Source organism: Shinella agrisoli, assembly GCF_046557955.1.
GTDB lineage: Bacteria > Pseudomonadota > Alphaproteobacteria > Rhizobiales > Rhizobiaceae > Shinella.
On sequence record NZ_JBJIEP010000018.1, the window covers coordinates 1 to 56,127 of the forward strand.

The window sequence follows — 56,127 nt, forward strand, 5'->3', positions numbered from 1 at the left end:
CAAACTCTCATGTTGAGAATTCAATCATTGGCCAAATCACGTTCGAAATCGACGAGAACTTCACACCTGTTCTCCAAGAACCCCCCTCGCGGAAGGCCCCGAAAACCAGTGTAACTTCTCTTGATAAACGTGACCGCCAAAGTCTCTTTCCTGGACAGGAATAAACCCGTCCGCGACCCCGCCGACCACGTTTCTCTTTCTTCTCTCTTCAATTGTCAAAAAACCGACGGCCAAACCCGTCAAAGCCCCCAAAGCAGCAAAACAAACCCGAACCAAATCAGGCCCAATTCTCACCCGCTTCTCTAGGAAACCTCAGAGCAAAAGCAACCGCCGCCAGAAGCGAAGCCGCTCTCGTTCGATGGCCGCGTTATAAGCCCACCCAATCCAACTCGTCAACTCCTCAAAACAAGAAAAATCAAGAATCTTCCAACGCGCTGATTATTAATGGATTTTCTAAAAAATCCACGTCCGGACCATCCGAACGCCCCAGAGAAATGGTCGAGGATCTCGTCCAAGCGGTAAATTTCTCGCGAAAACCGCTTTACGTGCCCCTGCGACCCCATAGCGGCGTTCCACCCCTTCTCTCGGATATCGCACCGGGCTATTCAGGCTGGAGGAAACAAGTCCGGAGAGATGCATGTCCAGCCGTGCAGAAGGCACCTTCCCGACCCGGCGGCGCGCGCGATGATGGTATCCTTGGAAGGCCACCTGCCGCGCCTGCCCGTTTCGGAGGTTCTTCCTTGCCTTGGCGAGGCGTTGCGCACGGGAACGCGCGCGGTGCTTTGCGCACCGCCCGGCGCGGGCAAGACGACGCTGGTGCCGCTCTTCCTGCTCGATGCCGAATGGCGGGGCGACGGAAAGATCATCCTTCTGGAGCCGCGGCGCCTCGCCGCGCGCGCGGCGGCGGGCCGCATGGCGTCGCTGCTCGGCGAGAAGGTGGGCGAGACGGTCGGCTACCGCATGCGGCTCGACAACCGCGTATCGGCCAAAACCCGCATCGAAGTGGTGACGGAGGGCGTCTTCGCCCGCATGATCCTCGACGACCCGGAGCTCACCGGCATCTGCGCCGTGCTCTTCGACGAGTTCCACGAGCGCTCGCTCGACGCGGATTTCGGCCTGGCGCTGGCGCTCGACGTGCAGGCGGCACTGCGCGAGGACCTGCGCCTCCTCGTCATGTCGGCGACGCTGGATGTCGAGCGCGTGTCCGCGCTGCTCGGCAATCCGCCCGCCATCGTCAGCGAGGGGCGCAGCTTCCCGGTCGATGTGCGCTACCAGGACCGGCCGGCCGGCGAGCGCATCGAGGACGGCATGGCGCGCGCCATCGTCGAGGCGCACCGCACCGAAAGCGGATCGATCCTCGCCTTCCTGCCGGGCCAGGCCGAGATCACCCGCACCGCCGAGCGTCTGGAGGGCCGCTTCGGCGCCGAGACGGCAATCGTGCCGCTCTACGGCAATCTCGGCCAGAAGGAGCAGGACGCCGCGATCCGCCCCGCCCCCGCGGGCACACGCAAGATCGTGCTGGCGACGTCGATCGCCGAAACCTCCATCACCATCGACGGCGTGCGCATCGTCATCGACAGCGGCTTGCAGCGCCTGCCGGTCTTCGAGGCATCGACCGGCATCACCCGGCTGGAAACCGTCCGGGTGTCGCGCGCCTCCGCCGACCAGCGCGCCGGGCGGGCCGGGCGGACGGAACCGGGCATCGCGATCCGGCTGTGGCATGCCGGCCAGACGGCGGCGCTGCCCGCCTTTACGCCGCCGCAGATCCTTTCGAGCGACCTCTCCTCCTTCATGCTCGACCTTGCCCATTGGGGCGTCACCGATCCGGCCGCCCTCCGGCTCGTCGACCAGCCGCCGGCACCGGCGGTGGAGGAGGCACGCAGCCTGCTTCACCTGCTCGGCGCGCTCGACGCGGCCGGCGCGCTGACACCGGCGGGAAAGCGCATCCGCGACCTCGCCTTGCCGCCGCGGCTGGCGGCGATGGTCCTCCATGCGGCAAAGGACGGCGAGCAGGCGGCCGCGGCGCGGCTTGCCGTGCTGCTCACCGAACAGGGGCTCGGCGGTCCGGCCGTCGACATCGAGGAGCGCCTTCGCCGTTTTACCGGCGAGCGCGGCGAGCGGGCCGAGGCGGCGCGGCGGCTGGCGCAGCGCATGGCGGACGGTTTCGGCAGGACCGCATCAGCCTCCGCCAGCACGCCGGGCGCGCTGCTGCTGCATGCCTTCCCGGACCGCGTCGCGCTGCAGCGGGGCGGGCGGGGGCGGTTCGTCATGGCGAACGGGCGCGGCGCCGAGCTGCCCGAGACCGAGCGGCTGGCGGGTGCGCAGATGATCGTCGTCGCCGACCTCACCGGGCAGGCCGGGCGTCAGCGCATTCTCGCCGCCGCGGAAATCGACCGGGCGACCGTGGAGGCGAAGCTTACCGAAAAGATCGTGCGCGAGGAGCAATGCGTCTTCGACCGGGCGAGCCGGCAGGTGCGGGCGCGGCGGGTGGTCCGGCTCGGCGCGATGATCCTCGAGGAGACCCCGCTGGCGCGGCCGGGCGGGCCGAAGGCGGCCGAAGCGCTTGCCGAGGGTGTGCGCCAGCTCGGCCTCAAGGTCCTGCCCTTCTCCCGCGAGGCGGCGCAGCTGCGCGACCGGATCGGCTTCCTCCACCGCTCCATCGGCGAGCCCTGGCCCGATACGGGCGAGGACGCCCTTCTGGCGCGGCTCGACGACTGGTTCGTGCCCTTCCAGCAAAATGCGCGCGGCATCGACGACATTTCCCCGGGCAGCCTGCAGGAAGGCCTGATGGCGCTGGTGCCCCATGAGGTGCAACGCGACCTTGCGCGGCTTGCGCCCACCCATTTCGAGGCGCCCACCGGCCAGCGCCATCCGATCCGCTATGACGGGGCGGAGCCGGTGCTGGCGATCCGCGTGCAGGAACTGTTCGGCCTGAAGCAGCATCCCGCCGTCGCCGGCGGGCGGCTGCCGCTGCTGCTCGAACTTCTCTCGCCCGCCCACCGCCTGATCCAGACGACGCGCGACCTTCCCGGCTTCTGGGCCGGTTCCTGGCGCGACGTCCGGGCGGACATGCGCGGGCGCTATCCGAAACATCCCTGGCCGGAGGAACCGGCCGGGGCCATGCCGACGACGCGCGCCAAGCCGCGCGGCGCATGATTCCACGGGAAGGGAACGAAGGATGACGGGCTACCAGGACATCGACTTCGAGGGCTCCGGCCGGCGCCTGCGTCTCGAAACGCTCATTCGCCTGCGCTGGCTGGCGGTCGCCGGCCAGTCGATCAGCGTCATCGTCGTGGCGCTGTGGCTGGAATTCCCGCTGCCGCTGCTGCCGGCCCTGGTGCTGATCGCGCTTCTGGCGGCGGTGAACTTCTTCCTCGCCGTGCGCTTTCCGCCGGCGCACCGCCTGACGCCGGCCTCGGCCTTCCTGCTGCTCGCCTTCGACCTCTGCCAGCTGACGGCGCTGCTCTTCATCACCGGGGGCCTTGCGAACCCCTTCTCTCCGCTCGTCTGCGTGCCGGTGATCATCTCGTCCTCGCTGCAGCCGGTCCGCTTCAGCCTGACGCTCGGGCTGCTCGCGGTCGCCGGCATCACGGCGCTCGCCTTCACGCCCTTCCCGCTGCCGTGGTTTCCGGGAACCCTGCTCGTCGTGCCGCCGATCCTGACGGCCGGCTTCTGGTTCGCCATCGTCTCGACCACCGCCTTTGCCGCCTTTTATTCCTACCGCGTGTCGCGGGAGGCGGCGGAGCTTTCCGACGCGCTGGCGGCGACCGAACTGATCCTCCAGCGGGAAAAGCACCTTTCGCAGCTCGACGGGCTGGCGGCGGCGGCGGCGCACGAGCTCGGCACGCCGCTCGCCACCATCAGCGTCGTCGCCCGCGAGATGGAGCGCGAGCTCGGCGGCGACGAGCGCTTCAGGGAGGACGTGCAGCTCCTGCGCAGCCAGAGCGAGCGTTGCCGCGACATCCTGCGCCGGCTCACCACGCTGTCGACCGAGGAGGAGGCGCATATGCGCGTGCTGCCGCTCTCCTCGCTGATGGAGGAGGTGCTGGCGCCGCACCGCGAGTTCGGCATCCGGATCAACCTCGTGGAGGAGGGCGAGCGCGACACCGAGCCGGTCGGCAACCGCAATCCCGGCATCCTCTACGGCCTCGGCAATCTTCTGGAGAACGCCGTCGATCACGCCCGCGAGGAGGTGACCGTCACCGTCGGCCACACGCCGGAACGCGTGACGATCGTCATCGAGGACGACGGCGACGGCTATGCGGCGGACATTCTCCAGCGCATCGGCGACCCCTACGTCACCAGGCGGCAGAAGGACGAGAGGGCCGGCGGCCTCGGCCTCGGCCTGTTCATCGCAAAGACGCTGCTGGAGCGCTCGGGCGCCAAATTGACCTTCGGCAACCGAACCGGCGACCGGCCGGGCGCGCGCGTGTCCGTCGATTGGCCGCGGGCGCGAATGGAGGCGAAGGGCGCGAAATGACTTTACCTGCCGCATCTTACGGGCGATAAGCTGATCCCGGTCAAGAATGGACGAAAACCGGCCTCGGAAGACGGAAAATGGCAGAAAACAGCGAACCTCACACGACAGCGGACGATATCGGGCCCGACCCTTCTCTTCTCCTCGTCGATGACGACGGCCCGTTCCTGCGCCGCCTTGCCCGCGCCATGGAGACGCGCGGCTTCACCGTCGACACGGCCGAATCGGTGGCCGAGGGCATCGCGAAGGCCAAGACGAACCCGCCGAAATATGCGGTGGTGGACCTGCGCCTCGGCGACGGCAGCGGCCTCGACGTGATCGCCGCCATCCGCCAGCGGCGCGACGACACGCGCATCATCATGCTGACCGGCTACGGCAACATCGCGACGGCGGTCAATGCGGTCAAGCTCGGCGCCGTCGACTATCTCGCCAAGCCGGCCGACGCCGACGACATCTTCGCCGCGCTGACGCAGCGCCCGGGCGAGAAGGTGGAACTGCCGGAAAACCCGATGTCGGCCGACCGCGTGCGCTGGGAGCATATCCAGCGGGTCTACGAGATGTGCGACCGCAACGTTTCGGAGACGGCGCGCCGCCTCAACATGCACCGCCGCACGCTCCAGCGCATCCTCGCCAAGCGCGCGCCGAAGTAACGACCTATCGCAAACGCCTGCGGATGAGGGGGAGTCCGCCCAAGTCCCGTTTCAGGCCTCACGCCGGCTCGTCCCGGCGTCCGGAGACGATGGCGGAGATGTCCGGCCCGTCGCGCCGGGTGTCCATGGAAAACTCCGCCAGCAGCAGCCGGCCCGCGGCCACGCGGGCGAAGGCGAAGGTCACGGCCTTTCGCGTCGGCGCCGGCAGCCGGTGTTCCGGCGCCTCGCGCAGCATGTGCGCGCCATAGCCGTCGGAGAGGATCAGGCCGCATTCCTGCGGGAAGATGTCGAGCGGCACGTCCCTGTGGGTGGCGAAGAGCAGCCGGTCGCAATGGCGGCGGTAGTCCGGCCATTTGCGGTCCACGCGGAAATCCTCGATCGACGTCTTGATCTCGACGATCCAGATCTCGCCCTTGTCGGAAAGGCTGATGAGGTCGGCGCGCCGGCCGCTCGCCAGCGTCAGCTCCGGCAGCACCGCGTGGCGCATCTCCATGAGCATGCGCTGGACGCCCCGGCGCACCATCATGGCGCGGTCGGACTGGCGGCCGTCGAGCAGCGGATTGTCGTTGTGGAGCGAAACGATCGTCATTCGGTCAACCTCGGCGAATCGGATTCTAGCGCGAAACGGTTCTGCGAAGGGGAAAAGTTAAGGGCGCCGCGTCCCGCGGCGGGCGCGGCAGGATTTCGTTAACCGCGCTGCGCGGTTCCTGTGCGGCTCCGGGTCAGCCGGCGGGAAGGCCATTGAACGGGCCGCGAAGGCGTGCTTGGCATGAAGCGGGCACGGCGAGAGCGGCAGACGGCCAAGCATTATTGTTGCAAAAAAACACTTCTCCGGCTTTTTGCTCAGGCGCAGGCCCGCGCCGCAGCGCACACGCTTGCATTGACCGGTTTAATCGAAAATAAACCATGGTCGATGAAAGTTCTGCGTCACGGAACTTCTTAATTCCTTATCAAGAGAATCTCATGCGCCTCCGCAATGCCCTCCTTCTGTGCGGCCTCGCAGCAGCCGTCACGCTCGCCGGGTGCTCCTCCTCGTCCGTTCCGGGCGAAAAGGTGGCGACCAACGCTATCTTCACATCGGAATATGGCCCTGTTGAGGACAACGGCTATGCGCTGCCGGCGATCCCGATCAACCGCGTGAATCCGAAGTTCCACCGCCAGATCGTCGACTACGCGACCAACGAGAAGCCCGGCACGATCATCGTCAACACGCCGAACCGCTTCCTCTATTACGTGCTGCCCGGCGGCAAGGCCGTGCGCTACGGCATCGGCGTCGGCAAGGCGGGCTTTGCATGGCAGGGCGAGGCCTATATCGCCTGGAAGCAGGAATGGCCGACCTGGCATCCGCCGGAGGAGATGGCCGCCCGCAAGCCCGAGGTCGCCCGCTACGTCAAGGAAGGCATGGGCCCCGGCCTGCGGAACCCGCTCGGCGCCCGCGCGCTCTACCTCTTCAACGAGAAGGGCCAGGACACGCTGTTCCGCCTGCATGGCACGCCGGAATGGGCCTCGATCGGCACCGCCGCGTCCTCCGGCTGCATCCGCCTGATGAACCAGGACATCATCGACCTCTACAAGCGCGTCCGCCCCGGCCGGAGCGCCCGCGTCGTCGTCCAGCAGTAGGCGGACGACGTATAGATATGAGAGAAAGCCGCCGGATCGCTCCGGCGGCTTTTTTCGTTCGTTGACCTGGTAGGCACCTCACCCCGCTCTCGACGTCATCCTCCGGCTTGACCCGAGGATCACCGGGGAGCACGAAGCAGGGACGGCCGGTCAAGCCCGACCGGCCGCCTTCAGCTCCAGCCGGCGACGGTGCAGCACCGGCTCGGTGTAGCCATTCGGCTGCTCGCGGCCCTTCAGCACGAGGTCGAGCGCCGCCTGGAAGGCGATCGAGCCGTCGAAGTCGCCGGCCATCGGGCGGTAGAGCGGGTCGCCCGCGTTCTGCCCGTCGACGACGGCGGCCATGCGCTTCATCGTCTCGACGACCTGGTCCTTCGTCACTACGCCGTGGTGCAGCCAGTTAGCCATGTGCTGGGCGGAGATGCGCAGCGTGGCGCGATCCTCCATCAGGCCGACATCGTTGATGTCCGGCACCTTGGAGCAGCCGACGCCCTGGTCGATCCAGCGCACGACATAGCCGAGGATTCCCTGCGCATTGTTGTCGAGCTCGCGCTGGATCTCCTCCGGCGTCCAGTTCGGGCGCACCGCGACCGGCACCGAGAGGATGTCGGAGAGCTTTGCGCGCGGGCGCGAACGCAGCGCGGCCTGCACCTCGGCGACGTTGACCTTGTGATAGTGCGTCGCGTGCAGCGTCGCGGCGGTCGGGGACGGCACCCAGGCGGTGTTAGCGCCGGCCTTCGGATGAGCGATCTTCTGCTCCAGCATCGCCGCCATGAGGTCGGGCATGGCCCACATGCCCTTGCCGATCTGGGCATGGCCGGAAAGCCCGCATTCGAGGCCGATATCGACGTTCCAGTTCTCGTAGGCGGAAATCCAGGCAGCCTGCTTCATGTCGCCCTTGCGGATCATCGGGCCCGCCTCCATCGACGTATGGATCTCGTCGCCGGTGCGGTCGAGGAAGCCGGTATTGATGAAGACGACGCGGTCCTTCGCGGCGCGGATCGCCTCCTTGAGGTTGACGGTCGTGCGGCGCTCCTCGTCCATGATGCCCATTTTCATCGTGTTGGGCGCCATGCCGAGCGCGGCCTCGACGCGCCCGAAGAGCTTGACCGCGAAGGCGACCTCCTCCGGCCCGTGCATCTTCGGCTTGACGACATACATCGAGCCGGCCCGCGAGTTCTTGCGCCGGCCGTGCGGGCCGATGTCGTGCAGCGCGATCAGGCCCGTGACCATCGCGTCCATGATGCCCTCCGGCACCTCGTTGCCGTCGCGGTCGCGGATCGCCGGGTTGGTCATGAGGTGGCCGACATTGCGCACCAGCATCAGCGAGCGGGTGGCAAGCGTGAAGGCCGAGCCGTCCGGCGCGGTATAGTCGCGGTCGGGATTGAGGCGGCGGGTGAAGGTCCTGCCGCCCTTCTCGACCTCCTCGGAAAGGTCGCCCTTCATCAGGCCGAGCCAGTTGCGGTAGACGACGACCTTGTCCTCGGCATCGACGGCGGCGACGGAATCCTCGCAGTCCATGATCGTGGTCAGCGCCGATTCGATCGCGACGTCGGAAATATGCGCCGGATCGTCCTTGCCGGTCGGCGTTCCGGCATCGATGCGGATCTCGATGTGCAGGCCGTTGTTGCGCAGGAGGACATGGGTCGGCGCGGCGGCCTCGCCGAGATAGCCGGCGAACTTCTTTTCATCGGCAAGGCCCGTCTTGCCGCCGCCCGTCAGCGAGACGGCGAGGTTGCCGCCCTCGACGGCAAGGCCCGTGGCATCCCGCCAGGAAGCGCCGGCAAGCGGCACGCTGTCGTCGAGGAAGGCGCGCACCCAGGCGATGACCTTCTCGCCGCGCACCGGATTGTAGCCCCTGCCCTTCTCGGCGCCGTCCGCCTCCGGGATCGCATCCGTGCCGTAGAGCGCGTCGTAGAGCGAGCCCCAGCGCGCGTTGGCGGCGTTCAGCGCATAGCGGGCATTCATCACCGGCACGACGAGCTGCGGGCCGGCGACGCTGGCGATTTCCGGATCGACGTTCTCCGTCGTCACCTCGAAGTCGCCGCCCTCCGGCAGGAGGTAGCCGATCTCGCGCAGGAACGCCTCGTAGGCGGCCATGTCCGAGGGCGCGCCGTTCTTACGATACCAGGCGTCGAGCTTGTCCTGCAGCGCATCGCGCTTGGCCAGCAGGGCGCGGTTTTCCGGCGCAAGCTCGTGCACGATGGCCGAGAAATCGGCAAAGAAGCGCTCCGCATCCACGCCCGTGCCGGGAAGGGCCTCCTCGACGATGAAATCATAAAGGGCGCTATCGATCGAAAGACCGGCTTTTTCGGTAAAGGTCATCTGAAAAACTCCGAATGACGGGACGAAGGGGGAGTATCCCGAATGCTGTCACTTTCCGGAGCTTTCATTGATAGTCAATTCGGCAATAGCATAAAGAATTTATTCCGCTCGGGATAAAATCATACTTAATTTTGCTTGCTAGCCCCTCCCCACCCACTGCCGTCATCCTCGGCCTTGAGCCGAGGATCTAAATTTCTCAAAGGCTTAAAGCCCGAGCATGACACAGTTAAGGGTTTGCGCACACCTGCCGCCAGCCGGTTCATGCCTCTCCCGCGATGCGCGGGCGGCCGCTGGCCGTTGCCGTGAACCGCGCCTCGACGAGCTTGCGGCTGCCTTCCACCTCAGGCGCGTCGATCTCTTCGGAAAGGGTCACGGCCGGCTCGTCGGCGCCGTTGGCGCGGGCCGAATGCAGGGCGGCGGTCATCGCCCGTTCCTTCGCCAGCGAGAAGGCCTCCGCCTCGTCGAGAAGCCGCACGCTCTCGCCTGCGCCGCTCACGATGAAGACACCCTCTTCCGGCATGGTCACGAAGACCGTGACGGCGGTGCGCACCTGGCCGACGACCGCGCCGACCGCATTGGCGACGCCGGCATCCGCCGGAATGGCGGCCTCCGCGCCCAGCATGGCGGCGATCGCCGGATAGTAGACCGGTGCCGACGCGCCGAGGCCGACCAGCGGCCGGTCGAGCGCGATGCGGAACTGCACGATGCCCTGCGCCCGGTGCAATGCGCGCTCGACGGAGGGCGAGTTCGCCGGGTCGATCGCCCCCACGCCGTCATCGGCAAGGCAGGCCGAAAGGATCACGTCCGAGGACTGGCGGGTGAGCCGGTCGACGATGAGGCGCGCGAGCTCTTCCGGACTGCCCGCGATCGGCCGGCCGGAGCCGTCCCTGGTGCGGGCGGCGAGCGCGAGGCCGAGGCGCGCGGCGGCCGCATCCCACTGCCCCTGCCCGCCGAGCACGTGCATGGCGTCCGAGGGGGTGATGCCGCAGATATGCACGAGGCCGCGCGCCACCAGCCGGTCGAGCGTCGCCTTCTGCGGCGTCGTGGCGAGCAGGCCGTCGAGCGGCAGCGGCGCCGCGCCGATCTTCTCGTAGAGCGCCTGTTCCTGCGGCTGGAGGCCGCTGGCGAGCCGCTCCGGCACGCCGGTGCGCACGGCGAAGCGGCCGTCCTGCCGGCCGGCATGCGGCGCGCGGAGCTGCCGTTCCAGCACCGGGACGACCGCGTCCGGATGGAGCGCCGAGACAAGGCTGAGAGGCATGAAACGGCGTGGGCCGAGGTCGATCTTCGCCTTGAGGCCGCGGTCATTGATGCGCACCTCCGAATCGCCGCCGAGCCCGAAGGTCCGCATGGCGACCGCCTCGACCATGGTGCGGTAGCCGCCGACGACCGCGCCGTCCGCATCGAGCTTCGGCCGGCCCTTGTCGAGCACCGCGACGTCCGTCGTCGTGCCGCCGATATCGGAGACCACGGCGTCGTCGAGCCCCGTCAGGTGCCGCGCGCCGACAAGGCTTGCCGCCGGGCCGGAGAGGATCGTCTCGATCGGCCGCAGCCGCGCCTCGGCCGCCGAGATCAGCGCGCCGTCGCCGCGCACCACCATCATCGGCACATCGATGCCGCGGCGCTCAAGGAAATCCTCGCAGGCGCCGATCAGCCGGTCGATCATCGAGACGAGGCGGGCGTTGAGCAGCGTCGTCAGCGCGCGGCGCGGCCCCCCGAGCTTCGAGGAAAGCTCATGGCTGCAGGTGACGGGCAGGTGCGAGGCCGCGCGGATGCGATCGCGCACCCGCTGCTCGTGCGCCGGGTTGCGCACGGCGAAATAGCCGGCGACGGCGAAGGAGGAGACGCCTTGCGCCAGCGCCGGCAGGGCCTCGTCGAGCGCCGCCATGTCGAGCGGCGTCTCGTGGCCGTGCACATCGTGCCCGCCGGGCAGGAAGAGGACGGGATCGTTGCCGAGCGCATCGGCGAGGCCGTCGCGCTTGAGGTCGTCCGGCGCAAAGCCGATCATCACCAGGCCGGCGCGGCCGCCCTGCCCTTCCACCAGCGCATTGGTGGCGAGCGTCGTCGACAGCGCGACGAGGCCGATGGCGGAGACGGGGGCCTTCGCCTGATCCAGCACGGCCTCGACGGCGCCGGAAATGCCGGCCGATAGGTCGTGGCGCGTGGTGAGCGCCTTGGCGCGGGCGACGACGCCCTCCGTTTCGCTGTAGAGCACGGCGTCCGTATAGGTGCCGCCGGTATCGATGCCGAGTAACAAGTGATCTGCCACGAGAATTCTTCCGGACCGCCCGCCGTCCCTTTTCAAAGCGGGCCTCGAATGGTGTTATTGCATGTGCGGCGCAATTGCCACCATTCCGCCGGCGACATGCGATGAAAGAACGAGGAGCCCGTCCAGTGACACACCGCCCCTTCCGAAAGCCGTTTCTGGCCGCCCTTCTCCTCGGCACGGGGCTGCTTGCCGGCGGCCTGCCCGCAAATGCCCAGGAAGAGGACGAGGAGGAGTACATGGCGCAGATCCCGGACGTCGCGATCTACAAGGCGATGCTGGATGCCAACAAGCAGACGGGCTGGGTGCAGTTCCGCTCGTTCGCCGGCCAGCAGCTCATCTACTTCACGGCCCTCCAGACCATGCATTGCCGGCTGTCGGAAATCCGCTACTCGATCAACAGCGACACACTCGACCAGCGCTTTCCGCTTGCCAAGTGCGATCCGGAACTGCCCTTCAACCTGCCGTCGGACGACACGCAGAACTGGATCTACCTCGAGCTGAAGCCCGGCGAGGCCGAGACGATCGCCGTGCAGGCGGTCTGGGACGACGGCAGCGGCAGCGAGATCGTCGTCTACCAGCCCTGCAAGAACCCGGAGGCGACCTGCGCCTCGATCAAGACGATCAAGAAATCGAAGAAGCGGGCCGACGAGCCGTCACCTTCAACGCCAGTCCGTTAGCCGGCTGCGTCGTCAGGCGCTGCACCGGCCAGGGATGCGTCGCCTCGGTCATGTCGAAGCGGAAGCGATGCATCAGCACGCCGAGCGCGATGATCGCCTCCTGCATGGCGAAGGTCGCGCCGATGCACACGCGCGGGCCCACGCCGAAGGGCAGGTACTGGAAGCGGTGGATGGCCTGGCGGTTCTCCGGCAGGAAGCGTTCCGGCACGAAGGCGCGGGGCTTCTGCCAGAGCAGCGCGTGGCGGTGCAGTGTCCAGGGCATGACGAGGACGGTGACGTCCTTCGGAATCTCGACCCGCTCGCCGGCCGGGCTCGTCCACGAATCGTCCGCGATCGCCGCGCGGTTGATCGAAGGGGCCGGCGGATAGAGCCGCAGCGCCTCCTCGAAGGCCGCCCGCGTCCAGGGCATGAGGTCGAGCCACTCGACCGGGTCGGCGCCGCCTGCCAGCACCCGGTCGATCTCCGCCTCCATCGCCTCGCGTACGTGCGGGCTGTTGGCGACGCAATAGAGGGTCCAGGCGAGCGCCCGCGCCGTGGTCTCGTGGCCGGCGCCGATGAAGGTCAGGATATTGTCCTCCACCTCCTCGATGGTGAGCCCGTCCGGCCCGGCCGCGCGCAGCAGCAGCGTCAGGAAATCGCTCGGCACCGCCTCGCCGTCGCGCTCCATGCGCCTGCGGCGCTCGTCCATCGTGTCGCGCACGATGCGGCGGAACTTTTCGAGCACCCGCACGCCGCCGATGCGCGTCACGCGCGGCACCCAGGCGGGCGCGCGCAGAAGGTCCATCGGGTCGACGCGCCCCATCGTGTGCAGGAGATCGTCCACGTCATCGGCGAAACTGTCCGATTCGGTCGCGATCTCGCCGGAGAACAGCGTCTGCGAGAGGATGGCGAAGGCGAGCTCCGTCATGTCGGCGCCGATGTCGAAGACCGCACCGTCGGCGCCTGCATATTTTTCGGCATAGAGCTGCGACTGGGCCAGCATCTGGCTGGCGAAGCCCTTGGCGTGGCGCGGCGTGAAGATGGGCGCCACCGCCTTGCGCGAGCGGCGCCAGACCGCGCCTTCCGCCGTGAGCAGGCCGTCGCGCAGGATCGGCCGCAGCACGAGCTGGCGCACCACGGCCATCTTGTAGTTCTGGGCATTGTCGACCAGCAGGTATTTGATCAGGCCGGGGTCGTTGACGATCAGCGTCTTCTCGCCGAAGAAGCTCGTCATGATCCAGGGCAGCGTATAGGAGGGCTCGCCCCATAGCTCCAGGGGATTGCGGAACACGGTGCGGATGATCTCGAGCTTCGACGGCGGCACCGTGCGGGGAATCGGCGCCGGCGGTTCGAATGGCTCGGGACGCATGTCCATCATCTGCCTCCTTGTGATCGGCTCTTTATGGAGAGTGGGCCGAGAGGTAGGCGGAAGTTAGAGCAATTCGCGCAAACTGTGCAGCGTCTTGCGTAAAATGAGCGAAGGAGGCTGCAACGCCGTGGACACCAGGATCGAGACAGCCCGTCTTACGCTCCGGCCCTGGAGCGTGGAAGACATCGAACACCTCGCGCTGGGCCTGAACGACCTGGAGCTCGCCAAATGGCTGGCCTTCGTGCCTCACCCCTATACGACGGCACACGCCGAGGACTGGATCAGGAAATGCCGGGAGATTTCCAATACGGGCAACCGGCCGGCCGCCTATGAATTTGCGGTGGAGCTGAAACCCGAACGGCTGGTGATCGGCGGGGTCAGCCTCAACAAGATCGACTGGCAGGCCGGGACGGGCGGCGGCGGAATCTGGATCGCCAGGCGGCATCAGGGGCGCGGCTATGGACGCGAGGCTTTCGAGGCGAAGATCCGCTTCGCCTTTCGCGAACTGGGCCTGACGAAACTGGTCAACGGCTACTTCGACGGCAACGGGAATTCCTGGGCAATGCAGCGCAGGCTCGGCTATCGGCGCGTGGCCGAGGTCGCCGGCCGCTGCATGGCCGACGGACGGCAGACGATCGAGCATGTCACGACGTTGCTGCGCAGCGATTGGGAAGATCGCAAGGACCGGACGTCCAACCGGACATGATCCAGGGCCTGCCGGTTCCCGGCCTAGAGCAGGCCCTCAAGCTCCGCCAGCTTGTCGTTGATCAGCCAGCCGTAGTAGTTCTCCTCCGGCCAGGTCGCCTCGCCCGCCGCGCGGCGCGCGGCGAAGGCGGCAGCGCGCGCATCGGGATTGCCGATATTGTAGAGCGTCGCCGTAAGGCCCGGATTCTTCGAGATGTCGACGCCGGCGATCTTCCTGTAGGCGTCGATCGAGCGGCGGATCGAGGCGGCCATGTAGGCGAGCGAGATGTCGGGATCCATGATCGCCTTGTAGACGCCCGCCGCGTCGTTCTCGTCGAGCCGGTCGTAGCCGGAGATGCGCGCCACGTCGTCGGTCAGGGTGAGCGCCGTCAGCGGATTGATCTGGCCGAGGCCGAAGGTCTGGCCGGCATAGAAGGGCTGGAAGAAGACGGCGCTGAAGCGGTTGTTCGGGAAGGACGTGCCGCCGACCGTCTTGCCCTTGAAGCTCCTGTTCCAGACCGTCTCGCGGCAGGTCCAGAGCGCATAGGAGCCCTTCCTGGCGGCGCATTTGGCAAATTCCGGGCGGGCGACGAAATCGGCGATCGATTCGCCGTCGTAGGCGAAGCGGAAGCTGCCCGTATAGGACGCGGCCTTCACGTAGTAGCTCTGCAGCCGGTCGTAGGCGTCGACGTTGTAGGTGTGCTCGCCGACGATCGCGCCGACCATGTGGATCGGGTCGATGCCGTACTGGCCGGCGACGGACCTGATCTTGCCGGTGAGCCGGCGGTCGTTGGCCAGGAGGTCGCGCACCTTCTCGTATTTCGCGTCGAAGGAGGTCTTGCTGCCCTTCGTGCGGCGCACGGCGGCGCCCGGAATGGCCGGCTGCTCGGCATTGCGGTTGCCGGCCGGCACCACGTCGAGCGCCATCGCCAGGGTCTGGCTCTGCATCACGAGGGCGGCGGCAAGGGCAAGCACGGGGAAGAGCTGTCGCACGATTCCGGTTCCTGTCTGGTCAAATCTGTCGGCGAATGGCGAGACCGATGCAGAACAATCATGTCGGAATGATGCCAAAGCGCGGCAATGGCCTAGGCCGCGCGGTCCTTTCTGTCGAGGGGCTTTTCCATCAAAAATCCGGCACCGGCGGCCGGCGAACGGGCCACCGGTGCCGAAACGTCACAGGATGTAGCGCGACAGGTCCGTGTTGGCCGCGAGCGCGCCGACATGCTTCTTCACATAGTCGGCATCGACGACGAGGCTGTTGCCGGCCTTGTCCGGCGCCTCGAAGGAGATCTCGTCGAGCACCCGCTCCATCACCGTCTGGAGACGCCGCGCGCCGATGTTCTCCACGCTCGCATTGAGCTGAACGGCGACGTCGGCAAGCGCGTCGATGCCGTCCTCGGTGAACTCCAACTCGACGTTCTCCGTCGCCATCAGCGCCTTGTACTGGCGGATGAGGCTGGCCTCCGTCTCCGTCAGGATGCGGCGGAAGTCCTCCCTGGTGAGCGCGCGCAGCTCGACGCGGATCGGCAGGCGGCCCTGGAGCTCCGGCAGGAGGTCCGACGGCTTGGAGACGTGGAAGGCGCCGGACGCGATGAAGAGGATATGGTCCGTCTTCACCGGCCCGTACTTGGTGGCGACCGTCGTGCCCTCGACCAGCGGCAGCAGGTCGCGCTGCACGCCCTCGCGCGAGACGCCGGCGCCCATGCCGCCGTCGCGCGCGGCGATCTTGTCGATCTCGTCGATGAAGACGATGCCGTCGTTCTCGGCCGAGCGGATGGCCTCGCGCTGGATCTGCTCGTTGTCGAGCAGCTTGTCGGATTCGTCGTCGATCAGGATCTTGTAGCTGTCCTTGACCGTCGTCTTGACCTTCTTGGTGCGCCCGCCCATCGCCTTGCCGAACATCTCGGAAAGGTTGAGCACGCCGATATTGGCGCCGGGCATGCCGGGGATCTCGAAGCCGCCGGGAAGCCCGCCACCGGTGTCGGCGACGTCGATCTCGATCTCCTTGTCGTCCAGCTCGTTGGCCCGCAGCTTGCGGCGGAAGGAATCGCGCGTCGCCGGGGAGGCGGTGGCGCCGACGAGGGCGTCGAGCACCCGTTCCTCGGCGTTCATGTGGGCCTTCGCCGTCACCTCGGCGCGCTTCTTCTCGCGCACGAGGCCGATGCCGACCTCGACGAGGTCGCGCACGATCTGCTCGACGTCGCGGCCGACATAGCCGACCTCGGTGAATTTCGTCGCCTCGACCTTGACGAAGGGCGCGCCGGCGAGCTTGGCGAGGCGCCGGGAGATCTCCGTCTTGCCGACGCCCGTCGGGCCGATCATCAGGATGTTCTTCGGCATCACCTCGTCGCGCAGGTCCGGGTCCAGCTGGTGGCGTCGCCAGCGGTTCCTGAGCGCGATGGCGACGGCGCGCTTGGCGTCGTGCTGGCCGATGATGTAGCGGTCGAGTTCGGAGACGATCTCGCGGGGGGAAAAATTGGTCATGATCTCTCGTTCGCTTTCGGGTCGTATTGCATGATCAGCACGTCGTCGCCTGTGCGGCCCAGGAGCTTCTCGACCGGCCGGAAGCCGGCTTTCTCGTAGGCGCGAACCGCACGGGCGTTGGCGGGATCGGGGTCGATGATGATGGTCTCATGGCCGAGGCCGCGAAGATAGGCGACGAAGGCGGCAAGCGCCGCGGAACCGATCCCCGCCGAGAGCTTGTCCTGATGGCCGATCGACAGATCGACGCCGACGGCCTCGCGCGGCAGCTCCAGGAGCCAGGGATTGTCCTTCGTCCATTCCTCGTTCTGGTAGTGGCCGAGAAACCAGACTTGAATGTAGCCGACCGGCTCTCCGTCGAGCGTGACGAGGAAGGGACGGGTCGTGTCCCTGCCCTCCACCATGTCGCGGATGAAGCCGAGTTCCTCTTCCGGATCGCCCCACCACTGCCGCACATGCGGCGCATTCAGCCATGCGGAAAGCAGCGGGTAGTGCTCCTTTCGGACGGGAGAAAAGCCGATCCGGGCGGGATCAATCGGCATCCAGCGTCTCCACCACGACATTGTGGTTGGTGTAGACGCAGATGTCGCCGGCGATCTGCATCGCGCGGCGGGCGATTTCCTCCGCCGACTTGTCCGTGTCCATCAGCGCGCGGGCCGCGGCATAGGCATAGTTGCCGCCCGAGCCGATCGCCATGGTGCCATGCTCGGGCTCCAGCACGTCGCCGGTGCCGGTGAGCGCCAGCGTGACGGACTTGTCGGCGACCAGCATCATGGCCTCGAGCCGGCGCAGGTAGCGGTCGGTCCGCCAGTCCTTGGCAAGCTCGACGGCCGCGCGCATCAGCTGGTCGGGATATTGCTCCAGCTTGGCCTCGAGCCGTTCGAGCAGCGTGAAGGCGTCCGCCGTGGCGCCGGCGAAACCGGCGATCACGTCGCCCTTGGCGAGCCGGCGGACCTTGCGCGCGTTGCCCTTCATCACCGTCTGGCCGAGGCTCACCTGGCCGTCGCCCGCCATCACCACCTTGCCGTCCTTGCGGACGGTAATGATCGTCGTGGCGTGCATGGAAGCATAGGGGTTGTGTTCACTCATGGGTAGACCTTCAAAGGCCCGGAGGACCGGGCGGGGCACCGCCAGCGAGGCGGCTTCGTCGTCCCCTATGTAAGCAGCGCTCCGGCAATTGCAAACGGGTGGCGTGATGGACACCGGCACCGGCAATGCCTCTGTTCTCCTGGACATTCCCCCACCCCCGAAACCTCGCCTTCTCGCCTGAAGGAGGATTGACCGCCTCCGTAGAACGCCTCGGGGGCCGCGCGAAAGCGAAGCCACCCCACACAGTTTCAGATGCGGGGCTTTCGCGCGGCTTTCCGGACTGTCGCATAACCCGGCAGCGCTCCGCGCGGGGCCGTTCCGGCATGCGCCGAAAACCCGCGAGAGACTGGCCTTTTACGAAGAGCCCTGTTAAGGAGCGGCGGAGAAGTACCGGAGAAACCAATGAGCCGCACAGCCAGCGTTTCGCGCAAGACGAACGAGACCTCCGTTTCGGTCGCCGTCGACATCGACGGCACCGGCACGTCGACCATTTCGACGGGCGTGGGCTTCTTCGACCATATGCTCGACCAGCTGTCGCGCCATTCGCTGATCGACATGCAGATCAGGACCGAAGGGGACCTCCACGTGGACGACCACCACACGGTGGAGGACACGGGCATCGCCATCGGCCAGGCCATCGCCAAGGCGCTGGGCGACCGGCGCGGCATCACGCGCTACGCCTCGCTCGACCTTGCCATGGACGAGACGATGACGCGGGCCGCCGTGGACGTCTCCGGCCGTCCCTTCCTCGTCTGGAGCGTGGATTTCTCCGCCCCGAAGATCGGCACCTTCGACACCGAGCTGGTGCGCGAGTTCTTCAACGCGCTCGCCCAGCACGCCGGCATCACGCTGCACGTCCAGAACATCTACGGCGCCAACAACCATCATATCGCCGAGACGTGCTTCAAGGCCGTCGCGCGCGTGCTGCGCACCGCGACCGAGATCGATCCCCGCCAGGCGGGCCGCGTCCCCTCGACGAAAGGCTCGCTGGCCTAGACCCATCAGGAGGCCGCCGATGGCCACGTTCCTCGTTCTGATACCGCCGGGCGCCGAAGCGGGCGACGAAAAGGCCCGGTTCCTGCGCGACCGCTTTTCCTGGATCGCGCTCTTCCTGCCCGTCCTCTGGCTGCTGTGGCATCGCGCCTTCCTCGCCGCCGCGCTCGCCTTCGCCGTCCAGTCGCTCGGCTCGGCCATCGCCGGCCATCCCGCCTTCGGCCTTGCGGGCCTCGGCCTTTCCGTCGCGACCGGCCTCCTGGTCGCGCTCGAAGGCCCGTCCATGCTCGCCGCCTCCCTCGAGCGGAAGGGCTGGACGGTCGACGCGGTGATCAGCGCGGCCGACCGGGAAACGGCGGAAGACATCTACTACATGGAAAACGGGACCGGCGAGGCGCCGGCGGCCGAAAGCGCCCGCCCCCTCCTGCCGGCATCGCAAACCTCCGCGCGGCGGCACGCTCCCATGCTCGGCCTCGTCGGTTTCAAGGAAGGCGGCTGAGATGCGCGTCGCGATCATCGACTACGGCTCGGGCAACCTGCGCTCGGCCACCAAGGCCTTCGAGCGCGCGGCCCGCGAGGCCGGCATCGCGGCTGAGATCGACCTCACCGACAAGGCCGAGCGCGTCGCCACCGCCGACCGCATCGTGCTGCCCGGCGTCGGCGCCTATGCCGATTGCCGCCGCGGCCTCGATGCCGTGCCCGGCATGGTGGAGGCGCTGCGCGATGCCGTCGAGGCGAAGGCCCGTCCCTTCCTCGGCATCTGCGTCGGCATGCAGCTCATGTCCTCGCGCGGCCTCGAAAAGACCGTGACCGAGGGCCTCGGCTGGATCAGGGGCGACGTCGTCCTGATGACGCCGGACGATCCGGAGCTGAAGATCCCGCAGATCGGCTGGAACACGCTCGACCGCAAGCGCGCGCATCCGCTCTTCGAGGGTATCCCTGAAACGCTGCACGCCTATTTCGTGCACTCCTACCACCTTGCCGCGGAAGATCCCGAGGACGTGGTCGCCACCGTCGACTACGGCGGCCAGATGACCGCCTTCGTCGCCAGGCAGAACAAGGCCGGCGCGCAGTTCCACCCGGAAAAGAGCCAGACGCTCGGCCTTTCCCTCATCGCCAATTTCCTGCGCTGGAAGCCGTAAGATGATCCTCTTTCCCGCCATCGACCTGAAGGACGGCCAGTGCGTTCGCCTGAAACTCGGCGACATGGACCAGGCTACCGTCTACAATCCCGACCCGGCCGCGCAGGCGAAGGCCTTCGAGGACCAGGGCTTCGAATGGCTGCACGTCGTCGACCTCAACGGCGCCTTCGCGGGAACGAGCGTCAACGGCGTCGCCGTCGACGCGATCCTGAAGGCGACGAGGAACCCGGTGCAGCTCGGCGGGGGCATCCGCACGCTGGACCATATCGAGAACTGGCTGGCGCGCGGCCTCTCCCGCGTCATCCTCGGCACCGTCGCCGTGCGCGACCCGGCGCTCGTCGTCGAAGCCTGCCGGAAATTCCCCGGCAAGGTCGCCGTCGGCATCGACGCCAAGGGCGGCAAGGTCGCCGTCGAGGGCTGGGCGGAGGCGTCCGAGCTCGGCGTGATCGAGCTTGCCAAAAAATTCGAGGGCGCGGGCGTCGCCGCGATCATCTATACGGACATCGACCGCGACGGCATCCTGACCGGCATCAACTGGGCTTCGACGCTGGAACTGGCCGACGCCGTCTCCATCCCCGTCATCGCCTCCGGCGGCCTTGCCTCGATGGACGACATCCGCCGTCTCGTTTCGCCCGACGCCCGCAAGCTCGAAGGCGCGATCTCCGGCCGCGCGCTCTATGACGGCCGCATCGATCCGGCCGAAGCGCTGGCGGTGATCCGTGAAGCAAAAGGACGGGCAGCATGACCCTCAAGGCCCGTGTCATCCCCTGCCTCGACGTCAAGGACGGCCGCGTCGTCAAGGGCGTCAGCTTCGTCAACCTCATCGATGCCGGCGATCCGGTGGAATCGGCCAAGGCCTATGACGCGGCCGGCGCCGACGAGCTCTGCTTCCTCGACATCACCGCCTCCTCCGACGACCGCGACACGATCTTCGACGTCGTGGCGCGCACGGCCGAGCACTGCTTCATGCCGCTCACCGTCGGCGGCGGCGTTCGCACGGTCGCCGACATCCGCAAGCTGCTGCTCGCCGGGGCCGACAAGGTGTCGATCAACTCGGCGGCCGTCGCAAATCCGGATTTCGTCGCGGAAGCCGCCGACAAGTTCGGCAACCAGTGCATCGTCGTGTCGATCGATTCCAAGAAGGTGTCCGCCGAAGGCGAGGAGGACCGCTGGGAGATCTTTACCCATGGCGGGCGCAAGCCGACCGGCATCGACGCCGTGGCCTTCGCGGAAAGGATGGTGGAGCGCGGCGCGGGCGAACTTCTCCTGACCTCCATGGACCGTGACGGCCAGAAGAGCGGCTACGACATCGCGCTCACCCGCACCATCGCCGACCGCGTCTCCGTGCCGGTCATCGCCTCGGGCGGCGTCGGCAATCTCGACCACCTCGTCGAGGGCGTGCGCGACGGCCATGCGACGGCGGTGCTGGCCGCCTCGATCTTCCACTTCGGCACCTATACGATCGGCGAGGCCAAGCGCTACATGGCCGACCATGGCATCGCCATGCGGCTCGACTGAGGAGAGGCCTATGAGCACCTTCACCCTTGCGGACCTCGAACGCATCGTCGATGCCCGCGCAAAGGCCGATCCGTCGGAAAGCTGGACGGCGAAGCTGGTCGCGGCCGGGCAGCGGAAAGCGGCGAAAAAGCTCGGTGAGGAAGCCGTCGAGATCGTCATCGCGGCAATCGAGGGCGAAAAGGCAGATTTGACGAGCGAAACGGCCGATTTGCTCTATCATCTGATGGTCGTATTGAAAATCGGCGGCGTCCCGCTACAAGATGTCATGGGGGAGCTGGAACGGCGTACGGGCCAGTCGGGTCTTGCGGAAAAGGCCAGCCGGAAGAATTGATGATCCAGGCAGCGCGCGACAAGGACCAGGCGGACATTCCGGACGATTTCGGCAACCGCGATTATTCTCCCTACCGCTTCTTCTCCGCAGAAGAATGGGCGCATTTCCGTGCCGACACGCCCCTGACGCTGACCGCCGACGAGGTGCAGCGCCTGCGTTCGCTGGGCGACCCGGTCGATCTCGACGAGGTGCGGCGCATCTATCTCTCGCTCTCGCGCCTGCTTTCGGCCCATGTCGAATCCTCGCAGATGCTCTTCGAGCAGAGGAAGCGGTTCCTCAGCCTCTCCGACGAAGCGAAGACGCCGTTCGTCATCGGCATTGCCGGCTCGGTCGCGGTGGGCAAGTCGACCACGGCGCGTATCCTGATGGAACTGCTCTCGCGCTGGCCGTCGAGCCCGAAGGTCGATCTCGTGACGACGGACGGCTTCCTCTATCCGAATGCGGTGCTCCAGCGCGAGAACATGATGGACCGCAAGGGGTTTCCGGAAAGCTACGACATCGGCGCGCTGCTGCGCTTCCTCTCGGCGATCAAGGCCGGAAAGCCGGACGTCAAGGCGCCGATGTATTCGCACTTGACCTACGACGTGCTGCCGAACACCTTCCGCACCATCGACCGGCCGGACATCCTGATCTTCGAGGGCATCAACGTGCTGCAATCGCGCGATCTGCCGGCGGACGGCAAGATCGTGCCGATGGTCTCGGATTTCTTCGATTTCTCGATCTATATCGATGCGGAAGAGGCGCTGATCCACACCTGGTACGTCGAGCGTTTCATGCGGCTGCGCGACACGGCCTTCAAGGACCCGGATTCCTACTTCCACCGCTATGCGACGATCAGCGAGACGGCGGCGCTCGCCATTGCCGAAGGCCTCTGGCACAACATCAACCTCAAGAACCTGCACCAGAACATCCTGCCGACGCGCCCGCGCGCCGACCTGATCCTGCAGAAGGGCAAGGACCACTTCATCGAGACGGTGGCGCTGCGCAAATTGTAAGCCGGCTCAGGGGTTCACGCGGCGAAGCGTCAGGTTGATGCGCCCGCCGTTCTTCAGAAGCGTCGAGGTGCCCGGATAGATCCGGTCGACGCCGTGGAAGATCAGCCGGCTTTCCCCGCCGAAGACGAAGACGTCACCGCTCGACAGCCGGAAGGACCGGGTCGGGTCGCTGCGCGAAACGCCGCCGATGCGGAACAGGCATTGATCGCCCAGCGACACCGAGACGACCGGCGCGCCGAACTCGCTCTCGTCGCGGTCCTGATGCAGGCCCATCCTGGCGTCCGGGTCGTAGAAATTGACGAGGCAGGCCTCCGGCGGCCTTGGAAAGCCGGACACCTGCTCCCAGAGGGCCAGAAGCTCCGCGGGAATGGCCGGCCAGGGGCGGCCGGTTTCGGGATGCGTCGGCTGGTAGCGGTAGCCGTTGTCCTTGTCCGTCACCCAGCCGAGCGATCCGCAATTGGTCATGCGGACCGACATCGGCTTGCCGGTCTTCGGCATGCGCGGCACGAAGAGCGGCGCCTCGGCCACGACCTGCCGCACCGCCGCGACGAGCGCGTCCTGCGCCTCGCGGCGAAAGTAGCCGGGAAAGTAGCGCAGTCCCGCGGGCAGGCCGCGCTCAGCCATGCCCGCTTCCTTCGGGACGAGGCCTCACGCGTCCGCGAGATCCGGAATGCGCAGCACCTGGCCGGGATAGATCTTGTCCGGATGGGAGAGCATCGGCCGGTTGGCATCGAAGATCACCGTGTGCTTCGCGCCCTTGCCCTTGCCGTAATGCGCTTCGGCGATCTTCCAGAGGTTGTCGCCCTTCTTGACCGTATAGAAGACCGGTTCCTTGGCAGGGGCGGCCGCGACGGCAAGCGCCTCAGTGTCGACCTTGGAAACCCCAAGCGTGTTGCCGACGGCCACGATGGCCTTCTCGAAGACGGCCTGATCGGCGACGCTGCCCTTCAGGACCACCTTGTCGTCGACGACCTCCACCTGCACCTGGTCGGTGCCGAGGCCGTGCGATTCCAGTTCCTTCTTCACCGCGTCGGCGTCGGGCGCTTCGTCGTCCCCACCGATTCCGAGCTTCTTGCCGGCATTCTTGATAAAGCTGAAGAGACCCATGTTTACCTCCTGTTTTCCCGACTTAAGCAGACCTCGCCCACAAAGGAAAGGTTTCGTTTCCTTCACACGCATAAACGGCCAAGTTGCGGCAATCATTCGCCGGTCGGCTTGGCCCGCATGCGTTTCACGTCGGCCCGGCCCGATTTTTCCTTGAGCCGGCGCTCGACCGAGCCCTTCGTCGGCTTCGTCTTCCTGCGCGGCGGCGGTGGCGGCTCGGCGGCCTTGAGGATCAGCTCCTTCAGCCGCTCGCGCGCGTCCTCGCGGTTGCGCTCCTGGCTGCGGAAGCGGTTCGCCTCGATCATCAGCACGCCGTCCTTGGAAACCCTGCGGCCGGCGAGCCTTTCCGCATTCGCCTTGACCCGGCCGCCGAGCGAGGGCGAGTTGCGCAGGTCGAAGAAGAGCTGGACCGCCGTCGAGACCTTGTTGACGTTCTGCCCGCCCGGCCCGCCGGCCAGCACGAACTGCTCGGTCAGTTCCCAGCCGGCAATCGTGATCGCATCGTTGATGTAAAGCGGGTCGCTGGCCATGGATGTTCCTTTCCCGGCCGTTGTAGCGGGTGGCCGGGAAAACGGGAAGCCGCCTGCCGAAACGAAAAACCCGGCCTTTCGAGCCGGGTTTCACGTGAATCATCGACAGGAGACCTATTCGGCGGCGACCTTCAGGCCGGGAGCGGCGTCGCGCACGCTGCCGTCCACCTGGTCCTCGAACTTCTCGAAGTTGGCGATGAACATGTCGACCAGCTTCTGGGCCTGCTTGTCATAGGCAGCGCCGCTCGCCCAGGTCGAGCGCGGGTCGAGGATCTTGGTGTCGACGCCCGGCACCGAAACCGGCACCTGGAAGCCGAAATTGTCGTCGCGGCGGAAGAGCGCGTCCTTCAGCGATCCGTCGAGGGCGGCGGCAAGCAGGGTGCGCGTCGCCTTGATCGGCATGCGCCGCCCTTCACCATAGGCACCGCCCGTCCAGCCGGTGTTGACCAGCCAGCAATCGACGCCGTGCTTGGCGATCAGTTCCTTGAGCAGATTGCCGTAGACCGTTGGATGACGCGGCATGAAGGGGGCGCCGAAGCAGGTCGAGAAGGTGGCTTCCGGCTCGGTCACGCCCCGCTCCGTGCCGGCGACCTTGGCGGTATAGCCGGAAAGGAAGTGGTACATGGCCTGGTCGGGCGTCAGCTTGGCGATCGGCGGCATCACGCCGAAGGCGTCGGCGGTCAGCATGATGATCGTCTTCGGATGGCCGGCGCGGCCGGTCTCGCTGGCATTGGGGATGAAATGCAGGGGATAGGCGCAGCGGGTGTTCTCCGTCAGCGAGCCGTCGTTGAAGTCCGGCACGCCGTTCGCGTCGAGCACGACGTTTTCGAGCACGGTGCCGAAGCGCTGGGTCGTGGCGTGGATCTCCGGCTCGGCCTCGGCCGAAAGGCGGATCGTCTTGGCGTAGCAGCCGCCCTCGAAGTTGAAGATGCCGTTCTCGCCCCAGCCGTGCTCGTCGTCGCCGATGAGCGTGCGGTTCGGATCGGCCGACAGCGTGGTCTTTCCGGTGCCGGACAGGCCGAAGAAGACGGCCGCGTCGCCCGCCGGGCCGACATTGGCCGAGCAGTGCATCGGCATGACCTTCTGCGACGGCAGCAGCCAGTTGAGCACGGTGAAGACCGACTTCTTCATCTCGCCGGCATAGTAGGTGCCGGCAATCAGCACGATGCCGCGCGTCAGGTCGCAGGCGATCATGGTTTCCGTGCGGGCGCCATGGCGGGCGGGATCGGCCTTGAAGGTCGGCAGGTCGATGATGGTGAGCTTCGGCACGAAGGCCGCAAGGTCCTTCTCTTCCGGCCGGATAAGCAGGTTGCGGATGAACAGCGAATGCCAGGCAAGCTCCGTGACGACACGGGTCGGCAGCGCGTAATCGGCATCGGCCCCGCCGATAAGATCCTGCACGAAGAGATCGCGTTCGCCGGCGTGCGCCAGCATGTCGGCGTGGAGCGCGTCGAAGTGCTCACGCGAGAGGGCCTTGTTGTTGTCCCACCAGATATGGCCCTCGGTGTTCTCGTCGCGCACGACGAACTTGTCCTTCGGCGAGCGGCCGGTGTGCTGGCCGGTCAGCGCGCGCAGGGCGCCGTGGGCGGTCTTCACAGCCTCGCCGCGGCCGAGCGCCTCTTCATAGAGGGCTTCCGCTGCAAAGTTGTACCGGACCGTGCCGTTGGTGTGGATACTCATCGCGGTGAGCCCCTGAGCGGGGTTGCGAACGCCAAGTTCCTGCATGGTCCAGTTTTCCTCCATGGCGACAAGACCGGGGTGAATTTCGCAGGAAACTAATCTGCCGTTGTCACAAAGACAAGAGAGGAATCAAAATTAGGCAATAATATCAAATAATTAATCGATTTAAATAATTATGCTACTTTTTTAATCGTTTGAATAATCGATTTAAAAATGACTCGGTGAATGCGGCTGAAACGTCTCCCTTTATCTTCGCCACAATTTGTTCCACCTTTATCCCCAAGGAGGCGCATCACATCCAGGACAGGAACTCGGATCCGAGGTCGGGAAAGGCGCCTATGAATATGGAGACAAGCAGGATGCAGACGATCGCACTCGTAGACGACGACCGGAATATCCTAACATCCGTGTCGATCGCCCTGGAGGCGGAAGGCTACAAGGTCGAGACCTATACGGACGGTGCGTCCGCCCTCGACGGCCTTCTCGCCCGCCCGCCGCATCTTGCGATCTTCGACATCAAGATGCCGCGCATGGACGGCATGGAGCTGCTGCGCCGGCTGCGCCAGAAATCGGACCTGCCGGTGATCTTCCTCACCTCGAAGGACGAGGAGATCGACGAACTGTTCGGCCTCAAGATGGGCGCGGACGACTTCATCACCAAGCCGTTCTCCCAGCGCCTGCTGGTCGAGCGCGTCAAGGCGATCCTGCGCCGCGCCTCGAGCCGCGAGGCGGCCGCCTCGGGCAGCACCGGCGGGGCGGCGAAGTCCGGCGAGGTGGCGGCCCGTTCGCTCGAACGCGGCCAGCTCGTCATGGACCAGGAGCGCCATACCTGCACCTGGAAGGGCGAGCCGGTGACGCTGACCGTCACCGAATTCCTCATCCTCCATTCGCTGGCCCAGCGTCCCGGCGTCGTGAAAAGCCGCGATTCGCTGATGGATGCCGCCTATGACGAGCAGGTCTATGTCGACGACCGCACCATCGACAGCCACATCAAGCGGCTCCGCAAGAAGTTCAAGATGGTCGATACCGACTTCGACATGATCGAAACGCTCTACGGCGTCGGCTACCGCTTCCGCGAAACCGCCTGAGGCGATTTCGCTTGCATCGACCGCGGCGGCGATGGCATGCCGCGGCCGGCGGCGCATCACCGCCGCACAGAGGATAGACCCGCTTGTTGCAGAACGTGCCGGAAAGGGATGGAGAAGACGTCGAGGGCCGGCCCGCGCCGCGCTCGCTGCGCCGCCGCTGGACCCATCCCTTCACGCTGGCGCGCCGTATCTTCGGCAATGCGGTCTTTTCCAGCCTCACGCGCCGCATCCTCTTCTTCAACCTCGTCGCGCTCGTCGTGCTCGTGGCGGGCATCCTCTATCTCAACCAGTTCCGCGAGGGCCTGATCGACGCACGCGTCGAAAGCCTGCTGACCCAGGGCGAGATCATCGCCGGCGCGATCTCGGCCTCCGCCTCGGTCGACACCAACTCGATCACCATCGACCCGGAAAAGCTGCTGGAGCTGCAGGCCGGCCAGAGCATCACGCCCCTGCCGAACGACGAGGACCTCGAATTCCCGATCAACCCGGAGCGCGTGGCACCGGTCCTGCGGCGGCTGATCTCGCCGACACGCACCCGCGCCCGCATCTACGACACGGATGCCAACCTCCTGCTCGATTCCCGGCACCTCTACACGCAGGGCCAGGTGCTGCGCTTCGACCTGCCGCCGGTCGAGCCCGAGAGCCCAAGCCTCATCGAGCGCATGAACGTCTGGTTCAACCGCATCCTCCAGCCGAGCAACCTGCCGCAATACAAGGAAGCGCCGGGCGGCGACGGCTCGATCTACCCCGAGGTGATGAACGCGCTGACCGGGGTGCGGGGCGCCGTCGTGCGCGTTAACGACAAGGGCGAGCTGATCGTCTCCGTCGCCGTGCCCGTGCAGCGCTTCCGCGCCGTGCTCGGCGTGCTGCTGCTTTCCACGCAGGCGGGCGACATCGACAAGATCGTGCATGCCGAACGCCTCGCCATCATGCGCGTCGCGGGCGTCGCCGGCCTCGTCAACATCGCGCTCTCGCTGCTTCTTTCCAGCACCATCGCCAACCCGCTGCGCCGGCTTTCGGCGGCGGCGATCCGCGTGCGGCGCGGCGCCAAGGAGCGCGAGGAAATCCCGGACTTCTCCGTGCGCCAGGACGAGATCGGCAACCTTTCCATCGCGCTGCGCCAGATGACGACGGCGCTCTACGACCGCATCGACGCGATCGAGAGCTTTGCCGCCGACGTCAGCCACGAGCTGAAGAACCCGCTGACCTCGCTGCGCAGCGCCGTCGAGACCCTGCCGCTCGCCCGCACGGACGATTCCAAGAAGCGCCTCATGGACATCATCCAGCACGACGTGCGCCGCCTCGACCGCCTGATCAGCGACATTTCCGACGCTTCGCGGCTCGACGCGGAGCTTGCCCGAAGCGACGCGCGCACGGTCGACCTCGAAAAGCTGCTCGGCGACCTCATCGACATTTCCCGCCAGGTCAACAACCGCAAGAAGCCGGTGATCCTCGACTTCGTCGTCGACCGGAAGGACAATCCGAAGTCCAAGTTCGAGGTCAGCGGCTACGAGCTGCGCATCGGCCAGATCGTCACCAACCTCATCGAGAATGCGCGCTCCTTCGTGCCCGACGAGGGCGGACGCATCGTCGTGCGCCTGTCGCGCGGGCGGGGCGAGCGCTGCATCATCCAGGTCGAGGACAACGGGCCCGGCATCCAGGCGGAGAACATCGACCGCATCTTCGAACGCTTCTACACGGACCGCCCGGCGAGCGAGGGCTTCGGCCAGAATTCCGGCCTCGGCCTCTCCATCTCGCGGCAGATCGCCGAAGCCCACGGCGGCACGCTGAAGGCGGAGAACATCATCGACAAGGCGACCGGCGACGTCGCCGGCGCGCGCTTCACGCTCGCCCTTCCGGCCGGCACGCAGAAATGACCACGTCCTCCAACGTGCACGGAACGGCCATCGTGATCGGCACGACGGGCCTTCTGTTCGTCGGCCCGTCCGGCGCCGGCAAGAGCGCGGTCGCCCTCGCCTGCATTGAGGACGCACGGGCCCGCGGCCTGTTCGCCGCTCTCGTCAGCGACGACCAGGTTCTGGTGCGCGCGGCGGGCGGCCGCCTCGTCGCCCGCGCGCCGGCCAGCATCGCCGGCCTTGCGGAAATGCGCGGCACCGGCATCATCGAGACGGCGACCATCGAGACGGCCGTGCTGCACAGGGCCGTGCGCCCCGTCGCGCCGCCTTTCGACGAACGCCTTGCGCCGGAAGGCGAAACAATCGCGGTCCTTCCCGCGTTCCCCCTGCCGCTGACCCGGCTGCCGCTCTTTCCCGGGTGCACCGCATTCTCGACCTTGGCCGCAATCCATCCGGAAATGCTGGCGCATTGACGGCGAAAGCCCCGGCAAAAAGCGGAATCGGGCATTTTGGGCTTGCACTTGGCCTTTTCATTGACATGATGGCCACCCCAATGGTGGACGGATTTGTTGCATTGCGGTATTCGGCCGTCCGTTCGAATTGGGGAAATGGGAGCGACTGCTGATGATCGGACTGGTGCTTGTCACCCATGGCAAGCTGGCGGAGGAATTCCGGCACGCACTTGAACATGTCGTTGGTCCGCAAAAGGCGATCGAGACCGTCTGCATCGGCCCAGAGGACGACATGGACCAGCGCCGCCAGGACATCCTGGAAGCGGTCATGAAGGCCGACCAGGGCCATGGCGTCATCATCCTCACCGACATGTTCGGCGGCACGCCGTCGAACCTTGCCATCTCGGTGATGACCGGCGAGGGCATCGAGGTGATCGCCGGCGTCAACCTTCCCATGCTGATCAAGCTCGCCGGCATCCGCGGCGAGAACAACATGGAAAAGGCGCTGATCGACGCTTCCGAGGCAGGCCGCAAATATATCAACGTGGCAAGCCGCGTCCTGAGCGGCAAATAGGGATTGCCCGCCGTCCATGACCGTCTCGAGAGAGCTTCTCATCATCAACAAGCGGGGCCTGCATGCCCGCGCCTCAGCGAAATTCGTCCAGACGGTCGACGGCTACGATGCCGAAGTGACCGTCTCCAAGGACGGCATGACGGTGGGCGGCACCTCGATCATGGGCCTGATGATGCTGGCGGCCAGCCCCGGCTGCAGCGTGCTCGTGACGGCGACCGGCGCGCAGGCGCGCGAAGTGCTCGATGCGCTCGACGCGCTCATCGCCGACCGTTTCGGCGAAGAGATGTAGGCCCTCCTTCGATATAAGGATATAAAGACTTCTTTATATCAGGTTGCTCCAGCCGGCGTTTCCTGATAGGAAGCGCCATCACGGACAAGACCGTTCGTTTTCCGCAATTCCGGCCCAAACCGCGCATACCTGCTGGAATTGCCAAAGAAGGCTGGAGACCTCATGACCACCACGAAGGACTACCACGTTGCCGATATCGGGCTTGCCGATTTCGGCCGCAAGGAAATTCAGATCGCCGAGACGGAAATGCCGGGCCTGATGGCCTGCCGCGAAGAGTTCGGCGCTTCCAAGCCCCTCAAGGGCGCGCGCATCACCGGCTCGCTGCACATGACCATCCAGACCGCCGTCCTCATCGAGACGCTGGTCGCGCTCGGCGCCGAAGTCCGCTGGGCCTCGTGCAACATCTTCTCCACGCAGGACCATGCCGCCGCCGCGATCGCCGCCGCCGGCATCCCGGTCTACGCCGTCAAGGGCGAGACGCTGACGGAATACTGGGAATATACCGACAAGATCTTCCAGTGGGCCGACGGCGGGCTTTCCAACATGATCCTCGACGACGGGGGCGACGCCACCATGTACATCCTGCTCGGCGCGCGCGCCGAAGCAGGCGAGAACGTGCTCACGAACCCCGGCTCGGAGGAAGAGGAAATCCTCTTCGCCCAGATCAGGAAGCGCCTTGCCGCTTCGCCGGGCTGGTTCACGAAGCAGCGCGACGCCATCAGGGGCGTGACGGAAGAGACGACGACCGGCGTCAACCGTCTCTACCAGCTCCAGCAGAAGGGCCTCCTGCCCTTCCCGGCGATCAACGTCAACGACTCGGTCACCAAGTCGAAGTTCGACAACAAGTACGGCTGCAAGGAATCGCTGGTCGACGGCATCCGCCGCGGCACCGACGTGATGATGGCCGGCAAGGTCGCCGTCGTCTGCGGCTACGGCGACGTCGGCAAGGGCTCCGCGGCGTCCCTGCGCGGCGCCGGCGCCCGCGTGAAGGTCACCGAGATCGACCCGATCTGCGCGCTGCAGGCCGCCATGGACGGCTATGAGGTCGTACAGCTCGAGGACGTCGTCTCGACCGCCGACATCTTCATCACCACCACCGGCAACAAGGACGTCATCCGCCTCGAGCACATGCGCGAGATGAAGGACATGGCGATCGTCGGCAATATCGGCCACTTCGACAACGAGATCCAGGTCGCGGCGCTCAGGAATTTCAAGTGGACGAACGTCAAGCCGCAGGTCGACCTCGTCGAGTTCCCGAAGGGCAACCGCATCATCCTCCTGTCGGAAGGCCGCCTGCTGAACCTCGGCAACGCCACCGGCCACCCGTCCTTCGTGATGTCCGCCTCCTTCTCCAACCAGGTGCTCGCCCAGATCGAGCTCTTCACGAAGGGCGAGACCTACAAGAACGAGGTCTACGTGCTGCCGAAGCAGCTCGACGAGAAGGTGGCGCGCCTGCACCTTGCCAAGCTCGGCGCAAAGCTCACCGAGCTTTCCGACGAGCAGGCCAACTATATCGGCGTGACGCCTCAGGGCCCGTACAAGGCCGAGCACTACAGGTACTGATCCTTACCCGGATTATCCACAACATCTAGGGGCTGCGCGCTTGACAAGGCGCGCGGCCTCTTTTTTGCCCCCGTCCCTTCCCGACGATTCGGGAAACAAGTATCGTTTAAACCGTTGATTCGGCGTGCAGATGCGGACCCTTCGCGCCGGGTCGGGATGTCTTGTCGATCAGGCGGCAAACGGACGGAGACATACCGGGGATGATGTCGGAACTGAAACGAGGCCGTTCCGGGCTGCCTTTCGGCGTGCCGGGGCGGGATGCGGCGCATTCGTCTGCGCCTCGAAATGCGGATATGGTTAACGGCCGGTCGACGGACCGCGGCAGGCGCATTCTGGCGGCCGGCTCGGCGCTGACGTCGCTCGCCCTTGCCGGCCCGGCCCATGCCGCCGGCCCCTACCTTGCCACCACGGAAATCGTCACCGTCTCCATGCTGCTCGGCGTGATGTCGGCGGCGATGGTCTCCGCGGTCTGGATGATCCGCCAGCGAGGCCGCATGGAAGCGGAGAACCGCGAGCTGAAGGCGCACCTTTCCGACGCCCGCCACAACGTTTCCCGCCTCCAGGCGCTCATCGGCGACAAGAACCGCCGGATCGTCGTCTGGGACGGCCTTTCCGACAAGCCGGAATTCCTGGGCCAGCTGCCGCCGGAGACCGGGGCCCCGCAGGCCGACCGCGAGTTCCTCGCCTTCGGCCGCTGGCTGAAGCCGACCTGCGCCGCCGGGATCGAACGCGCCGTCGAAAGACTGCGCTCCCAGGCGCAGAGCTTCGACCTCATCGTGGAAACGATCCGCGGCGAGGTGGTGGAAGCGCAGGGACGCGTTTCCGGCGGGCAGGCCTTCGTGCGCTTCGTGGCGCTCAACAACCTGCGGGCGGAAGCGGCCGAACTGAAGCTCGAACGGGACCGGCTCGTCGCCGCGCTCACCACCCTGCAGGGCCTGCTCGACCAGATCGACCTGCCCGTCTGGCAGCGCGCCGCCGACGGTTCGCTCGCCTGGGTCAACGAAGCCTATGCCGAGGCCGTCGAGGCGAAGGATGCGGCCAGCGCCGTGCGCGAGAACCGCGAGTTGCTGCCGACCATCGCGCGTGAGAAAATCCGCGCCACCAGCACCTACGACACGCCCTTCCGCGACAAGGTCTCCACCGTCGTGCACGGCAACCGCAGCTTCTTCGAGGTGGTCGACGCGAAGAGTCCGACGGGCTCGGCGGGCATCGCCGTCAACGTCTCCGACGTGGAAGCAGTGCGCGAGGAACTGGTGCGCACGCTGAAGAGCCATGCCGAGACGCTCGACCACCTCGCGACGCCCGTCGCGATCTTCGACGGCGAGCAGCGCCTGCAGTTCTACAACCAGGCTTTCCAGCGCATGTGGGAGATCGACACCGCCTTCCTCGAGGGCAAGCCGGGCAATGGCGAGCTTCTCGACCGCCTGCGCGCGGGCGGCAAGCTGCCGGAACAGCTCAACTGGCGGCAGTGGAAGGAAAACGCGCTTTCCGTCTACCGCGCGATCGACACGCAGACCGACCTCTGGCACCTGCCGAACGGCCAGACGCTGCGAGTCTTCGCGACAGCCCGCCCGCAGGGCGGCGCCACCTGGGTCTTCGAGAACCTGACCGAGAAGGTCGACCTCGAAACGCGCTACAACACGCTGGTGCAGGTGCAGGACGAGACGATCGACCACCTTGCGGAAGGCGTCGCCGTGTTCAGCCCGGACGGACGCATCCGCCTTTCCAACCCGGCTTTCCGGGCGCTGTGGGGCATCAGCGAGGCGGAGGCGAAATCCGGCACCCATATCCGCGCCATCGAGCAGGCCTGCACCCCGTCCTACGACAAGCCGGACGGCTGGAAGCGCTTTGCCCACATGATCACCAGCTTCGACGACGAGCGCCCGTCCTGCCAGGGCGTCCTGGAGCTGCGCACCGGCCTGGTGCTCGACTTCGCGGTCATTCCGCTTTCCAACGCGCAGACCATGCTGACCTTCGTCAACATCACCGACAGCGTGCGCGTCAGCCGCGCGCTGACGGAAAAGAACGAGGCGCTGCGCAAGGCGGACGCGCTGAAGAACGATTTTGTGCAGCACGTTTCCTACGAGCTGCGCTCGCCGCTCACCAACATCATCGGCTTCGCGGACCTCCTCAAGACGCCGAGCATGGGCGAGCTCAACGAGCGCCAGGCCGAATATGTCGACCATATCGCGACCTCCTCGGCGGTGCTGCTCACCATCGTCAACGACATCCTCGACCTTGCCACCGTCGATGCCGGCATCATGGAGCTGGACTATACGGAGATCAACCTGACGGACCTGCTCGACGACGTGTCCATGCAGTTCGCCGACCGCCTGCACGACGCGCAGGTGACGCTGGAGATCACGGCGCCGGACAATCTCGGCACGATCGTCGCCGACCAGCAGCGCCTCAAGCAGATCCTCATCAAGCTGCTCGGCAATGCCGCGAACTTCGCGCCGGAAGGCAGCTCCATCGGCCTCAAGTGCTGGCGGGAAGGCAGGGACCTCGTCTTCACCGTCTCCGACCGGGGACCGGGCATCCCGCAGGACGTGCTGAAGACGGTCTTCAACCGCTTCGAAAGCCACGGACGCCACGGCGGCGCCGGGCTCGGCCTCTCGATCGTGGAAAGCTTCGTGAGCCTGCACCACGGCACCGTCACGATCGACAGCCACGAGGGCCGCGGCACGGACGTCACCGTGCGCATCCCGTCCGCAACGATGACGTCCTTCGCGGCGGCGGAATAGGCCCGCATGGCGCTCGACATCTTCCTCGCCGACGAAGCCGCCACCATCCGCTTCGGCGAAGACATGGCGCTGGCCCTGAAACGCGGCGACTATGTCGGGCTCTCCGGCGATCTCGGCGCCGGCAAGTCGACCTTCGCCCGCGCGCTGATCCGCGCCGTCGCCGACGACGCCCTGCTCGACGTGCCGAGTCCGACCTTCACGCTCGTGCAGAGCTACGACCTCCGCCTCCCCGTCGCCCATTTCGACCTCTACCGCATCGCCGATGCCGCCGAGATCGACGAGCTCGGTTTCGACGAGGCACTGTCGGACGGCATCTGCCTCGTCGAGTGGCCGGAAAAGGGCGAAGGGACGCTGCCTGCGGACGGCATCACGCTGCGCTTCACCCACGAAGGCGACGGCCGGCGCGTTGCCGTCGACGCTCCGGCGCCGGCGCTTGCCCGCATCCGCCGCTCGCTGGCGATCCGCGCCTTCCTCGACGAAGCCGGCTACCAGGACGCGATACGGCGGCACCTGACCGGCGATGCCTCGGTGCGCGCCTACGAACATGTCCGCTCCGGCGGCGCGCGCTACGTACTGATGGATGCGCCGCGCCACACGCCGGGACCGATCCTCGCGGACGGCAAGTATTACCAGCAGATCGCCCACATCGCCGAGGACGTGAAACCGTTCATCGCGGTCGGCCGGCATCTCGTTTCCCGCGGCCTTCGCGCCCCGGCAATCCACGAAGCGGATATGGAACAGGGCATCCTGCTCATCGAGGATCTCGGCAGCGATGGCGTTCTTGACGCGAACGGCGCGCCGATTGCCGAGCGCTACCGCGAGAGCGCCGCCTGCCTTGCGCATATGCACGGCCAGGCCTTCGAACGCGATCTGCCCGTGGCGGAGGGCATCATCCACCATGTGCCCGACTTCGACCGCGACGCGATGCAGATCGAGGTGAGCCTGCTCACCGACTGGTATCTGCCCTGGAAGCGCGGCACGCCGGCGAGCGAGGAGGAACGCCGCGCTTACATCGCCATCTGGGACGCTCTGATCGAGAGCCTTTCGGGCGCCGAGCACAATCTTCTTTTGCGCGACTTCCATTCGCCCAACATCATCTGGCGGCCCCGGGCGGCCGGCATCGACCGGGTCGGCATCATCGATTTCCAGGACGCAATGATCGGCCCTTCGGCCTACGACGTCGCCTCTCTGGTGCAGGACGCCCGCGTCGACGTGCCGGAGGACATGGCCGGCGACGTGCTCGACCACTACCTTTCGCTGCGCGAAAGGCAGGGAGGCTTCGACCGGGACCGTTTCCTGCGCGACTGGCACGTGATGGCGGCGCAGCGCAACTGCAAGCTCGCCGGCATATGGGTTCGCCTGATGCAGCGGGACGGCAAGCCGGCCTACATGCGCCATATGCCCCGCACGTTCCGCTATCTGGAACGGGCGCTTTCCCATCCCGACCTCGCCCCCTTGCGCGCGTGGTGCGAAAAGGCTGGAATCCTCGCGACCGAATCATAGCGCGAGTGCCCGATGAAGATCGAAGACGCCATGGTGCTGGCCGCCGGCCTTGGAACGCGCCTGCGCCCCATCACCGACACGATGCCGAAGCCGCTGGTGCCGATCGCCGGCAAGCCGATGATCGACTACGGGCTCGACGCGCTGGCGGAGGCGGGCATCACGCGCGCTGTCGTCAACGTGCACCACTTCGCCGACCAGATGAAGGCGCATCTCGCAGGCCGCACCGAGCCGCGGATCATCGTCTCCGACGAGACGGACCGGCTGATGAATTCCGGCGGGGGATTGGCGAAGGGCCTGAAGCTGCTCGGCCGCGGCCCCGTTCTGGTGATGAACGCGGATCTCTTCTGGATCGGCGAGACGCCCGGCGGGAAGACAAACCTCCAGCGGCTTGCTGAAGGCTTCGACCCCGCGGCGATGGACATCCTCATGCTCTGCGTGAAGCTCGAGGACACGACCGGCCACAACGGCAAGAGGGATTTTTCGCTCGATGCGGAGGGCCGCCTCACCCGCTACAGGGACGGCAGCGGCACGCCCGTCGTCTATGCCGGCGCACTCGCCCTGATGCCGGCGCTGCTGGACGATGCGCCGGACGATGCCTTCAACCTCAACATCTATTTCGACCGGGCCATCGAGAAGGGCCGGCTCCGCGGCATCATGCTCGACGGCCACTGGATCACCGTCGGCACGCCGGAGGCGATCGGCGCTGCGGAGGCCGTCATCGGCGCGTTCCGCGAGGCGGCGGCGTGACGGCGGGCGCCCGGGGCGGCCGCATCTATTCGATCCCCGCGAGCCTGCCCTTCCTCAAGACGGTCGCGGCAAGCCTCGTCGACGGCCGGCTCGTTCCCGGCTTCACCTACGATCCAGCCGATCCGCTGGCGCTCGCCGACGTCACGATCTACGTGCCGACGCGGCGTTCGGCCCGCGTCATCCGCTCGGAATTCGTCGACCTGCTCGGCGGGCGCTCGGCCATCCTGCCGACCATCCGCGCGCTCGGCGAGACGGACGACGACAGCGGCTTCTTCGACGAGGTGCCCTCCGCCTTGCTCGACATGGCCGAACCGCTTTCCGGCCCGACGCGGCTTCTCGAACTCGCCCGCCTCGTCCTTGCCTGGCGCAACCGGCTGCCGGCTGCCGTCACCTCGGTCCACGCGGACAGCCCGCTCGTCGCCCCGGCAAGCCCTGCCGATGCCGTCTGGCTTGCCCGCAACCTCGCCGAGATCATCGACGCGATGGAGACGGAGGAGCTGGACTGGTCGGCGCTCGACAATCTCGACGTTTCCGGCCATGCGCTCTGGTGGCAGCTCACCGCCGAATTCCTGAAGATCGCCAGCGACTTCTGGCCGGCGCGGCTTGGCGAGCTGAACCGCTCCTCGCCGTCGCTGCGGCGCAACGCGACGCTGCATGCCGAAACGGAACGCTACCGCCATTCGCCGCCGGACGGCCCTGTTATCATTGCCGGCTCGACAGGCTCCATTCCGGCAACCGCCGGGCTGATCGCCGCTGTCGCCAAGCTGCCGAACGGCGTCGTCATCCTGCCCGGGCTCGACCGCTTCATGTCCGACGCCGAATGGCTGCTCGTCGGCCATCCGGGCGGCGCGGACGGGGCGTGCAAGCCGGATGCCGCGTCCCGCAGCCACCCGCAATACGGTCTCCACCGCCTGCTCTTAAGGATGGGCTGCACCCGTGACGACGTGGAGACGCTCGGCACGCCGCCCGGACACCTGGAATACCGCGCGCAGGTCCTCTCCAGCGCCTTCCTGCCGACCCAGGCGACCGCGGGTTGGGGCGAGATCCGCGGCATGCTCGATGCGGGCCGCATGGCGGAGGCGTTTCGCGACGTCTGCCTCGTGGAGGCGGCGAACGAGCGGGAAGAGGCGCTGGCCATCGCCATCGCGCTGCGTCTCGCCCTCAAAGACAGCGAGGATGCGCAGGCGGCCCTGATCACGCCGGACCGCAAGCTCGGGCGGCGCGTCGCGGCGGAACTTGCCCGCTTCGGCATCGAGGCGGACGATTCGGCCGGCACGCCGCTTCTCTCCACGCCGCAGGGCACGTTGCTGCGATTGCTCGTCGAAGCGGCCTTGCGCCCCGGCGACCCGGTGCCGGTCGCAGCCTTGCTCAAGCATCCGCTCGCCCGCTTCGGCCTTCCCGAAGCCGGCAGGCGCGAGGCCGTGACCGCGCTGGAACTGACGGCGCTGCGCGGCGGTACGGCCGAGATTGACGTTTCGACGCTCGAACCGCTGCTGGAGGCCGCCGTCGCCCGGCAGGCGGAGGACCGCCATCCGCCCGCCTGGCGCACGGCGCTGCCGGCGGAGGCCGTTGCCGCCGCCCGCAATCTCGCGCGCCGGGTCGCCGAGGCCGTCGAGCCGCTTGCCGGCCTCCTTGTGCAGGAGAGCCGGTCGGGACGGCGTTTCACCTCGAAACTGGCGGTTTCCGAATGGGCGGAGCGGACCGGCCGCGCGCTGGAGGCGGTCGCGGCGGACGAGCGCGGCGACCTTGCGGCGCTCTGGTCGGGCGAGGCCGGCGACAGCCTCGCGGGCCTCCTCAAGAGCGTGATCGAGACGGACGGGCTAGTCGAGGCCGACGGGCCGCAATGGTGCGACATCATCGAGGCGCTGGCAGCGGGCGAGAGCGTCAAGCCGCGCTCCATGCGCCATCCGCGCGTCTTCATCTTCGGCGCGCTCGAATCACGCCTGCAGAGCGTCGATACGGTGGTGATCGGCGGCCTCAACGAGGGCACATGGCCGGGACAGGCGGCGAACGACGCCTTCCTCTCGCGCGTGATGAAGGTGGAGATCGGGCTGGAGCCGCCGGAGCGGCGCATCGGCCAGCTCGGCCACGACCTGCAGATGGCCGCCGGCACGCCGAAGCTCGTCCTGACGCGGGCGCTGCGCAGCGGCACCGCCCCGACCGTCGCCTCGCGCTGGCTGCAACGGCTGCTGGCCGTCGGCGGCCCGGGGCTGGCTGACGACCTGCGCGCGCGCGGCAGGAACCTCATCGAATGGGCGAACGGGATCGACAGGAGCGCGCCGGTGCCGAATGCCCCGCGCCCGGCACCCTGCCCGCCGGCGGAGATGCAGCCGAAGAAATATTCCTTCAGCGAGATCGGACGGCTGCGGCGCGACCCCTATGCGCTCTACGCCCGGCATATCCTGCGGCTCGATCCGGTCGCGCCCTTCAATCTCGATCCCGGCCCCGCCGAGCGCGGCTCGCTCTATCACCGTATCGTCGAGCGCTTCGTACGGGAGGAAAAGACCGGCGAACCGCTCAGCCTGATCGGCCGCATCCTGAAGGAGGAATTCGATGCCGTGGCCCTGCCGGCGCATATCGACGCCGTGTGGCGGCCGCGCTTTGCCGCCGTCGCCCGCGCCTTCGTCGACTGGCACCGGGCACGGGCCGGCGGCGTGCGGGAAAGCCTGACGGAAGTGCCGGCCTCGCTCGACCTTTCCCCCGGCGGCATCCGGCTCACCGGCATTGCCGACCGCATCGACATCCTGCCGGACGGCAGCGCCGACATCATCGACTACAAGACGGGCAGCACGCCGTCGCTGAAGGTCGCGCGGGCGCTGCTCGACCCGCAGCTTGCGCTGGAGGCGGCGGCAATTCGGCGCGGCGCCTTCCGCGGCCCCGGCATTCGCGAGCCGGCGAACCTTCTCTACGTGCGCCTCAAACCCGGCGAACGGTTCAAGGCGGAGCAGGTGAACAACGAGCATTCCAAATCCGCCGGCTCGACACCGAAATCCGCATCCGAGCTTGGCGAGGAAGCGCTGGCGGAACTGGAGAAGCTGCTGACGGGACTGATCGAGGGGCGCTACGGCTTCGTCTCCCGGCTCATTCCCGAGCAGGAGCGCGACTACGGCGGGGAATACGACCATCTGGCGCGCGTCGCCGAATGGTCGTCCGCGGAAAACGGCGGGGAGAGCGAGGATGCCTGAGGAAGGGATTTCCCCGGAGGACCGGCCCGCCTCCGCCGATCCTGCCGCCTGGCTGAGCTGGACGTCGCAGAAGCAGGCGCTGGCCTCCGATCCCGCACGCTCGGCCTGGGTCTCGGCCAATGCCGGCTCGGGCAAGACGCATGTCCTGACCCAGCGGGTGATCCGCCTGCTGCTCGCCGGCTGCCGCCCCTCGGCCATCCTCTGCCTCACCTATACGAAGGCCGCCGCCTCCGAAATGTCGAACCGCGTCTTCGAGCGGCTTGCCGAATGGGCGACGCTGTCCGACGAGGCGCTTTCCGATCGCGTCGCGGCAATCGAAGGCACGCGGCCGGATCTCTTCAAGCTCGCCGAGGCGCGCCGCCTCTTCGCCCGTGCGCTCGAAACGCCGGGCGGGCTGAAGATCCAGACCATCCACGCCTTCTGCGAGGCGCTGCTGCACCAGTTCCCGCTGGAGGCCAACGTGGCCGGTCATTTCTCCGTGCTCGACGACCGGGCGGCGGCCGTGCTGCTGGCGGATGCGCGGCGCACGCTCCTGACCGCAACAGCGAGCGAAGACGACCGGACGCTGGCCGCCGCCTTCGCCACCGTGCTCGACATCGCCGACGATACGGGCCTCGAAAGGCTGATCTCCGACATCGTCGCACGCCGCGGGCCGATCCGCGAATTCCTCGAAGCCGCCCGAAAGGCGGGCGGCGCGGATGCGGTCCTGCGCCGGGAGATCGGGCTGGAGCCGCACGAGACGGCCGAGGACATCCTCGCCGCCTTCTGGCCGCTCGACGGCTTGCAGGGTGCGGCGCTGGAAACCTATCTCGCCGCCGCGGAAAGCCTCGGCAGCGACACGGTGAAGACCACCGCCGCGGGCCTGCGCGGCATAACGCGGTTGACGGACGCCGAGGCGCGCCGCGCCGCGCTCCAGGATCTCTTCTTCACCGGCACCGGCGCACCGCGCAGCCTGGAGCGCTCGTTCCTCTCCAAGAAGGTGCGTGACAGCGCGCCCCAACTCGAAGCGGCGCTTCTGGCGGCGCAGGCACATGTGGTCGCCTGCGACGACCGGCTGCGGCGGTTCCGCATGTACGAGGCGACATGGGCGGCGCTCGTCATCGCCGAACGGCTGATCGGCGATTACGAGGATCTGAAGCGCACGCGCAGCCTGCTCGACTTCGACGACCTGATCGACCGAACCGCAGCGCTGCTGACGCGCGAGCGGGTGAGCGCCTGGGTGCACTACAAGCTCGACCAGGGCATCGACCATATCCTCGTCGACGAGGCGCAGGACACCAGCCCGCGGCAGTGGCAGATCGTCAAGGCGCTGACGGACGATTTCTTCGCCGGCGAAACGGCGCGGGTCGCCGGACGCACGATCTTCGCGGTCGGCGACGAGAAGCAGTCGATCTATTCCTTCCAGGGCGCGCGGCCGGAGCGCTTTGCCGAGGAGGGACGCGAGGTATCGAAGCGCACGCAGGCGGCGGAGGCGGCGTTCAGCCCGATCCGCCTGTTGCTCTCCTTCCGCTCGGCGCGGGACGTGCTTTCGGCCGTCGACCGGGTGTTCCTCGATCCGGCAAACGCGCGCGGGCTGACGCCGGACGGCAGCGAGATCGTACACGCCTCCAACCGCGGACGGGAACCCGGCGCCGTCGACATCTGGGAGGTGATCGCCGCGCCGCCGGGGCTGGACGAGGAGGACTGGACGGCGCCCTTCGACGCGGTCGCCGAGGAAGCGCCGATCAACGTGCTGGCCCGTCGCATCGCCGATACGCTCGCTTCCTGGATCGGCCGCGAGACGGTGACGGAGAAGGGCAAGGCCCGGCCGATGGAAGCCGGCGACGTCATCGTGCTGGTGCGCAAGCGCGACGCCTTCGTCAATGCGCTGACCCGAACGCTGAAGCAGCGGCACAACCTGCCCGTCGCCGGCGCCGATCGGCTGGTGCTGACGAAGCACATCGCCGTGCAGGACCTCATGGCGCTCGGCCGCTTCGCCGTGCTGCCGGAGGACGACCTTTCGCTGGCCGCCCTGCTGAAGAGCCCGTTGTTCGGCCTTGGCGAGGAGGCGCTGTTCGAGCTTGCGGCCCGGCGCGCCGATCGTCAGAGCCTTTGGGCACGGATGCGCGAGGCGGCGGAGGCGGATGCGGAGCTTGCGCCGATCGTTCGCCGGCTTGAGAACGCCATCAGCGATGCAAGCAGCCAGTCCGTGCACGACTTCTATGCCCGCATTCTCGGTGCGGGGGGCGGGTGGAAGGCCTTCCTTGCCCGGCTCGGGGCGGAGGCGGGCGAGATCATAGACGAATTTCTCACCTTCGCGCTGGAGCAGGAGGAGAACGGCCTGCCGGGGCTGCAAGCCTTCGTCTCGACGCTGGAGCTGGAGGCGCCGACGGTCAAGCGCGAACAGGACAAGGCACGCGGCGAGATCCGCATCATGACCGTGCACGCCGCCAAGGGCCTGGAGGCGCCGGTGGTCTTCCTCGTCGATGGCGGGGCGAAGGCCTTCAGCCACAGCCACATGCCGCAGCTGCGCTTCCTCGCAACGCCGGGCCTTGCCGGCGGCCTGCCGGCCTGGCTGCCGCTGAAGGAGCTCGGCAACGCGCTGACCGAGGCCGATGCGGAGCGCATCAAGGCGGGCGCGGAAGAGGAATATCGCCGGCTGCTCTATGTGGCGATGACGCGTGCGGCCGACCGGCTCGTCGTCTGCGGCTACCGCGGACGGCAGGAGAACAAGGACACCTGGCATCCGATGATCACGGCCGCCCTCTCCGCAGACGGCGAGCGGTGCGTGGAGAGAACCTTTTCGACGAAGAACGAAAGCTGGCAAGGCTTTGCCTGGCGTGAGGCGGGTGCCGCCACGGCCGGCGACGTTTCCGCAGCGACGGTCGAGAAGAAGCCGGAGGTAGCGTTGCCGGACGCTTTAAGACGTCCGCTGCCGCCGCAGAAATCGCTGCCGCGACCGCTGAGCCCGTCCGGCGCGGCGGCGGTGATCGAGACGGATGCGGCGGACCTTATGGTGCCTTCGGCGCTCTTCGGCAGGAAGGGAAGCGTTCCGGGAGCCGGGCTTGCGCTGGAGCGCGGGCGCATCCTGCACCGCTTCCTGCAGGTCCTGCCCTCCTTCGACCCGGCGGAACGGCCGGCGGCCGCGCGGCGCTATCTCGAACGCGCGGCCGCGGGCTGGCCGCAGGCCGCACGGGATTCGCTCGTCGGGGCAGCGCTGGCGGTGATCGACGACGAACGCCTTGCCACGATCTTTTCGCCGGCCGCGCGGGCCGAGGTGTCGATCATGGGCACGCTGACGCTCGGCAGCCGGGAATTTGCCGTTTCCGGACGCATCGACCGCATGGCGGTGACGGAGAACGCGGTCGAGATCGTCGATTTCAAGACGAACCGCGCACCGCCGGCGGCGGCGGGCGACATTCCGTTCGAGCACCGGGCGCAGCTGGCGATCTATCGCGCCATCCTCGCGCCTCTCTATCCGGGACGGGAAATCCGCTGCGGGCTGATCTACACGGAAGCGGCAAAAACCTATTGGCTGGATGCCGGCCAGATGGATGCGAGCCTTGCCGAACTTGCCACAAAGTGAGATACCGGAAAGGACGATCCGCCGCCTGCCCGACCATGTCCGGCCTTGAAACCGGGGGCAGGCAGCATCACATCTCTTGCAACGATCACCATTCAAGGAGAGCCTCATGGCTACCGTTAAAGTCGACCAGTCCAATTTCCAGGCCGAAGTTCTGAATTCCGCAGAGCCGGTCGTCGTCGATTTCTGGGCCGAATGGTGCGGCCCGTGCAAGATGATCGCGCCCGCGCTCGAGGAAATCTCTTCCGAACTTGCCGGCAAGGTTAAGGTCGCCAAGCTCAACATCGACGAGAACCCGGAACTTGCCGCCCAGTACGGCGTGCGCTCGATCCCCACGCTCGCCATGTTCAAGGGCGGCGAAGTGGCCGACATCAAGGTAGGCGCCGCACCGAAGACGGCGCTCTCCTCCTGGATTTCCGGCGCCGCCTGATCAGCTGGCGAGCGGACCAACATCGAGCCCGGCCTTTGCGCCGGGCTTTTTTCTTACCCGCAACCGCCATCCTCGGCGTTGAGCCCGAGGAGCCACGCGACAAAGAAGGTGTGCTTCCCTGGTCAGGCCGGCGGCGTGCCGTTGTCGGCGAGGACGTCGCCGACAAGATAGAGCGAGCCGCCGATCAGGATACGCGGCGGCACCGCGTCTTCGGCGGTGATGCGAGCGATCTCGGCAAGCGCATCGTCCACCGTCGAGACCGGCTCGGCGTCGAGGCCGGCACGGGCGGCGTCACCGGCGAGCGCCACCGGATCGAGACCGGCATCCGAGCTGCGGACTGGCACCGTGAAGACGCGCTCGGCAAGGCCGCCGAAGGGCTCGAAATAGCCGACCGGATCCTTGGTGTTGATCATGCCGGTAATCAGGAAGAGCGGACGCGCCTCGCGCTCCTCGAAGTTCGCCATGGTCTCGGAAATCACCTGGCCGGCACCGGGATTGTGGCCGCCGTCGACCCAGATCTCGCTGCCGCGCGGGGCAAGCCGTGCCAATGCCCCGTCCGTCAGCCGCTGCAGGCGGCCCGGCCATTCGACGCGGGCAAGGCCGATCTCCAACGCGTGGTCGCCGACCGCAAAGCCGGCGGCCCTGACGGCGCGGATCGCCGCGGCGGCATTGGCATATTGATGGCGGCCCGGCAGGCGCGGCAAGGGCAGGTCGGCAAGGCCGAATTCGTCCTGGTAGACGAGGCGGCCGTATTCCTCGTGCGCCATGAAGTCCTGGCCGTAGACGGCATGGGGGCAGCCGAGCCGCTCGGCGGTCTCGACCAGCACGTCGCGGGCGGCGTCCTCCGGCTGGTAGCCGATGACGACCGGGGCACCGCGCTTCATGATACCGGCCTTTTCCGCCGCGATGAGTTCCACACGGTCGCCGAGATAGGCCTGGTGGTCGAGCGAGATCGGCATGATGACGGAGACGGCGGGACGCGGGATGACGTTCGTCGCGTCGAAGCGGCCGCCGAGGCCGACCTCGATGATCGCCACGTCCGCCGGGTGCTCGGAAAAGAGCAGGAAGGTGACCGCCGTCAAGATCTCGAAGACGGTGATCTTCTGGCCGCCATTGGCCTTGGCCACGCGGCGCACGGCATCGGCGAGGACGCCGTCCCCGACGAGCTGGCTGCGACCATCCTTCACGCCGAGCCGGTAGCGCTCATGCCAGTTGACGAGATGGGGCGAGGTGTGGACGTGGACGGCGAGGCCTTCTGCTTCCAGGATCGAGCGGCAGAAGGCCGTGACCGAACCCTTGCCGTTGGTGCCGGCCACATGGATGACCGGCGGCAGCTTCAGGTGCGGATCGCCGAGGGCGGCAAGCAACCGCGTGATGCGGTCCAGCGAGAGATCGAATCCCTTGGGATGGAGCGCGAGAAGCTTCTCGATCTCCGTTGCCGCTTCGCTGGCCGTCACCATCGTCCTGCCGCCTCCCGGCCGTTAAGGCTTATTGGGCCGCGATGGCGATGGCGCCGTCCGCGACCGTTGCAGACGCCGCCGGCTTCTTCATGAGGATCTTCAGAAGGCGGGCCAGCGTATCGGGAATGTCATGGCGCTTGACGACCATGTCGACCATGCCGTGCTCCAGAAGGTATTCCGCGGTCTGGAAGCCTTCGGGCAGCTTTTCGCGGATCGTCTGCTCGATCACGCGCTTGCCGGCAAAGCAGATTTCCGCACCGGGTTCGGCGAGGTGGATGTCGCCCAGCATGGCATAGGAGGCCGTCACGCCGCCCGTGGTCGGGTTGGTGAGCACGACGATATAGGGCAGGCCGGCCTCCTTCAGCATCTCCACGGCGACCGTGGTGCGCGGCAGCTGCATCAGCGAGAGGATGCCTTCCTGCATGCGCGCGCCGCCGGAGGCCGGGAACATGACGAGCGGGCACTTTTCCGCGATCGCGCGCTCGAAGGCCTTGATGATCGCCTCGCCGGCGGCGATGCCGAGCGAGCCGCCCATGAAGTTGAACTCGTGCACGACGGCGACGAGCTTGACGCCGCGCACCCTGCCCACACCGGCGACGATGGTGTCTTCCAGCTCGGTCTTGGCGCGGCTGTCCTTCAGGCGGTCGGTGTACTTCTTGGAATCGCGGAATTTCAGCGGATCCTGCGCCACCTTCGGCTGCGGCAGGGCCTCGTAGACGCCGTCGTCGAAGAGGTCCTTGAGGCGCGCCTTCGCCGGCATCTTCATGTGGTAGCCCGAGGCCGGGATGACCCACTTGTTCTCCTCGAGATCGCGGTGAAACACCATCTCGCCGGTTTCCGGGCACTTGATCCAGAGGTTCTCCGGAACGTCCCGGTCAGGGCGGCCGAGCATCGAGTTGATCTTCGGCCGAACGTAGTTCGTGATCCAGTTCACTGGTCTAGACTCCCGTTATGACGGTTACCATGTGGGATTTTCACTCCGCCGCCGCAAGGCGCGCATCGCGCACGCCCGATGCGAGGCTCATCACCAGAGTCTCGACGCCAGCAACGGTGGCGGCGCTGGCCTGGCCGTCCGCGGTGAGGCTGGAAGCGATCTGGTTGACGATGGCCGTGCCGACGACGACGCCGTCCGCCGAGGCGCCGATGGCGCGGGCATGCTCGGCCGTCTTGACGCCGAAGCCGACGCAGACCGGCAGCTTCGTATGCGCCTTGATGCGGCCGACCGCGCCGGAAATCAGCGACGGATCCGGCAGGGCCGACCCGGTGATGCCGTTCATCGAGACGTAGTAGACGAAGCCGGAGGTGTTCTTCAGGACCGCCGGCAGACGCTTCTCGTCGGTGGTCGGCGTCGCCAGGCGAATGAAGTTTATGCCCTTGGCGACAGCCGGGATGCACAGCTCGTCGTCCATTTCCGGCGGCAGGTCGACGACGATCAGGCCGTCGATGCCGGCTTCAAGCGCATCGTCGAGGAAGCGGTCGACGCCGTAGACGTAGATCGGGTTGTAGTAGCCCATCAGCACGATCGGCGTCGCGCCGTCCGTCTTGCGGAAGTCGCGGGCCATCTGCAGCGTCTTGGCGAGCGTCTGGCCGCCCTTCAGCGCGCGCTGGCCGGCCAGCTGGATCGCCGGGCCATCGGCCATCGGGTCGGAGAAGGGCATGCCGAGCTCGATGACGTCGGCGCCGGCCTTCGGCAGCGCCTTCATGATCTCCAGCGAACTCGTGTAATCCGGATCGCCGCTCATGAAATAGGTGACGAGGGCCGGGCGGCCTTCGGCGGAAAGATCCGCAAAGCGTTTGTCCATGCGCGCGGTCATCTTAGGCTCCGTACTCGAATAGGATAGGTGTTCTGCAAGCCGTATCTCGTGCCTGAGTAGAAGGAAAGGTGCAGGAAATGTGCTCCATTTTCAAACCTTTCCGACGCCCGCAGGCACGAGATACGGCTTGCCCGAAGGGTTGACCGGAATGGGCCGCCTGATCGCGCGCAATGCTCGACAAGGCCTTCCGGCCTTGCCTTGCGCTTGCACGCTTCCATTCAATCCCATTCCGGTCAACAGAACACCTATCCTATTCGAGTACGGAGCCTAAAGCTCCATGCCGAGGATCTTGCCGACGGTGAAGATGTCCTTGTCGCCGCGGCCGGAGAGGTTCATCAGGATGATCTGGTCCTTGCGCATCTTCGGCGCGCGCTTGATCACCTCGGCGACGGCGTGGCTCGGCTCCAGCGCCGGGATGATGCCTTCGAGCCTCGTCAGCAGCTGGAAGGCTTCCAGCGCCTCGTCGTCCATGATCGGCACGTATTCGGCGCGGCCGATCTCGTGCAGCCAGGCGTGCTCCGGGCCGATGCCGGGATAGTCGAGGCCGGCGGAGATGGAATGGCCTTCCTTGATCTGGCCGTCCGCATCCTGGAGCAGGTAGGTGCGGTTGCCGTGCAGCACGCCCGGCGAGCCCGCGGTCAGCGAGGCACAGTGCTCGTCGCCGTTCAGGCCCTTGCCGCCCGCCTCGACGCCGACGATCTTGACGTCCTTGTCGTCGAGGAAGGGATGGAAGATGCCGATGGCGTTGGAGCCGCCGCCGACGGCGGCCACCACCATGTCCGGCAGGCGGCCTTCGGCGGCGAGGATCTGCTCACGCGCTTCGGTGCCGATGACCGACTGGAAATCACGCACCAGCTCGGGGTAGGGATGCGGGCCGGCGGCGGTGCCGATCAGGTAATAGGTGTTCTCCACATTCGTGACCCAGTCGCGCAGCGCCTCGTTCATCGCGTCCTTCAGCGTGCCGCTGCCGGCGGTGACGGGCTTGACCTCGGCGCCGAGCAGCTTCATGCGGAAGACGTTCGGGGCCTGGCGCTCGACATCGGTCGCGCCCATGTAGACGACGCAGGGCAGGCCGAAGCGGGCGGCGACCGTGGCCGAGGCGACGCCATGCTGGCCCGCGCCGGTTTCTGCGATGATGCGCGTCTTGCCCATGCGTTTGGCGAGCAGGATCTGGCCGATGCAATTGTTGATCTTGTGCGAGCCGGTGTGGTTCAGCTCCTCGCGCTTGAAATAGATCTTCGCGCCGCCGAGGTGCTCCGTCAGGCGCTCGGCGTAGTAGAGCGGGCTCGGCCGGCCGATGTAATGGGCGCCGAGCGCCTTCAGCTCGGCCTGGAAGGCGGGATCGGTCTTCGCCTTGTTCCACTCCTCCTGCAGGTCGAGGATCAGCGGCATCAGGGTCTCGGCGACGAAGCGGCCGCCGAAGATGCCGAAGCGGCCGTCCTCGTCCGGGCCTTCGCGGAACGAATTCAGGTTGGGTGACTGGTTCACGTGCCTCTCCCTGCGGCGGCGGCCTCACGTTCCGCTTCCTGCACCGCTTCAAAAAATGCTTCCATCAGGCCGAGGTCCTTGACGCCCGGCGCGCTCTCGACCCCGGAGCTGACGTCGATGCCCGGCGCGCCGGTCAGCCGGACGGCCTCGGCGATGTTGTCCTTGTTCAGCCCACCGGAAAGCATGTAATCGACGCCCCCGTCAAGCAGATGCATGAGCGTCCAGTCGAAGGCGACGCCGTTGCCGCCCGGAAGTTCGGAGCCTGCCGGCGGCTTGGCGTCGAACAGGAAGCGGTCGGCAATGCCGATATAGGGATCGATCTTCTTCAGATCGTCCGCCTCGCGCACGGAGAAGGCCTTCATCACCGGCAGGCCGTAGACCGCCTTGATATTCAGCACCCGTTCCGGACTCTCGCTGCCGTGCAGCTGGAGGACATCCGGCGCAAGCTGGTCGACGATCTCGTCGAGGTCGTCATTGTCGGCATTCACGGTGACGGCGACGATCCGTGCGCGGCCGCGCACGCGGTCGGCAAGGCGGCCGGCATCGAAAGGCTCGATGTTGCGCGGGCTCTTTGCAAAGAAGATGAAGCCGACATGGCTTGCCCCCAGGGACACGGCCCTGTCGACGGCTTCCCCGGTCTTCAGCCCGCAGATCTTGATGTCGAGTGTCATGGCGCAGGGAGTGGCACGAATCTCCTGAAGAGTCGAGCCGAAAGACGGCACCGGACCGACCGGAAGCGCCGCCCCTTGCGCAGGCGCGCGGCGCGCCCATATGGAGGGTAGACCAAGACCGGAGGCCTCCATGCGGCTCATCATCGCCATCGTCCTGCCCTTTCTCGTCTTCTTCACCATCGGGCGGCCGATCGCCGGCATCATCTGCCTCATCCTGCAGATCACGCTGATCGGCTGGCTGCCGGCTGCCATCTGGGCGGTCTACGCGCTGAGCCAGTACAATACGGACAAGAAGATCCGCGAAGCGCTCACCGACCGTCCCCGCTGAGTTCAGCCGAAATCGACGGCATGCAGCAGGCTGCCGTTGCGCTTGAGCCAGCGCTTGGCATCCTGCGTCGCCGGGCAGAGCTCTTCGCAGAGCGCCCAGAAGGCCGGGCTGTGGTTCATCTCACGCAAATGCGCCACTTCGTGGGCGGCCAGGTAGTCGATCACGCCGGGCGGCGCCATGGCGATGCGCCAGGAGAAGCTGAGCGCGCCGTCCGCCGAGCAGGAGCCCCAGCGGCTGCGGGTGTCGCGCAATGTCAGCGACTTCACACGCCTGCCGATGCGGCCGGCATGGACGGCGACGAGCCGCTCCAGCTCCAGCCGGGCCTCCTTCTTCAGGAAATCGCCGATGCGGCGCGGGATGCTCTCCTCCATGCCGCCGACGCGCAGCACGGCTTCGTCGCCGACGATCGTCGCTTCCGTCAGGCCGCGCAGCCGGCCTGTCGCCTCGATGCGATGGGAGACGCCGCGGATCATCACATACCCGCCGTCCGCCAACGCGTTCGTCGTGCGGAACTTGGCGAGCTTCGTCATCAGCCAGCCCTGATGGCGGTCGAGGAAATCGCGGATGTCGCGCTCGGGAATGCCGTTCGGCACCGTCATGCGCAACGCCCTGCCGCCCGGCTCGATGCGCAGCGTGAGGCGCGTGGCGCGGAGGTCCCTTCTTATGGTGAGCGGAAGGCGCTTGCCGTTGACGTCGACTTCGCGCCTTTCCGGCGGAGGCGGCGCCTTCAGCGCCTTGCGGGGCTTGCGAGCCAAGGAAAACATGCTCTCTTCATAGCCGATTCGGCCCCCACTGAAACATCCCGATGAAAAACCGGCGGGCCGCGCAGGTACATCCTTCTTCCGCCGTCACAGGCCCGATGCCGGAGAGGCGAGGCCCGTTTACCGCCGCAGGCGGCTTTTCGTGCCCGGTCAGGGCGCGCCGAACCGGCCTTCGGAGACGAACTCGGCCACCGGCTTGCGACCGCTCGGCACCTCGCGCTTCATGAGGTCTTCCGGCAGCGTTTCCTTCGGTGCGATCCTGCCGATGGCAAGGCCGGCCTCCACGCGAAAACCTTCCGGAATGCCGAGGACGTCCCTCGCCTTTTCGCGGTCGATGCCGCCCATGCCATGGGCATGGTAGCCGGCGCGGACCGCCTGGAGGGCGAGGTAGCCCCAGGCGGCGCCCGTGTCGAAGGCATGGGTGTAGGCCGGCCGCATCTCGCCGGCCGCGTTCTGGCGGTGGGTCTGGGAGACGATCACCGCCAGGACGGAGGCCTTGTCCGTCCAGCGGCGGTTGCCCTCGTCCAGCGTATTGTAGATCGTCTCGAAGGCCTCGGTGCCGCGGTGGCCGTAGACGAAGCGCCAGGGCTGGCCGTTCCCGGCGGACGGCGCCCACCGCGCGGCCTCGAACAGGGACAACAGCGTTTCCTCAGGCATGGCTTCGCCGGTGAAGGCGCGGGGCGACCAGCGTTCAAGGAAGATGGGATCGATGGGATGATCGGCGGTGCGGCCATTGGTTTGTGTCATTGCAAGCCTCGAATGTCCTGTTTGCGGGCGAAGCTTAGACCCGCCGGCGTCTCCCGCGAAGCGGTAAAATCGCATCCCCGTCGCATTGTCGAACGGGCGGCGGACGCAATATAACCCTTCCGACACGACGTCAGACAGCATCGCGAAATGGGAGATATTCCGATGAGCCTCAAAGACCCGAGCCTGCTCCGCCAGGCGGCCCTGGTGGGCACCCGCTGGATCGAAGCCGATTCGAGCGGCATTGCGGTCAAGAACCCGGCGACGGGCGAGCTCGTCGGCCATGTCCCGAAGCTCGGCGCGAAGGAGACGAAGGAGGCGATCGCCGCCGCCGCCGAGGCGCAGAAGGGCTGGGCGGCAAGGACCGCCAAGGAACGCTCGGCCGTGCTGCGCAAGTGGTTCGACCTGATGATCGAGAACAAGGACGATCTCGGCCGCATCCTCACCATGGAACAGGGCAAGCCGCTGGCCGAGGCCACCGGCGAGATCGTCTACGGCGCGAGCTTCATCGAATGGTTCGCCGAAGAAGCCCGCCGCCTCTACGGCGACATCGTGCCCGGCCACCAGAAGGACAAGCGCATCCTCGTGATGAAGCAGCCGATCGGCGTCGTCGCGGCGATCACGCCGTGGAACTTCCCGAACGCCATGATCACCCGCAAGGCCGGCCCCGCCTTCGCCGCCGGCTGCGCCATGGTGCTGAAGCCCGCCTCGCAGACGCCGTTCTCCGCGATCGCCATCGCCGTTCTTGCCGAACGCGCCGGCCTGCCCGCCGGCTTGTTCTCCGTCGTCACCGGCTCCGCCCGCGAGATCGGTGCGGAGCTGACGGCCAACCCGGTCGTGCACAAGCTCACCTTCACCGGCTCGACGGAAATCGGCGCCGAGCTCTACAAGCAGTGCGCCCCGACCATCAAGAAGCTCGGCCTCGAGCTCGGCGGCAACGCGCCGTTCATCGTCTTCGACGACGCCGACCTCGATGCGGCCGTCGAGGGCGCGCTGATCGCCAAGTTCCGCAACAACGGCCAGACCTGCGTGTGCGCCAACAGGCTCTACGTGCAGGACGCCGTCTACGAGGCCTTCTCCGAAAAGCTGGCCGCCGCCGTCGGCAAGCTGAAGACCGGCAACGGCTTCGACGAGGGCGTGGTGCTCGGGCCGCTGATCGACCAGGCTGCGCTGGAAAAGGTGGAAGAGCATGTCAACGACGCGCTGAAGAAGGGCGGCCGCGTCGTCAAGGGCGGCAAGCGCCATGCGCTCGGCGGCACCTTCTACGAGGCGACCGTCATCGCCGACGTGACGCCGGAGATGGCCGTTGCAAGGGAAGAGACCTTCGGCCCCGTGGCGCCGCTCTTCCGCTTCAAGGACGAGGACGACGTCATCGCCCAGGCGAACGACACGGAGTTCGGCCTCGCCTCCTATTTCTACGCCAAGGACCTGTCGCGCGTCTTCCGTGTCGCCGAGGCGCTGGAATACGGCATGGTGGGGGTCAACACGGGCCTCATCTCGACGGCGGAAGCGCCTTTCGGCGGCGTGAAACTCTCCGGCCTCGGCCGTGAGGGCTCGCGCTACGGCATCGAGGAGTTCACCGAGATCAAATATGTCTGCCTCGGCGGCATCGCCTGAGCGACAGGCAATGCATATCCCGGCCGGCATCGTCCGGCCGCTCCCTGGTTTGAAGAGGAAAGAACCGTGGCAGCACCGAAAAACGCCTTCAAGGCCGCGCTTCGCGAAGGCCGGTTCCAGCTTGGCCTATGGGCGGCGCTGGGCAGCGCCTATGCCGCGGAGATCCTCTCCACCAGCGGCTATGACTGGCTGCTGATCGACGGCGAGCACGGCCCGAACGACATGCCGCTGATCAGCGCGCAGATCGGCGCGCTGCGCCATTCGCCGACCCATGCCATGGTGCGCCCGCCGGTGGGGGAGGCCTGGATATTGAAGCAGCTGCTCGACCAGGGCGCCCAGACCTTCCTCATTCCCATGGTCGAATCGGCGGCGCAGGCGGAAGCGCTGGTACGCGCCGTGCGCTACCCGCCGCACGGCATTCGCGGCGTCGGCGCGGGCCTCGGCCGGGCGAGCGACTTCAACCGGACGCCGGACTACGTGACGACCGCCAACGATGAGATCTGCCTTATCGTGCAGGTGGAAAACCGGGCAGGCCTCGCCGCGGTCGACGAGATCGCCGCGGTGGAGGGCGTCGACGGCATCTTCATCGGTCCGTCGGACCTTGCCGCCGACATGGGCTTTCTCGGAAATCCCGGCGCGCCGGACGTGCAGGCGGCGATCACCCATATCTTCGAGCGCACCAAGGCGAAGGGCAAGGCGCGCGGCATCATGACGGTCTCGCTGCCGCAGGCCGGGGTTTACCGCGATCTCGGCGCCGATTTCATGGCGATCGGCACCGACGTCAACTGCCTCGTTTCGGCCGTGGAGAACCTGCGCCGCCAGTTCCTCGGCGAAGCGGCGGCGAACAGGCACGGCGGCGGTTACTGAACATCGGCATCGGCGCATTCGGCGTCCGGGCGTGGGGCCGCCCTTCAGTTGATGGACTGCAGGAGGGTTTCGCGCGCGGATTTCAGATGCTGCCGGCAGGCATGCTCGATCTTGCCCGGATCGCGCGAACGCAGCGCCGTAATATAGGCGAGATGTTCTTCCATCGCCCGGGCGTTGCGCTGGCGCGCATTCGTCTTGTTCCACTGGTAATGGTAGTGGAAGACGATGGCGATCACGTCGTAGAAATCGATGATGAAGCGGTTCCTCGAGGCGCGGTGCACGAGCAGGTGAAAGCGCTCGTCGAGCTCGGAGAAATCCAGGTAGCGGTTCTCGATGTCGGCGAGGATCGCATGGTGGACGGCCTCGATCGCGTCGAGTTCCTGCCAGGCGGGGTGATCTTCCGGCAGATGCGCGAAGGCGGCGGCCGAGCGCAGCTCGAACATTTCGCGCACCTCCGTCAGCTCCAGGGCGAATTCGCGGGTGAAGCCCTTCAGCACCCAGTGGCTGTTCGGCCGTTTCTCGATAAGGCCGAAGCGGCTGAAGCGGATCAGGAATTCGCGCACGCTGGTCGTGCCGATACCGATTTCGCGGGCGAGCTCGAGTTCGTTGATCTGCATGCCCGGCTCGGCGCCGCCCGCCAGAATCCGGCGCATGAAGCTGCGCTCGATGATCTCGGAAAGCGAGTCCGTCTCCTCCGTCGGAAAATAATCCGAGGCGACGGGCTTGCGCAGCACGATCTTGCGCCGCTTCTCCCATGCCAGCAGGCCAACTTCCTCGAGCCGGGTCAGGATCGACCGCACGGTCGTGCGGCTGACGCCGAGCGCCGCGCCGAGCTCGGGCTCGGAAGGCAGGCTCGCAGTCTGTTCCAGCAGCTTCACGCAGCGATTGAAGGCGTCCTTGAAGACGGTGTTCTGTTTGGCCATGGGTGCCGCCGGTTCTTGGGTTTGTCGCGTCCCTTACTGGCTGAGCGGGCGAAATGCCAGCGGCCGGCTGCCTCCCGCACAGCGCCCGCCCCGCATCCTCCCGTTTCCTCCTGCCTTCGCATATTACCCATTGACGACAATCTGTCTATTGTCGATAAAAGACAAAACGCCGGCGCGGGAACGCCGGCCGGGAGGATGCATGAAGACGCGGACGATCGGGAGGACAGGCCTCGCCGTGACCGAATACAGTTTCGGCACGGCCCCGCTCGGCGGGCTCTATCGGTCCTGCCCGCGGGATCTTGCGATGGCGACCCTGGAGACGGCCTGGGAGGAAGGCCTTCGCTACTACGATACCGCGCCCTGGTATGGTTTCGGCCGCGCGGAACGGTATGTCGGCGATTTTCTCCGCGACAAGCCGAAGGCAAGCTATGTGCTTTCGACCAAGGTCGGGCGCGTGATGGTGCCGGTGCCGGACGACAAGGTTCCGAGCTACGGTTTCGTGGATCCGCTGCCCTTCGATGTCCGTTACGACTACAGCTATGACGGCATCATGCGCTGCATCGAGCTGAGCTATGCCCGGCTCGGGCTGAACCTGATCGACATCCTCTATGTGCACGACATCGGCGTCTATACCCACGGGGCGGAGCGCAATGCCGTCTATCTCCGGCAATTGCTCGATTCCGGCCTGAAGGCGCTCGCCGAGCTCAAGTCGTCGGGCACGATCAAGGCCTTCGGGCTCGGCGTGAACGAGGTGCCCGTCTGCCTGGATGTCATGCGGCAGGCCGATCTCGATTGCATCCTGCTTGCCGGCCGCTACACGCTGCTTGACCGTTCCGCCGTGGAGGACCTGCTTCCGCTATGCGAAGCGAAGGGCACGTCGCTGGTGGTCGGCGGCGTCTTCAATTCCGGCATCCTGGCGACCGGTCCCGTCGAAGGCGCGCATTTCGACTACATGGCGGCAACGCCCGAGATCGCCGACAGGGTGGGCGCTATGGCGGAGATCGCGGGGGAAAGGGGCCTGCCGCTCGCCGCACCCGCGCTGCAGTTTCCCCTCGAGCATCCGGCCGTCGCCTCCGTGCTGCTCGGCACGGCGAAGCCGGAGAGCCTGCGGCGAAACATGGCGCTCGCCCGCATGGCGCTGCCCAAGGATATTTATCCGGCTTTCGAGCCGCATACGCTGGTGGCGCCACCGCTCGGGCGCGAGGCCATCCGCCAATAGGCAGCGATAGGGAGATCGGAAAACCATGTTGAAAGGCATTCATCCGCTGCTCGGCCCCGACCTCCTCCACGCGTTGAGAACCATGGGCCATGGCGACGACATCGTCATCGCGGACGCCAACTTTCCCGCGAGCTTCCTGGGGCCGAGGGTCATAAGGGCGGACGGCGTCGATGCGGTGTCGATCACCGAGGCGGTGCTGGCGCACATGCCGCTCGATACCTTCGTGCCGCAAGCGGCCTGGCGCATGGAGGTGGTCGGCGATCCGGCCGCGGTGCCGGACATCTGCGCGACGTTCCAGGATCTCGTGCATCGCCTGGCCGGCGATTTCACGGTGC

The 56,127-nt window shown here is 66.8% G+C and carries 50 protein-coding genes (1 of these 50 only partly in view); 30 read left to right on the forward strand and 20 right to left on the reverse strand.

The window, feature by feature from the left end; genetic code table 11:
• Window positions 1-687: 687 nt before the first annotated feature.
• The 3 genes from hrpB to ACIIOY_RS18640 all read left to right on the forward strand — a co-directional run bounded on the left by hrpB (window position 688) and on the right by ACIIOY_RS18640 (window position 5,127).
• Entirely contained in the window at window positions 688-3,156 is a 2,469-nt protein-coding gene (gene hrpB / locus ACIIOY_RS18630) for an ATP-dependent helicase HrpB (RefSeq protein WP_411036292.1), read from the forward strand.
• A 22-nt stretch (window positions 3,157-3,178) separates the two neighbouring features.
• Window positions 3,179-4,480 (forward strand): ActS/PrrB/RegB family redox-sensitive histidine kinase, encoded by a 1,302-nt coding sequence (locus ACIIOY_RS18635; RefSeq protein ID WP_411036172.1) that lies wholly within the window; start codon window positions 3,179-3,181, stop codon window positions 4,478-4,480.
• Window positions 4,481-4,557: 77 nt separating this feature from the next.
• Window positions 4,558-5,127, forward strand: a complete 570-nt coding sequence (locus tag ACIIOY_RS18640) for an ActR/PrrA/RegA family redox response regulator transcription factor (RefSeq protein ID WP_411036173.1) — start codon at window positions 4,558-4,560, stop codon at window positions 5,125-5,127.
• Between the two features lie 58 nt (window positions 5,128-5,185).
• On the opposite strand, the gene ACIIOY_RS18645 is transcribed toward ACIIOY_RS18640, so the two are convergent.
• A complete protein-coding gene (locus tag ACIIOY_RS18645; protein WP_411036174.1) occupies window positions 5,186-5,716 on the reverse strand; it encodes an MmcB family DNA repair protein in 531 nt (176 codons plus the stop codon).
• 374 nt (window positions 5,717-6,090) lie between these two features.
• Here ACIIOY_RS18645 and ACIIOY_RS18650 point away from each other — a divergent pair, with 374 nt between their 5' ends.
• A complete protein-coding gene (locus ACIIOY_RS18650; RefSeq protein WP_411036175.1) occupies window positions 6,091-6,747 on the forward strand; it encodes a L,D-transpeptidase in 657 nt (218 codons plus the stop codon).
• Window positions 6,748-6,897: 150 nt separating this feature from the next.
• Here the strand turns inward: ACIIOY_RS18650 and ACIIOY_RS18655 are convergent, their stop codons facing one another.
• Both ACIIOY_RS18655 and ACIIOY_RS18660 read right to left on the reverse strand, forming a co-directional pair.
• Entirely contained in the window at window positions 6,898-9,069 is a 2,172-nt protein-coding gene (locus ACIIOY_RS18655) for a malate synthase G (protein ID WP_411036176.1), read from the reverse strand.
• Between the two features lie 259 nt (window positions 9,070-9,328).
• The gene (locus tag ACIIOY_RS18660; RefSeq protein ID WP_411036177.1) at window positions 9,329-11,335 is read right to left on the reverse strand and encodes a hydantoinase/oxoprolinase N-terminal domain-containing protein; all 2,007 of its coding nucleotides are present in this window, start codon (window positions 11,333-11,335) and stop codon (window positions 9,329-9,331) included.
• A gap of 125 nt (window positions 11,336-11,460) precedes the next feature.
• Between ACIIOY_RS18660 and ACIIOY_RS18665 the strand changes: the two genes are divergently transcribed.
• A complete protein-coding gene (locus ACIIOY_RS18665) occupies window positions 11,461-12,012 on the forward strand; it encodes a hypothetical protein (protein WP_411036178.1) in 552 nt (183 codons plus the stop codon).
• Here ACIIOY_RS18665 and ACIIOY_RS18670 read toward each other — a convergent pair.
• On the reverse strand, window positions 11,957-13,366 hold the full coding sequence (locus ACIIOY_RS18670; RefSeq protein ID WP_411036179.1) for a cytochrome P450: 1,410 nt from the start codon (window positions 13,364-13,366) through the stop codon (window positions 11,957-11,959). The two genes, ACIIOY_RS18665 and ACIIOY_RS18670, sit on opposite strands and share 56 nt — an antisense overlap.
• Window positions 13,367-13,487: 121 nt before the next feature.
• Between ACIIOY_RS18670 and ACIIOY_RS18675 the strand changes: the two genes are divergently transcribed.
• Entirely contained in the window at window positions 13,488-14,066 is a 579-nt protein-coding gene (locus tag ACIIOY_RS18675) for a GNAT family N-acetyltransferase (RefSeq protein WP_411036180.1), read from the forward strand.
• 23 nt (window positions 14,067-14,089) lie between these two features.
• Here ACIIOY_RS18675 and ACIIOY_RS18680 read toward each other — a convergent pair whose 3' ends face one another.
• The 4 genes from ACIIOY_RS18680 to hslV form a co-directional block, all read right to left on the reverse strand.
• Window positions 14,090-14,992, reverse strand: coding sequence for a DUF1402 family protein (locus tag ACIIOY_RS18680; RefSeq protein ID WP_411036293.1), 903 nt, complete (start codon window positions 14,990-14,992; stop codon window positions 14,090-14,092).
• A gap of 225 nt (window positions 14,993-15,217) precedes the next feature.
• Window positions 15,218-16,528, reverse strand: a complete 1,311-nt coding sequence (gene hslU / locus ACIIOY_RS18685; RefSeq protein WP_411036181.1) for an ATP-dependent protease ATPase subunit HslU — start codon at window positions 16,526-16,528, stop codon at window positions 15,218-15,220.
• Window positions 16,525-17,067, reverse strand: coding sequence for a GNAT family N-acetyltransferase (locus ACIIOY_RS18690; RefSeq protein WP_411036182.1), 543 nt, complete (start codon window positions 17,065-17,067; stop codon window positions 16,525-16,527). The genes hslU and ACIIOY_RS18690 overlap by 4 nt, the downstream gene beginning before the upstream one ends.
• On the reverse strand, window positions 17,057-17,614 hold the full coding sequence (hslV, locus tag ACIIOY_RS18695; RefSeq protein WP_411036183.1) for an ATP-dependent protease subunit HslV: 558 nt from the start codon (window positions 17,612-17,614) through the stop codon (window positions 17,057-17,059). Before hslV ends, ACIIOY_RS18690 begins: the two co-directional genes overlap by 11 nt.
• 402 nt (window positions 17,615-18,016) lie before the next feature.
• Between hslV and hisB the strand changes: the two genes are divergently transcribed.
• The 7 genes from hisB to coaA are packed head-to-tail and all read left to right on the forward strand — an operon-like array spanning window position 18,017 to window position 22,593.
• Window positions 18,017-18,610 (forward strand): imidazoleglycerol-phosphate dehydratase HisB, encoded by a 594-nt coding sequence (gene hisB, locus ACIIOY_RS18700; protein WP_411036184.1) that lies wholly within the window; start codon window positions 18,017-18,019, stop codon window positions 18,608-18,610.
• A 19-nt stretch (window positions 18,611-18,629) separates the two neighbouring features.
• Window positions 18,630-19,106, forward strand: a complete 477-nt coding sequence (locus ACIIOY_RS18705) for a DUF2628 domain-containing protein (protein ID WP_411036185.1) — start codon at window positions 18,630-18,632, stop codon at window positions 19,104-19,106.
• 1 nt (window position 19,107) lies between these two features.
• Entirely contained in the window at window positions 19,108-19,749 is a 642-nt protein-coding gene (gene hisH / locus ACIIOY_RS18710) for an imidazole glycerol phosphate synthase subunit HisH (protein WP_411036186.1), read from the forward strand.
• A gap of 1 nt (window position 19,750) precedes the next feature.
• Complete coding sequence (hisA, locus tag ACIIOY_RS18715) at window positions 19,751-20,494, forward strand: 1-(5-phosphoribosyl)-5-[(5-phosphoribosylamino)methylideneamino]imidazole-4-carboxamide isomerase (protein ID WP_411036187.1); 744 nt, start codon at window positions 19,751-19,753, stop codon at window positions 20,492-20,494.
• On the forward strand, window positions 20,491-21,267 hold the full coding sequence (hisF, locus tag ACIIOY_RS18720) for an imidazole glycerol phosphate synthase subunit HisF (protein WP_411036188.1): 777 nt from the start codon (window positions 20,491-20,493) through the stop codon (window positions 21,265-21,267). The genes hisA and hisF overlap by 4 nt, the downstream gene beginning before the upstream one ends.
• Window positions 21,268-21,277: 10 nt before the next feature.
• Window positions 21,278-21,598: a phosphoribosyl-ATP diphosphatase gene (locus tag ACIIOY_RS18725; RefSeq protein ID WP_411036189.1), complete on the forward strand. Its 321-nt coding sequence runs from the start codon at window positions 21,278-21,280 to the stop codon at window positions 21,596-21,598.
• Window positions 21,598-22,593, forward strand: coding sequence for a type I pantothenate kinase (gene coaA / locus ACIIOY_RS18730; RefSeq protein WP_411036190.1), 996 nt, complete (start codon window positions 21,598-21,600; stop codon window positions 22,591-22,593). Before ACIIOY_RS18725 ends, coaA begins: the two co-directional genes overlap by 1 nt.
• Before the next feature lie 6 nt (window positions 22,594-22,599).
• Here coaA and ACIIOY_RS18735 read toward each other — a convergent pair whose 3' ends face one another.
• The 4 genes from ACIIOY_RS18735 to ACIIOY_RS18750 all read right to left on the reverse strand — a co-directional run bounded on the left by ACIIOY_RS18735 (window position 22,600) and on the right by ACIIOY_RS18750 (window position 25,952).
• Complete coding sequence (locus ACIIOY_RS18735) at window positions 22,600-23,217, reverse strand: alpha-ketoglutarate-dependent dioxygenase AlkB family protein (protein ID WP_411036191.1); 618 nt, start codon at window positions 23,215-23,217, stop codon at window positions 22,600-22,602.
• A 24-nt stretch (window positions 23,218-23,241) separates the two neighbouring features.
• On the reverse strand, window positions 23,242-23,700 hold the full coding sequence (lysM, locus tag ACIIOY_RS18740; RefSeq protein WP_411036192.1) for a peptidoglycan-binding protein LysM: 459 nt from the start codon (window positions 23,698-23,700) through the stop codon (window positions 23,242-23,244).
• A 92-nt stretch (window positions 23,701-23,792) separates the two neighbouring features.
• Window positions 23,793-24,227, reverse strand: a complete 435-nt coding sequence (gene arfB / locus ACIIOY_RS18745) for an alternative ribosome rescue aminoacyl-tRNA hydrolase ArfB (RefSeq protein ID WP_411036193.1) — start codon at window positions 24,225-24,227, stop codon at window positions 23,793-23,795.
• A 114-nt stretch (window positions 24,228-24,341) separates the two neighbouring features.
• Entirely contained in the window at window positions 24,342-25,952 is a 1,611-nt protein-coding gene (locus ACIIOY_RS18750) for a phosphoenolpyruvate carboxykinase (RefSeq protein ID WP_411036194.1), read from the reverse strand.
• A 314-nt stretch (window positions 25,953-26,266) separates the two neighbouring features.
• Here ACIIOY_RS18750 and ACIIOY_RS18755 point away from each other — a divergent pair, with 314 nt between their 5' ends.
• The 12 genes from ACIIOY_RS18755 (at window position 26,267) to trxA (ending at window position 43,900) form a co-directional block, all read left to right on the forward strand.
• Window positions 26,267-26,995: a response regulator transcription factor gene (locus ACIIOY_RS18755; RefSeq protein WP_411036195.1), complete on the forward strand. Its 729-nt coding sequence runs from the start codon at window positions 26,267-26,269 to the stop codon at window positions 26,993-26,995.
• A gap of 146 nt (window positions 26,996-27,141) precedes the next feature.
• Complete coding sequence (locus tag ACIIOY_RS18760; RefSeq protein WP_411036294.1) at window positions 27,142-28,872, forward strand: sensor histidine kinase; 1,731 nt, start codon at window positions 27,142-27,144, stop codon at window positions 28,870-28,872.
• Window positions 28,869-29,324 (forward strand): HPr kinase/phosphorylase, encoded by a 456-nt coding sequence (locus tag ACIIOY_RS18765; RefSeq protein WP_411036196.1) that lies wholly within the window; start codon window positions 28,869-28,871, stop codon window positions 29,322-29,324. Before ACIIOY_RS18760 ends, ACIIOY_RS18765 begins: the two co-directional genes overlap by 4 nt.
• Window positions 29,325-29,475: 151 nt before the next feature.
• A complete protein-coding gene (locus ACIIOY_RS18770; protein WP_256120421.1) occupies window positions 29,476-29,877 on the forward strand; it encodes a PTS sugar transporter subunit IIA in 402 nt (133 codons plus the stop codon).
• Between the two features lie 16 nt (window positions 29,878-29,893).
• Entirely contained in the window at window positions 29,894-30,166 is a 273-nt protein-coding gene (locus ACIIOY_RS18775; RefSeq protein WP_411036197.1) for an HPr family phosphocarrier protein, read from the forward strand.
• A gap of 162 nt (window positions 30,167-30,328) precedes the next feature.
• A complete protein-coding gene (gene ahcY, locus ACIIOY_RS18780) occupies window positions 30,329-31,729 on the forward strand; it encodes an adenosylhomocysteinase (protein ID WP_411036198.1) in 1,401 nt (466 codons plus the stop codon).
• 293 nt (window positions 31,730-32,022) lie between these two features.
• Entirely contained in the window at window positions 32,023-34,473 is a 2,451-nt protein-coding gene (locus ACIIOY_RS18785) for a PAS domain-containing sensor histidine kinase (protein ID WP_411036199.1), read from the forward strand.
• A 6-nt stretch (window positions 34,474-34,479) separates the two neighbouring features.
• Window positions 34,480-35,976 (forward strand): tRNA (adenosine(37)-N6)-threonylcarbamoyltransferase complex ATPase subunit type 1 TsaE, encoded by a 1,497-nt coding sequence (tsaE, locus tag ACIIOY_RS18790; protein ID WP_411036200.1) that lies wholly within the window; start codon window positions 34,480-34,482, stop codon window positions 35,974-35,976.
• 12 nt (window positions 35,977-35,988) lie between these two features.
• Window positions 35,989-36,723, forward strand: a complete 735-nt coding sequence (locus ACIIOY_RS18795) for a nucleotidyltransferase family protein (protein WP_411036201.1) — start codon at window positions 35,989-35,991, stop codon at window positions 36,721-36,723.
• Window positions 36,720-39,908, forward strand: a complete 3,189-nt coding sequence (gene addB, locus ACIIOY_RS18800) for a double-strand break repair protein AddB (RefSeq protein WP_411036202.1) — start codon at window positions 36,720-36,722, stop codon at window positions 39,906-39,908. Before ACIIOY_RS18795 ends, addB begins: the two co-directional genes overlap by 4 nt.
• Window positions 39,901-43,473 (forward strand): double-strand break repair helicase AddA, encoded by a 3,573-nt coding sequence (addA, locus tag ACIIOY_RS18805; RefSeq protein ID WP_411036203.1) that lies wholly within the window; start codon window positions 39,901-39,903, stop codon window positions 43,471-43,473. Before addB ends, addA begins: the two co-directional genes overlap by 8 nt.
• A 106-nt stretch (window positions 43,474-43,579) precedes the next feature.
• The gene (gene trxA, locus ACIIOY_RS18810) at window positions 43,580-43,900 is read left to right on the forward strand and encodes a thioredoxin (RefSeq protein ID WP_411036204.1); all 321 of its coding nucleotides are present in this window, start codon (window positions 43,580-43,582) and stop codon (window positions 43,898-43,900) included.
• A gap of 122 nt (window positions 43,901-44,022) precedes the next feature.
• Here the strand turns inward: trxA and ACIIOY_RS18815 are convergent, their stop codons facing one another.
• From ACIIOY_RS18815 to ACIIOY_RS18835, 5 genes are all read right to left on the reverse strand, one after another.
• Complete coding sequence (locus ACIIOY_RS18815; protein WP_411036205.1) at window positions 44,023-45,360, reverse strand: bifunctional folylpolyglutamate synthase/dihydrofolate synthase; 1,338 nt, start codon at window positions 45,358-45,360, stop codon at window positions 44,023-44,025.
• Window positions 45,361-45,388: 28 nt separating this feature from the next.
• Window positions 45,389-46,294, reverse strand: a complete 906-nt coding sequence (gene accD, locus ACIIOY_RS18820) for an acetyl-CoA carboxylase, carboxyltransferase subunit beta (RefSeq protein ID WP_411036206.1) — start codon at window positions 46,292-46,294, stop codon at window positions 45,389-45,391.
• A 40-nt stretch (window positions 46,295-46,334) separates the two neighbouring features.
• Complete coding sequence (gene trpA, locus ACIIOY_RS18825; protein WP_411036207.1) at window positions 46,335-47,174, reverse strand: tryptophan synthase subunit alpha; 840 nt, start codon at window positions 47,172-47,174, stop codon at window positions 46,335-46,337.
• A gap of 267 nt (window positions 47,175-47,441) precedes the next feature.
• Window positions 47,442-48,662: a tryptophan synthase subunit beta gene (gene trpB / locus ACIIOY_RS18830; protein WP_411036208.1), complete on the reverse strand. Its 1,221-nt coding sequence runs from the start codon at window positions 48,660-48,662 to the stop codon at window positions 47,442-47,444.
• Window positions 48,659-49,333, reverse strand: coding sequence for a phosphoribosylanthranilate isomerase (locus ACIIOY_RS18835; RefSeq protein ID WP_411036209.1), 675 nt, complete (start codon window positions 49,331-49,333; stop codon window positions 48,659-48,661). Before ACIIOY_RS18835 ends, trpB begins: the two co-directional genes overlap by 4 nt.
• A 130-nt stretch (window positions 49,334-49,463) precedes the next feature.
• Between ACIIOY_RS18835 and ACIIOY_RS18840 the strand changes: the two genes are divergently transcribed.
• Window positions 49,464-49,661: a YqaE/Pmp3 family membrane protein gene (locus tag ACIIOY_RS18840; RefSeq protein WP_411036210.1), complete on the forward strand. Its 198-nt coding sequence runs from the start codon at window positions 49,464-49,466 to the stop codon at window positions 49,659-49,661.
• A 2-nt stretch (window positions 49,662-49,663) separates the two neighbouring features.
• Here the strand turns inward: ACIIOY_RS18840 and ACIIOY_RS18845 are convergent, their stop codons facing one another.
• Together ACIIOY_RS18845 and ACIIOY_RS18850 are read right to left on the reverse strand one after the other, a co-directional pair.
• Entirely contained in the window at window positions 49,664-50,425 is a 762-nt protein-coding gene (locus ACIIOY_RS18845) for a M48 family metallopeptidase (RefSeq protein ID WP_411036211.1), read from the reverse strand.
• 147 nt (window positions 50,426-50,572) lie between these two features.
• Entirely contained in the window at window positions 50,573-51,169 is a 597-nt protein-coding gene (locus ACIIOY_RS18850; protein WP_411036212.1) for a nitroreductase family protein, read from the reverse strand.
• 162 nt (window positions 51,170-51,331) lie between these two features.
• On the opposite strand from ACIIOY_RS18850, the gene gabD reads away from it, so the two are divergent.
• Together gabD and ACIIOY_RS18860 are read left to right on the forward strand one after the other, a co-directional pair.
• Window positions 51,332-52,783 carry an NADP-dependent succinate-semialdehyde dehydrogenase gene (gene gabD / locus ACIIOY_RS18855; RefSeq protein WP_411036213.1) on the forward strand — a complete coding sequence of 484 codons (1,452 nt, stop codon included), beginning with the start codon at window positions 51,332-51,334 and terminating at the stop codon, window positions 52,781-52,783.
• A 66-nt stretch (window positions 52,784-52,849) separates the two neighbouring features.
• Window positions 52,850-53,650, forward strand: a complete 801-nt coding sequence (locus ACIIOY_RS18860) for an aldolase/citrate lyase family protein (RefSeq protein ID WP_411036214.1) — start codon at window positions 52,850-52,852, stop codon at window positions 53,648-53,650.
• Window positions 53,651-53,694: 44 nt separating this feature from the next.
• Here ACIIOY_RS18860 and ACIIOY_RS18865 read toward each other — a convergent pair whose 3' ends face one another.
• Complete coding sequence (locus ACIIOY_RS18865) at window positions 53,695-54,573, reverse strand: GntR family transcriptional regulator (RefSeq protein ID WP_411036215.1); 879 nt, start codon at window positions 54,571-54,573, stop codon at window positions 53,695-53,697.
• Between the two features lie 199 nt (window positions 54,574-54,772).
• Here ACIIOY_RS18865 and ACIIOY_RS18870 point away from each other — a divergent pair, with 199 nt between their 5' ends.
• Together ACIIOY_RS18870 and ACIIOY_RS18875 are read left to right on the forward strand one after the other, a co-directional pair.
• A complete protein-coding gene (locus ACIIOY_RS18870; RefSeq protein WP_411036216.1) occupies window positions 54,773-55,792 on the forward strand; it encodes an aldo/keto reductase in 1,020 nt (339 codons plus the stop codon).
• 25 nt (window positions 55,793-55,817) lie between these two features.
• Window positions 55,818-56,127, forward strand: partial view of an RbsD/FucU family protein gene (locus tag ACIIOY_RS18875; protein WP_411036217.1) — the 5' portion only. Its footprint extends 137 nt past the window's final position; only the first 310 of its 447 coding nucleotides appear in the window; it begins with the start codon at window positions 55,818-55,820; its stop codon lies beyond the right edge, outside the window.

What these genes read in the sequence shown, in the direction of transcription:
- hrpB (WP_411036292.1), top strand. Translation starts at nt 688, where the DNA reads ATGGTATCCTTGGAAGGCCACCTGCCGCGCCTGCCCGTTTCGGAGGTT.
- ACIIOY_RS18635 (WP_411036172.1), top strand. Translation starts at nt 3,179, where the DNA reads ATGACGGGCTACCAGGACATCGACTTCGAGGGCTCCGGCCGGCGCCTG.
- ACIIOY_RS18640 (WP_411036173.1), top strand. Translation starts at nt 4,558, where the DNA reads ATGGCAGAAAACAGCGAACCTCACACGACAGCGGACGATATCGGGCCC.
- ACIIOY_RS18645 (WP_411036174.1), bottom strand. Translation starts at nt 5,716, where the DNA reads ATGACGATCGTTTCGCTCCACAACGACAATCCGCTGCTCGACGGCCGC.
- ACIIOY_RS18650 (WP_411036175.1), top strand. Translation starts at nt 6,091, where the DNA reads ATGCGCCTCCGCAATGCCCTCCTTCTGTGCGGCCTCGCAGCAGCCGTC.
- ACIIOY_RS18655 (WP_411036176.1), bottom strand. Translation starts at nt 9,069, where the DNA reads ATGACCTTTACCGAAAAAGCCGGTCTTTCGATCGATAGCGCCCTTTAT.
- ACIIOY_RS18670 (WP_411036179.1), bottom strand. Translation starts at nt 13,366, where the DNA reads ATGGACATGCGTCCCGAGCCATTCGAACCGCCGGCGCCGATTCCCCGC.
- ACIIOY_RS18680 (WP_411036293.1), bottom strand. Translation starts at nt 14,992, where the DNA reads ATGCAGAGCCAGACCCTGGCGATGGCGCTCGACGTGGTGCCGGCCGGC.
- hslU (WP_411036181.1), bottom strand. Translation starts at nt 16,528, where the DNA reads ATGACCAATTTTTCCCCCCGCGAGATCGTCTCCGAACTCGACCGCTAC.
- ACIIOY_RS18690 (WP_411036182.1), bottom strand. Translation starts at nt 17,067, where the DNA reads ATGCCGATTGATCCCGCCCGGATCGGCTTTTCTCCCGTCCGAAAGGAG.
- hslV (WP_411036183.1), bottom strand. Translation starts at nt 17,614, where the DNA reads ATGAGTGAACACAACCCCTATGCTTCCATGCACGCCACGACGATCATT.
- hisB (WP_411036184.1), top strand. Translation starts at nt 18,017, where the DNA reads ATGAGCCGCACAGCCAGCGTTTCGCGCAAGACGAACGAGACCTCCGTT.
- ACIIOY_RS18705 (WP_411036185.1), top strand. Translation starts at nt 18,630, where the DNA reads ATGGCCACGTTCCTCGTTCTGATACCGCCGGGCGCCGAAGCGGGCGAC.
- hisH (WP_411036186.1), top strand. Translation starts at nt 19,108, where the DNA reads ATGCGCGTCGCGATCATCGACTACGGCTCGGGCAACCTGCGCTCGGCC.
- hisA (WP_411036187.1), top strand. Translation starts at nt 19,751, where the DNA reads ATGATCCTCTTTCCCGCCATCGACCTGAAGGACGGCCAGTGCGTTCGC.
- hisF (WP_411036188.1), top strand. Translation starts at nt 20,491, where the DNA reads ATGACCCTCAAGGCCCGTGTCATCCCCTGCCTCGACGTCAAGGACGGC.
- ACIIOY_RS18725 (WP_411036189.1), top strand. Translation starts at nt 21,278, where the DNA reads ATGAGCACCTTCACCCTTGCGGACCTCGAACGCATCGTCGATGCCCGC.
- coaA (WP_411036190.1), top strand. Translation starts at nt 21,598, where the DNA reads ATGATCCAGGCAGCGCGCGACAAGGACCAGGCGGACATTCCGGACGAT.
- ACIIOY_RS18735 (WP_411036191.1), bottom strand. Translation starts at nt 23,217, where the DNA reads ATGGCTGAGCGCGGCCTGCCCGCGGGACTGCGCTACTTTCCCGGCTAC.
- lysM (WP_411036192.1), bottom strand. Translation starts at nt 23,700, where the DNA reads ATGGGTCTCTTCAGCTTTATCAAGAATGCCGGCAAGAAGCTCGGAATC.
- arfB (WP_411036193.1), bottom strand. Translation starts at nt 24,227, where the DNA reads ATGGCCAGCGACCCGCTTTACATCAACGATGCGATCACGATTGCCGGC.
- ACIIOY_RS18750 (WP_411036194.1), bottom strand. Translation starts at nt 25,952, where the DNA reads ATGCAGGAACTTGGCGTTCGCAACCCCGCTCAGGGGCTCACCGCGATG.
- ACIIOY_RS18755 (WP_411036195.1), top strand. Translation starts at nt 26,267, where the DNA reads ATGCAGACGATCGCACTCGTAGACGACGACCGGAATATCCTAACATCC.
- ACIIOY_RS18765 (WP_411036196.1), top strand. Translation starts at nt 28,869, where the DNA reads ATGACCACGTCCTCCAACGTGCACGGAACGGCCATCGTGATCGGCACG.
- ACIIOY_RS18770 (WP_256120421.1), top strand. Translation starts at nt 29,476, where the DNA reads ATGATCGGACTGGTGCTTGTCACCCATGGCAAGCTGGCGGAGGAATTC.
- ACIIOY_RS18775 (WP_411036197.1), top strand. Translation starts at nt 29,894, where the DNA reads ATGACCGTCTCGAGAGAGCTTCTCATCATCAACAAGCGGGGCCTGCAT.
- ahcY (WP_411036198.1), top strand. Translation starts at nt 30,329, where the DNA reads ATGACCACCACGAAGGACTACCACGTTGCCGATATCGGGCTTGCCGAT.
- ACIIOY_RS18785 (WP_411036199.1), top strand. Translation starts at nt 32,023, where the DNA reads ATGGTTAACGGCCGGTCGACGGACCGCGGCAGGCGCATTCTGGCGGCC.
- tsaE (WP_411036200.1), top strand. Translation starts at nt 34,480, where the DNA reads ATGGCGCTCGACATCTTCCTCGCCGACGAAGCCGCCACCATCCGCTTC.
- ACIIOY_RS18795 (WP_411036201.1), top strand. Translation starts at nt 35,989, where the DNA reads ATGAAGATCGAAGACGCCATGGTGCTGGCCGCCGGCCTTGGAACGCGC.
- addA (WP_411036203.1), top strand. Translation starts at nt 39,901, where the DNA reads ATGCCTGAGGAAGGGATTTCCCCGGAGGACCGGCCCGCCTCCGCCGAT.
- trxA (WP_411036204.1), top strand. Translation starts at nt 43,580, where the DNA reads ATGGCTACCGTTAAAGTCGACCAGTCCAATTTCCAGGCCGAAGTTCTG.
- ACIIOY_RS18815 (WP_411036205.1), bottom strand. Translation starts at nt 45,360, where the DNA reads ATGGTGACGGCCAGCGAAGCGGCAACGGAGATCGAGAAGCTTCTCGCG.
- trpA (WP_411036207.1), bottom strand. Translation starts at nt 47,174, where the DNA reads ATGACCGCGCGCATGGACAAACGCTTTGCGGATCTTTCCGCCGAAGGC.
- ACIIOY_RS18835 (WP_411036209.1), bottom strand. Translation starts at nt 49,333, where the DNA reads ATGACACTCGACATCAAGATCTGCGGGCTGAAGACCGGGGAAGCCGTC.
- ACIIOY_RS18840 (WP_411036210.1), top strand. Translation starts at nt 49,464, where the DNA reads ATGCGGCTCATCATCGCCATCGTCCTGCCCTTTCTCGTCTTCTTCACC.
- ACIIOY_RS18845 (WP_411036211.1), bottom strand. Translation starts at nt 50,425, where the DNA reads ATGTTTTCCTTGGCTCGCAAGCCCCGCAAGGCGCTGAAGGCGCCGCCT.
- ACIIOY_RS18850 (WP_411036212.1), bottom strand. Translation starts at nt 51,169, where the DNA reads ATGACACAAACCAATGGCCGCACCGCCGATCATCCCATCGATCCCATC.
- gabD (WP_411036213.1), top strand. Translation starts at nt 51,332, where the DNA reads ATGAGCCTCAAAGACCCGAGCCTGCTCCGCCAGGCGGCCCTGGTGGGC.
- ACIIOY_RS18865 (WP_411036215.1), bottom strand. Translation starts at nt 54,573, where the DNA reads ATGGCCAAACAGAACACCGTCTTCAAGGACGCCTTCAATCGCTGCGTG.
- ACIIOY_RS18870 (WP_411036216.1), top strand. Translation starts at nt 54,773, where the DNA reads ATGAAGACGCGGACGATCGGGAGGACAGGCCTCGCCGTGACCGAATAC.